57 protein-coding genes (1 of these 57 running past the window's edge) are annotated in these 57,671 nt (G+C 43.1%); all 57 read right to left on the bottom strand.

Annotated features, from left to right (window positions below; all coding sequences use genetic code 11):
- On the bottom strand, positions 1 to 4,103 hold the 5' portion of the coding sequence (locus DYE48_RS08210) for a PolC-type DNA polymerase III (protein WP_115823212.1). 190 nt of this gene lie to the left of the window's left edge; 4,103 of the gene's 4,293 nt are visible here — the first part of the coding sequence; its start codon is at positions 4,101 to 4,103; the stop codon falls past the left edge of the window.
- Between the two features lie 90 nt (positions 4,104 to 4,193).
- Positions 4,194 to 5,897 carry a proline--tRNA ligase gene (locus tag DYE48_RS08205; protein WP_115823211.1) on the bottom strand — a complete coding sequence of 568 codons (1,704 nt, stop codon included), beginning with the start codon at positions 5,895 to 5,897 and terminating at the stop codon, positions 4,194 to 4,196.
- 147 nt (positions 5,898 to 6,044) lie between these two features.
- Positions 6,045 to 7,301, bottom strand: a complete 1,257-nt coding sequence (rseP, locus tag DYE48_RS08200; protein WP_115823210.1) for an RIP metalloprotease RseP — start codon at positions 7,299 to 7,301, stop codon at positions 6,045 to 6,047.
- Between the two features lie 107 nt (positions 7,302 to 7,408).
- Positions 7,409 to 8,554 carry a 1-deoxy-D-xylulose-5-phosphate reductoisomerase gene (dxr, locus tag DYE48_RS08195; RefSeq protein ID WP_115823209.1) on the bottom strand — a complete coding sequence of 382 codons (1,146 nt, stop codon included), beginning with the start codon at positions 8,552 to 8,554 and terminating at the stop codon, positions 7,409 to 7,411.
- Positions 8,555 to 8,574: 20 nt separating this feature from the next.
- Positions 8,575 to 9,372 (bottom strand): phosphatidate cytidylyltransferase, encoded by a 798-nt coding sequence (locus DYE48_RS08190; RefSeq protein WP_089652383.1) that lies wholly within the window; start codon positions 9,370 to 9,372, stop codon positions 8,575 to 8,577.
- Between the two features lie 16 nt (positions 9,373 to 9,388).
- Complete coding sequence (locus DYE48_RS08185; protein ID WP_115823208.1) at positions 9,389 to 10,156, bottom strand: isoprenyl transferase; 768 nt, start codon at positions 10,154 to 10,156, stop codon at positions 9,389 to 9,391.
- A gap of 320 nt (positions 10,157 to 10,476) precedes the next feature.
- Positions 10,477 to 11,034 (bottom strand): ribosome recycling factor, encoded by a 558-nt coding sequence (gene frr / locus DYE48_RS08180; protein WP_089652385.1) that lies wholly within the window; start codon positions 11,032 to 11,034, stop codon positions 10,477 to 10,479.
- A 2-nt stretch (positions 11,035 to 11,036) separates the two neighbouring features.
- The gene (gene pyrH, locus DYE48_RS08175; RefSeq protein WP_089652386.1) at positions 11,037 to 11,759 is read right to left on the bottom strand and encodes a UMP kinase; all 723 of its coding nucleotides are present in this window, start codon (positions 11,757 to 11,759) and stop codon (positions 11,037 to 11,039) included.
- A 116-nt stretch (positions 11,760 to 11,875) separates the two neighbouring features.
- The gene (tsf, locus tag DYE48_RS08170; RefSeq protein ID WP_089652387.1) at positions 11,876 to 12,760 is read right to left on the bottom strand and encodes a translation elongation factor Ts; all 885 of its coding nucleotides are present in this window, start codon (positions 12,758 to 12,760) and stop codon (positions 11,876 to 11,878) included.
- Positions 12,761 to 12,881: 121 nt separating this feature from the next.
- Positions 12,882 to 13,619, bottom strand: a complete 738-nt coding sequence (gene rpsB, locus DYE48_RS08165; protein WP_089652388.1) for a 30S ribosomal protein S2 — start codon at positions 13,617 to 13,619, stop codon at positions 12,882 to 12,884.
- A gap of 146 nt (positions 13,620 to 13,765) precedes the next feature.
- Positions 13,766 to 14,254, bottom strand: coding sequence for a DUF6115 domain-containing protein (locus tag DYE48_RS08160; RefSeq protein ID WP_115823207.1), 489 nt, complete (start codon positions 14,252 to 14,254; stop codon positions 13,766 to 13,768).
- A 437-nt stretch (positions 14,255 to 14,691) separates the two neighbouring features.
- Positions 14,692 to 15,468 (bottom strand): FliA/WhiG family RNA polymerase sigma factor, encoded by a 777-nt coding sequence (locus DYE48_RS08155; protein WP_115823206.1) that lies wholly within the window; start codon positions 15,466 to 15,468, stop codon positions 14,692 to 14,694.
- Between the two features lie 44 nt (positions 15,469 to 15,512).
- On the bottom strand, positions 15,513 to 15,806 hold the full coding sequence (locus tag DYE48_RS08150; protein WP_115823205.1) for a hypothetical protein: 294 nt from the start codon (positions 15,804 to 15,806) through the stop codon (positions 15,513 to 15,515).
- Positions 15,803 to 16,300, bottom strand: coding sequence for a chemotaxis protein CheD (locus tag DYE48_RS08145; protein ID WP_115823204.1), 498 nt, complete (start codon positions 16,298 to 16,300; stop codon positions 15,803 to 15,805). Before DYE48_RS08145 ends, DYE48_RS08150 begins: the two co-directional genes overlap by 4 nt.
- A complete protein-coding gene (locus DYE48_RS08140; protein WP_115823203.1) occupies positions 16,293 to 16,937 on the bottom strand; it encodes a chemotaxis protein CheC in 645 nt (214 codons plus the stop codon). The genes DYE48_RS08145 and DYE48_RS08140 overlap by 8 nt, the downstream gene beginning before the upstream one ends.
- Positions 16,930 to 17,397, bottom strand: a complete 468-nt coding sequence (locus DYE48_RS08135) for a chemotaxis protein CheW (protein ID WP_115823202.1) — start codon at positions 17,395 to 17,397, stop codon at positions 16,930 to 16,932. The genes DYE48_RS08140 and DYE48_RS08135 overlap by 8 nt, the downstream gene beginning before the upstream one ends.
- Positions 17,398 to 17,415: 18 nt before the next feature.
- Positions 17,416 to 19,416: a chemotaxis protein CheA gene (locus tag DYE48_RS08130; protein ID WP_115823201.1), complete on the bottom strand. Its 2,001-nt coding sequence runs from the start codon at positions 19,414 to 19,416 to the stop codon at positions 17,416 to 17,418.
- Between the two features lie 4 nt (positions 19,417 to 19,420).
- Entirely contained in the window at positions 19,421 to 20,470 is a 1,050-nt protein-coding gene (locus DYE48_RS08125; protein ID WP_115823200.1) for a protein-glutamate methylesterase/protein-glutamine glutaminase, read from the bottom strand.
- A gap of 4 nt (positions 20,471 to 20,474) precedes the next feature.
- Entirely contained in the window at positions 20,475 to 21,332 is an 858-nt protein-coding gene (locus DYE48_RS08120) for a MinD/ParA family protein (RefSeq protein WP_115823199.1), read from the bottom strand.
- Positions 21,316 to 22,419: a flagellar biosynthesis GTPase FlhF gene (gene flhF / locus DYE48_RS08115; protein ID WP_115823198.1), complete on the bottom strand. Its 1,104-nt coding sequence runs from the start codon at positions 22,417 to 22,419 to the stop codon at positions 21,316 to 21,318. The genes DYE48_RS08120 and flhF overlap by 17 nt, the downstream gene beginning before the upstream one ends.
- Positions 22,416 to 24,446, bottom strand: a complete 2,031-nt coding sequence (gene flhA / locus DYE48_RS08110) for a flagellar biosynthesis protein FlhA (protein WP_089652400.1) — start codon at positions 24,444 to 24,446, stop codon at positions 22,416 to 22,418. The genes flhF and flhA overlap by 4 nt, the downstream gene beginning before the upstream one ends.
- Before the next feature lie 17 nt (positions 24,447 to 24,463).
- Positions 24,464 to 25,549 (bottom strand): flagellar biosynthesis protein FlhB, encoded by a 1,086-nt coding sequence (gene flhB / locus DYE48_RS08105; protein ID WP_115823197.1) that lies wholly within the window; start codon positions 25,547 to 25,549, stop codon positions 24,464 to 24,466.
- Positions 25,550 to 25,554: 5 nt separating this feature from the next.
- Positions 25,555 to 26,331: a flagellar biosynthetic protein FliR gene (fliR, locus tag DYE48_RS08100; RefSeq protein ID WP_115823196.1), complete on the bottom strand. Its 777-nt coding sequence runs from the start codon at positions 26,329 to 26,331 to the stop codon at positions 25,555 to 25,557.
- Position 26,332: 1 nt separating this feature from the next.
- Positions 26,333 to 26,602: a flagellar biosynthesis protein FliQ gene (fliQ, locus tag DYE48_RS08095; protein ID WP_089652403.1), complete on the bottom strand. Its 270-nt coding sequence runs from the start codon at positions 26,600 to 26,602 to the stop codon at positions 26,333 to 26,335.
- Positions 26,603 to 26,619: 17 nt separating this feature from the next.
- Positions 26,620 to 27,285 (bottom strand): flagellar type III secretion system pore protein FliP, encoded by a 666-nt coding sequence (gene fliP, locus DYE48_RS08090; protein WP_089652404.1) that lies wholly within the window; start codon positions 27,283 to 27,285, stop codon positions 26,620 to 26,622.
- Positions 27,278 to 27,937, bottom strand: coding sequence for a flagellar biosynthetic protein FliO (locus DYE48_RS08085; RefSeq protein WP_167449473.1), 660 nt, complete (start codon positions 27,935 to 27,937; stop codon positions 27,278 to 27,280). The genes fliP and DYE48_RS08085 overlap by 8 nt, the downstream gene beginning before the upstream one ends.
- Before the next feature lie 12 nt (positions 27,938 to 27,949).
- A complete protein-coding gene (locus tag DYE48_RS08080) occupies positions 27,950 to 28,312 on the bottom strand; it encodes a response regulator (protein ID WP_089652406.1) in 363 nt (120 codons plus the stop codon).
- 27 nt (positions 28,313 to 28,339) lie between these two features.
- Positions 28,340 to 29,560, bottom strand: a complete 1,221-nt coding sequence (gene fliY, locus DYE48_RS08075) for a flagellar motor switch phosphatase FliY (RefSeq protein ID WP_115823194.1) — start codon at positions 29,558 to 29,560, stop codon at positions 28,340 to 28,342.
- Entirely contained in the window at positions 29,553 to 30,554 is a 1,002-nt protein-coding gene (fliM, locus tag DYE48_RS08070) for a flagellar motor switch protein FliM (protein ID WP_089652408.1), read from the bottom strand. The genes fliY and fliM overlap by 8 nt, the downstream gene beginning before the upstream one ends.
- Before the next feature lie 27 nt (positions 30,555 to 30,581).
- Positions 30,582 to 30,998 (bottom strand): flagellar basal body-associated protein FliL, encoded by a 417-nt coding sequence (gene fliL, locus DYE48_RS08065; protein ID WP_115823193.1) that lies wholly within the window; start codon positions 30,996 to 30,998, stop codon positions 30,582 to 30,584.
- Complete coding sequence (locus DYE48_RS08060; RefSeq protein ID WP_115823192.1) at positions 30,995 to 31,210, bottom strand: flagellar FlbD family protein; 216 nt, start codon at positions 31,208 to 31,210, stop codon at positions 30,995 to 30,997. The genes fliL and DYE48_RS08060 overlap by 4 nt, the downstream gene beginning before the upstream one ends.
- 44 nt (positions 31,211 to 31,254) lie before the next feature.
- Positions 31,255 to 32,163 (bottom strand): flagellar basal body rod protein FlgG, encoded by a 909-nt coding sequence (flgG, locus tag DYE48_RS08055; RefSeq protein WP_115823357.1) that lies wholly within the window; start codon positions 32,161 to 32,163, stop codon positions 31,255 to 31,257.
- 83 nt (positions 32,164 to 32,246) lie between these two features.
- Entirely contained in the window at positions 32,247 to 32,612 is a 366-nt protein-coding gene (locus DYE48_RS08050; protein ID WP_115823191.1) for a TIGR02530 family flagellar biosynthesis protein, read from the bottom strand.
- A 1-nt stretch (position 32,613) separates the two neighbouring features.
- On the bottom strand, positions 32,614 to 33,081 hold the full coding sequence (gene flgD, locus DYE48_RS08045) for a flagellar hook assembly protein FlgD (protein ID WP_115823190.1): 468 nt from the start codon (positions 33,079 to 33,081) through the stop codon (positions 32,614 to 32,616).
- A gap of 8 nt (positions 33,082 to 33,089) precedes the next feature.
- Positions 33,090 to 34,520, bottom strand: coding sequence for a flagellar hook-length control protein FliK (locus DYE48_RS08040; protein WP_115823189.1), 1,431 nt, complete (start codon positions 34,518 to 34,520; stop codon positions 33,090 to 33,092).
- Positions 34,521 to 34,546: 26 nt separating this feature from the next.
- Entirely contained in the window at positions 34,547 to 35,122 is a 576-nt protein-coding gene (locus tag DYE48_RS08035; protein ID WP_115823188.1) for a MotE family protein, read from the bottom strand.
- Between the two features lie 4 nt (positions 35,123 to 35,126).
- Entirely contained in the window at positions 35,127 to 35,576 is a 450-nt protein-coding gene (fliJ, locus tag DYE48_RS08030) for a flagellar export protein FliJ (protein ID WP_115823187.1), read from the bottom strand.
- Positions 35,577 to 35,588: 12 nt separating this feature from the next.
- The gene (gene fliI / locus DYE48_RS08025; protein ID WP_115823186.1) at positions 35,589 to 36,893 is read right to left on the bottom strand and encodes a flagellar protein export ATPase FliI; all 1,305 of its coding nucleotides are present in this window, start codon (positions 36,891 to 36,893) and stop codon (positions 35,589 to 35,591) included.
- The gene (gene fliH / locus DYE48_RS08020; protein ID WP_115823185.1) at positions 36,886 to 37,647 is read right to left on the bottom strand and encodes a flagellar assembly protein FliH; all 762 of its coding nucleotides are present in this window, start codon (positions 37,645 to 37,647) and stop codon (positions 36,886 to 36,888) included. The genes fliI and fliH overlap by 8 nt, the downstream gene beginning before the upstream one ends.
- Positions 37,631 to 38,644 (bottom strand): flagellar motor switch protein FliG, encoded by a 1,014-nt coding sequence (gene fliG / locus DYE48_RS08015; protein WP_115823184.1) that lies wholly within the window; start codon positions 38,642 to 38,644, stop codon positions 37,631 to 37,633. Before fliG ends, fliH begins: the two co-directional genes overlap by 17 nt.
- A gap of 12 nt (positions 38,645 to 38,656) precedes the next feature.
- Positions 38,657 to 40,264, bottom strand: a complete 1,608-nt coding sequence (gene fliF / locus DYE48_RS08010) for a flagellar basal-body MS-ring/collar protein FliF (protein ID WP_115823183.1) — start codon at positions 40,262 to 40,264, stop codon at positions 38,657 to 38,659.
- Positions 40,265 to 40,326: 62 nt separating this feature from the next.
- A complete protein-coding gene (gene fliE, locus DYE48_RS08005; protein ID WP_115823182.1) occupies positions 40,327 to 40,632 on the bottom strand; it encodes a flagellar hook-basal body complex protein FliE in 306 nt (101 codons plus the stop codon).
- Between the two features lie 17 nt (positions 40,633 to 40,649).
- On the bottom strand, positions 40,650 to 41,102 hold the full coding sequence (flgC, locus tag DYE48_RS08000; protein ID WP_115823181.1) for a flagellar basal body rod protein FlgC: 453 nt from the start codon (positions 41,100 to 41,102) through the stop codon (positions 40,650 to 40,652).
- Positions 41,103 to 41,105: 3 nt separating this feature from the next.
- Complete coding sequence (gene flgB, locus DYE48_RS07995; protein WP_115823180.1) at positions 41,106 to 41,498, bottom strand: flagellar basal body rod protein FlgB; 393 nt, start codon at positions 41,496 to 41,498, stop codon at positions 41,106 to 41,108.
- A gap of 869 nt (positions 41,499 to 42,367) precedes the next feature.
- Entirely contained in the window at positions 42,368 to 43,147 is a 780-nt protein-coding gene (codY, locus tag DYE48_RS07990; RefSeq protein ID WP_089652423.1) for a GTP-sensing pleiotropic transcriptional regulator CodY, read from the bottom strand.
- Positions 43,148 to 43,172: 25 nt separating this feature from the next.
- Positions 43,173 to 44,570: an HslU--HslV peptidase ATPase subunit gene (gene hslU / locus DYE48_RS07985; protein WP_115823179.1), complete on the bottom strand. Its 1,398-nt coding sequence runs from the start codon at positions 44,568 to 44,570 to the stop codon at positions 43,173 to 43,175.
- A gap of 12 nt (positions 44,571 to 44,582) precedes the next feature.
- Positions 44,583 to 45,128, bottom strand: coding sequence for an ATP-dependent protease subunit HslV (gene hslV / locus DYE48_RS07980; protein ID WP_115823356.1), 546 nt, complete (start codon positions 45,126 to 45,128; stop codon positions 44,583 to 44,585).
- Positions 45,129 to 45,133: 5 nt separating this feature from the next.
- The gene (gene xerC / locus DYE48_RS07975) at positions 45,134 to 46,033 is read right to left on the bottom strand and encodes a tyrosine recombinase XerC (protein WP_115823178.1); all 900 of its coding nucleotides are present in this window, start codon (positions 46,031 to 46,033) and stop codon (positions 45,134 to 45,136) included.
- Positions 46,034 to 46,931: 898 nt separating this feature from the next.
- Positions 46,932 to 49,007: a type I DNA topoisomerase gene (gene topA / locus DYE48_RS07965; protein WP_115823176.1), complete on the bottom strand. Its 2,076-nt coding sequence runs from the start codon at positions 49,005 to 49,007 to the stop codon at positions 46,932 to 46,934.
- A 306-nt stretch (positions 49,008 to 49,313) separates the two neighbouring features.
- Entirely contained in the window at positions 49,314 to 49,997 is a 684-nt protein-coding gene (gene dprA, locus DYE48_RS07960) for a DNA-processing protein DprA (RefSeq protein ID WP_244199398.1), read from the bottom strand.
- 265 nt (positions 49,998 to 50,262) lie between these two features.
- Positions 50,263 to 51,165: a succinate--CoA ligase subunit alpha gene (sucD, locus tag DYE48_RS07955; RefSeq protein ID WP_115823174.1), complete on the bottom strand. Its 903-nt coding sequence runs from the start codon at positions 51,163 to 51,165 to the stop codon at positions 50,263 to 50,265.
- Positions 51,166 to 51,182: 17 nt separating this feature from the next.
- Positions 51,183 to 52,343, bottom strand: coding sequence for an ADP-forming succinate--CoA ligase subunit beta (sucC, locus tag DYE48_RS07950; protein ID WP_115823173.1), 1,161 nt, complete (start codon positions 52,341 to 52,343; stop codon positions 51,183 to 51,185).
- Positions 52,344 to 52,798: 455 nt separating this feature from the next.
- The gene (locus DYE48_RS07945) at positions 52,799 to 53,068 is read right to left on the bottom strand and encodes an EscU/YscU/HrcU family type III secretion system export apparatus switch protein (protein ID WP_115823172.1); all 270 of its coding nucleotides are present in this window, start codon (positions 53,066 to 53,068) and stop codon (positions 52,799 to 52,801) included.
- Positions 53,065 to 54,921, bottom strand: a complete 1,857-nt coding sequence (locus tag DYE48_RS07940; protein WP_115823171.1) for a hypothetical protein — start codon at positions 54,919 to 54,921, stop codon at positions 53,065 to 53,067. The genes DYE48_RS07945 and DYE48_RS07940 overlap by 4 nt, the downstream gene beginning before the upstream one ends.
- An 18-nt stretch (positions 54,922 to 54,939) precedes the next feature.
- A complete protein-coding gene (locus DYE48_RS07935) occupies positions 54,940 to 55,704 on the bottom strand; it encodes a ribonuclease HII (protein ID WP_115823170.1) in 765 nt (254 codons plus the stop codon).
- A gap of 246 nt (positions 55,705 to 55,950) precedes the next feature.
- Positions 55,951 to 56,796, bottom strand: coding sequence for a ribosome biogenesis GTPase YlqF (gene ylqF, locus DYE48_RS07930; protein WP_115823169.1), 846 nt, complete (start codon positions 56,794 to 56,796; stop codon positions 55,951 to 55,953).
- Between the two features lie 10 nt (positions 56,797 to 56,806).
- Positions 56,807 to 57,355 carry a signal peptidase I gene (gene lepB, locus DYE48_RS07925; protein WP_115823355.1) on the bottom strand — a complete coding sequence of 183 codons (549 nt, stop codon included), beginning with the start codon at positions 57,353 to 57,355 and terminating at the stop codon, positions 56,807 to 56,809.
- Positions 57,356 to 57,671: the final 316 nt, after the last annotated feature.

Raw genomic sequence — 57,671 nt, 5'->3', positions numbered from 1 at the left:
GGTGGAATTAGTTCATTGCCTTCGACAAGGAAGTCTGTAGCACTGGAACGGTACAGATCCACATTCTTGAAAGCATACCCTCTTTCACACATTTCAAGGGATAGTTCAAGGACAGTCATCAAACTCTTTTCTTTTGGAGTGGCATCGAAGCCTTTTTCCTGAATCTCTTTCATGCGCTTACGAATGGCTTCGGAACCTTTCATCATCGTTTCCAGTTCAAAATCACTCGCTCTGACCGTGAAATAGGCTGCATAGAAATAAATCGGATAGTGGACTTTGAAATACGCAATTCTTACCGCCATCAATACATAGGCGGCGGCGTGTGCTTTCGGGAACATGTATTTGATCTTCTTACAAGAATCAATGTACCAGTCCGGCACGCCGTGTTTTTTCATTTCTTCGATCCACTCATCTTGAAGGCCTCGGCCTTTACGAACGAATTCCATAATCTTAAAGGCAAGGGAAGGATCGAGACCTTTATGCATGAGATACACCATGATATCGTCACGGCAGCCAATGACTTCTGGAAGAGTACAGATACCATCATTGATCAGCTGTTCGGCATTTCCAAGCCATACGTCCGTTCCATGTGATAGGCCGGAAATGATGACGAGTTCTGCAAATGTTTTCGGCTTTGTATCTTCAAGCATCTGCCTTACAAAGCGTGTACCAAACTCAGGTACGCCGAGGGTCCCTGTTTTACACATAATTTGATCCGCCGTCACTCCGAGCGCTTCAGGACCGCTGAAAATCTTCATCACTTCAGGATCATCAACCGGGATTTCCTTCTGATCGATTCCACTGAGGTCCTGCAGCATACGAATGACGGTCGGGTCATCGTGTCCAAGTATATCCAGTTTCAAAAGATTATCGTGAATGGAGTGGAAGTCAAAGTGAGTGGTCTTCCACTCGGATTTCGTATCATCTGCTGGAAATTGGATAGGAGAGAAATCATAAATCTCCATATCATCAGGGACAACGATGATCCCTCCTGGGTGCTGTCCGCTTGTCCTTTTCACACCTGTACAACCATGAACAAGACGATCGATTTCAGCATTTTTATAAAGCAGCTGATGATCTCCGGCGTAACCCTTCACATAGCCATAAGCGGTTTTCTCCGCTATCGTACCGATCGTCCCGGCACGGAACACACTATCTTCACCGAATAACTCTTTCGTATAGTTGTGCGCATGGGGCTGATATTCCCCTGAGAAGTTCAAGTCGATATCCGGGACCTTATCCCCTTTAAAGCCTAGGAACGTTTCAAATGGAATGTCCTGCCCGTCTTTTGTTAAAGAAGTGCCACATTCCGGGCAATCTTTTTCTTCGAGGTCAAATCCGCTTCCGACCGATCCGTCTGTGAAAAATTCATTATATTGACAAGACGGACACACGTAATGCGGCGGAAGAGGATTCACCTCTGTAATATCCGTCATCGTGGCAACAAAGGATGAACCGACAGAACCACGTGATCCAACAAGGTACCCATCTTCTAAAGACTTGGTAACAAGTTTTTGTGAAATGAGATAGATTACTGCAAATCCATTTCCGATGATACTATCTAGCTCTTTTTCCAAACGTTTAACGATCAAATCAGGGATAGGCTCTCCATAAATGCTTCGTGCTTTATTGTAGGACATTTCACGGATTTCCTGGTCTGCCCCTTCAATATTAGGCGTGTACAAGTCATCTTTAACGGGTGAAACTTCACCGACCTGCTCGGCTATTTTATGGGTGTTTGTTACGACTAACTCTGTGGCTTTTTCTTTTCCTAAGAAATCAAGCTCATCGATCATTTCATTCGTTGTTTTAAAGTGAACCTCCGGCAGTGTCTGCCTGTTAAGCGGGTTCCCGTTTTGGGACGAAATGAGAATCTGCCGATACTGCTTTTCATGAGGCTCTACGTAGTGAGTGTTACCAGTAGCAACAATTGTTTTACCCATTCGATCCGCCATAGCGACAAGCCTTTTCAAAATATCGAGGATTTGCGCTTCCGTCTGGACAAGATCTTTTTCCAGCAGGTGATAATAGTTTCCTGGTGGTTGAATTTCGATGTAATCATAAAATTCAGCCACCTTCTCTGCCTCTTCCTCGGATTTCTGCATCATCGTTTCAAAAACTTCCCCTTTGTCACACCCGGAACCTACGAGGATTCCCTCCCGGTTTTTGGCCAAAAGGGAGCGTGGGACGCGTGGAACACGGTAGAAATAATTCACATGCGCTTCTGATACGAGACGGTAAATGTTTTTTAATCCTGTGCTGTTTGTGGCAAGCAGCGTACAATGAGAAGGTCTGGAACGTTGGTACGCTTTTCCCTCACCCATATAATCATTCAAATTTTTATGGTTCGTAATCTCTTTTTCCATGGCTCGCTTCACGAGTTTCCATAATAAATAACCCGTTGCTTCTGCGTCATAAATCGCCCGGTGGTGCTGGGTCAACTCAATATCGAATTTCTTACAAAGCGTATTTAAACGGTGGTTCTTTAATTCAGGCACTAGGAAACGAGCGAGCTCTAACGTATCGATGACTGGATTCGTAGACTTTTCCAGGCCGATGTTTTGATAACCGGCATTTAGAAAGCCCATATCGAAACTGGCGTTGTGAGCAACGAGGATGTCTTCTCCCGTCCATTCGTGGAAGTCCTTGAGGACCTGTTCGATTTCCGGGGCATCCTTTACCATGTCATCCGTGATTCCTGTGAGGTCGATCGTTGTTTGAGACAACGGTTGATGTGGGTTAGCGAAGGATTCAAATCGATCGATGATTTCCCCACCCTGCACTTTGACGGCCGCTAGTTCGATAATTTTATCGTATACTGCAGAAAGACCGGTCGTCTCCACGTCAAAAACCACGTAGACGGCGTCCTCAAGCTCCCTGTCCTGTTCCTCGTAAGCAATGGGGACTCCATCATCCACCAAGTTGGCTTCCACACCATAAATGATTTTCACACCATTTTTCTGGCCTGCGGCATGGGCATCCGGATAGGCTTGAACGACCGCATGGTCTGTGATGGCAATAGCTTCGTGTCCCCAATCTGCTGCTTGTTTGATAAGACGTGACGGGGAAACAGGCGCATCCATCGCACTCATCGTGGTATGGGCATGCAATTCAATCCTCTTCTCCCCTTCAGGCGCTTTATCTTCTCGCAATTTCGGTTTCACTTCATTGATGTCATTGGCCATCATCGTTAATTCGTTCGTGAAATTATCTGTCTGGATGCCACCACGCGCTTTGATCCACATGCCCTCTTTCACGTGCTTGAACAGTTCCGCATGATCGTCTCCGCGTGAGAACATTTTGATCGAAAAGGAATCCGTATAATCCGTCACTTTTAAGAGTAATAAATGACGTCCGGAGCGAAGTTCTTTGATTTCGACATCGAAAATATATCCCTGGACAGCAATCTTCTTCTCTTCTTCCTGGATTTCCTCCATTGGGATGATGTCATCTTGAATTTTGTAACCAATCTCAAGCGGCCCTTTTGGTTTGGAGTCGTCTTTATCTTTGGCTCTCTCTTCTTGTTCTTTCACCGCTTGCTGGACAAGTATTTTATCCTCTTTTTGACGTTCTTCCTGAAAACGTTTGATTTGCTCCGTTTCTTCTTTCACTCGTGTTGAAAGCATGAACGAAGGAAGGCCGCATTTGAGACAAAAACTTTTCAAAGGTTCTTCTAACTTTTTCTGTATGGCATGACTTTCGGCTAAGTTCCTGCAAGTTAACATAACCTTATTCCCGTTCACCTCAGGCTGCTGCTCCATCAATAAATCTTTATAGCTTGGTGTTAGGTTCGTTAATGTTTTGATGAAGCTCTGCCAGTATTCAAGCACATCATTAACTGAAAGTTCTTTTTCAGATGTCTCGATCGTCCAGGTCACATCAGCAATTGAACGGAAAGTCGCTATAAGTTTACTTGTAAATAAATCATAAACAGAAGGAGGCAGCGGTTTTGGCATAAGAAAGTGAAAATGCCACAATTTTTGTTCGCGATAAACCACCAGCTTCTGCATGCTGCTGTCTTTAAAGTGAGGCTCTATTAGATCATGCGGGAACTGAATCTGCTCCAGCAAATAGTGCATTTTTTCTTTATTGCTGACACTCAAACGGAATTCCTCCTCTTTCCTAACCCAACACCTGACATGGAAAAACCCTTGCTCTTTCCTTTAGCAAGGGTATAGTTTTCCAAAAAAGTATTAGGCTTTGTACCAGTTCTTAATATATTCTAAGACTTCACTAGTCTCTAATTCATTTTGATCGCCAGTTGCGCGTTCCTTCACTTCAACAACGCCTTCACCGGCACGCTTTCCTACTGTGATCCTTACAGGTACACCGAAAAGGTCGCTGTCGGCAAATTTCACGCCGGCACGTTCTTTACGATCATCATATAAGACTTCGATCCCTGCATCAAGCAGTGTGTCATATAATTGATCTGCCAATTCTTTCTGTTCTTCTTTTTTAGGATTCAATGAAAGCAAATGGACTTGATATGGGGCGATATTCTTCGGCCACGTGATTCCTCTTTCATCGTGGTATTGTTCTACGATTGCTGCAAGTGTACGGGATACACCAATACCGTACGAGCCCATGATCATCGTCTTCGCTTTTCCTTGATCATTAAGGAAGGTCGCATTCATCCGTTCAGAATAAAATTCACCCAGCTTGAAGACATGTCCCACTTCAATGCCCCTGGCAAACTTAATGATGCCCTCTCCATCCGGTGATGGATCTCCTTCTTCAATAAACCGTAAATCGGCATACGTTTTGACCGCAAAGTCTTTTTCTGGGGTTGCATTCTTAAAATGATGGCCCTCTTCATTCGCTCCACAAGATACGTTCACCATGGCTTGTACAGCATGATCAGCGACAACTTCCACTTCTTCAGGTACTCCAATCGGTCCAAGAGAACCGAATCCTGAACCAAGCAGTCGTTTAGTATCTTCTTCGGAAGCAAGTTCAACTATATCCGCATCATAAAGATTTTTCAATTTAACATCATTTACTTCATGATCTCCTCGGGTAAGCGCAAGAACAAATCTCTCATCGACTTGGAAAAGGATCGACTTGATGCCTTCCTGTAAATCATGACCCAGGAATTCGGCAACATCCTTCATCGTCTTTTGACCTGGTGTTTCTACTTTTTCCATCGTTTGAGGAGTCGCTGTAGACTTTTCATACGCCGCCACGACAGGAGCCATTTCAATATTCGCCGCATAGCGAGAAGTATCTGAATAGGCAATGACATCCTCGCCTACTTCAGATAATACCATGAACTCATGGGTATCTTTCCCGCCCATGGCTCCGGAGTCTGCGATGACAGCACGGAAGTTCAACCCGCAGCGTCTGAATACATTCGAGTAGGCTTCGAACATTTTGTCATAGGTTTCATCAAGGCTTTCGTAGGATTCATTGAAAGAGTAGGCATCCTTCATCAAAAACTCTCTTCCACGTAGAAGACCGAAACGAGGACGGGCTTCATCACGGAATTTATTTTGAATTTGGAAAACCGTCAAAGGAAGTTGCTTATAACTTTTCACTTCATGACGCACGAGGCTTGTGATGACTTCCTCATGGGTGGCACCAAGGGCAAACTCCCGATTGTGTCGGTCGTTCAAGCGCATCAGCTCGGAACCGAACGTGGTCCAACGTCCCGTTTCCTTCCAAAGTTCTGAAGGCTCAAGGGCAGGCATCGCCATTTCATGAGCCCCGATTTTCTCCATCTCTTCCCGAACAATATTCTCAACCTTGCTTAATACGCGGCGGCCGATCGGCAGGAAGCTGTAGATGCCTGATGCAATCTGGCGTATGTAACCAGCACGAACGAGGAGCTGGTGGCTCTTGATTTCAGCATCAGCAGGGTTTTCTTTAAGGGTAGGTATTAACATATGACTTTGTCTCATAACATGCACCTCAGTTCTATTTAATTGAAGTTTATTAAAGGAGGAAATCACTAGTCTCAAAGATTCCACTTCTTTATTTGACGTTAATAAAAAGAAGCCAGAAGCCTAGGAATCACCGATCACCTCAGGACTTCCAGCTATAAAAAATCACAAGAATAAACGTTGGATATCGTTCCATGTGACGACGAGCATCAATAACATAAGTAAAGCGAATCCGATGAAGTGAACGATCCCTTCTTTTTGAGGATCGATCGGTTTCCCTCTGAGCCCTTCAAGCCCTACGAATAAGAGACGTCCTCCATCTAAAGCAGGGAGGGGCAGCAAGTTTACAATTCCAAGGTTGATACTCAAGATGGATGTCCACATGACGAAATTCGTGAATCCTGTGCGGACGACCTGGTCTGTGGCATCATAAATTCCGACAGGCCCTGAAAGCATATCTAATGAAAATTGTCCGGTCACTAATTTACCTAGATTCGTTAATATCAATGCTGACCACTCATAGGTCTGCGTAAACCCGAACGTTAATTTCTTTGCAAAAGACTCTTCAAAAGCACGGGCGACACCCACTTGGCCGATGGTCGTTTCTCTACTTTCAACGGCGGCAGGAGTGATGTTCAACTGCTGAGTGGCACCCTCACGATTGATCGTCAATGTCACTTCTTCGTCAGGATGAGCTCGAATGATGGTGGTGAACTCTTCCCACGTACTGACAGATTCGCCGTCCACAGCAACGACTTCATCACCAGCCTGTAGATCAGCCTGTGAGGCCGGGGAGTTCTCCTGAATCTCTCCGAGTTTTGCTTCGTTCGAAGGGACCCCTTGAATGAAGCCAAGAATCATGAACAAAACAATCGCTAAGACGAAGTTCATCATTGGTCCTGCGAAAAGCTGCATCGCACGCTGCGGAACAGATTTCGATGCAAATTGACGGTTGTAAGGAGCAATTTGTGTTTCTTTTTCATCCATGACGAACATCGCTTTCGGGTCGACTTCAAAGAAGAGCTTTTCATCTTCATCGATTTCGTAACCTTCAATGACAAGGCGATGATCTAAGTCCGCGCGTTCGACTTCAATGACTCGCGCATGTGGATGCTTGTCTTTATTGTTTACGATGATTTTATTTACTTTTCCAGCTTCATTGAATTCAAGACCGATATGGTGGCCTGCTTTCAAATCAACGATTTCTGGATCTTCGCCTGCAACTCGAACATAGCCGCCAATGGGAAGAAGACGAATCGTATAAAGAGTTTCATTTCGAGTGAATGCAAAAATCTTAGGTCCAAATCCTATCGCAAATTCCCTTGCGAGCATTCCCGATCGTTTGGCAAATATGAGATGCCCCCACTCATGTACGAACACCAAAAGTCCGAACATAAGAATAAATGCAACCACTGTAGTCAAATGAAGCACCTTCCTTTTTCAGCTCTAATCGTTCTACAGGATGTGTATAGCGGAAGTGAACCATCATCGTTAGACGGTCGCATGAACTTCTCCAACAACCAGAGCTCTTAATTTATTTGGAAACGAACTCTTTCCCTCGTTTCCTTATCAATAGAAATTATGGTAGACAAGTCAGGGTTATGAATCCTGTCGTGGTTTTCTAATGCTTGTTCGATGTATTTTTCAATATCAAGAAAAGAAATTTTGCCTTCTAGGAACTGCTGGACAGCTTCTTCGTTTGCCGCATTCAAGACCGTCGGCATCGAGCCCCCTGCTCTCCCTGCTTCAAATGCCATCCTTAAACAAGGAAAACGATCCATGTCCATCTTTTGAAAATTCAAAGTAGCGATCTCTTCCAAGTTCAAGTTTTTCGTGATTGGAAGCTCTTTTCGTTCTGGGTAAGTCAATGCGTATTGTATAGGCACTTTCATATCCGGCGTTCCCAGCTGGGCAATGACATTACGGTCCACATATTCAACCATGGAATGGATGACACTTTCTCTATGAAGAATAACATGAATCTGGTCATAAGGTACATCGAAAAGCCAATGCGCCTCAATAACTTCTAATCCTTTGTTCATCATCGAGGCAGAATCAATGGTGATTTTCGCTCCCATCTTCCAATTCGGATGGTTCAATGCATCATCCACCGTGACTCCAACTAGTTCTTCCCTTGTTTGATCACGGAAGCTTCCACCAGATGCAGTAATGATGAGTTTATTGATGTCTCTCCTCTGTTCCCCATTCAAAGCTTGAAAAATAGCCGAATGCTCACTGTCTACAGGGAGGAGGTTAACATCATGTTTTTTAGCTTCTTCCATGACTAGATGACCAGCCGTCACGAGCGTTTCTTTATTCGCAATCGCGATTTGTTTCTTTGATTGAATCGCTTTTAAAGTAGCAGGTAAGCCGATACTCCCCATGACTGCATTAACAACCACATCTACAGGTTCGGCTACACTCGCCTCAATTAAACCCTCCCTACCACAAAGAATCTGTGGATGGGCGATCTCTTTTTCCAGCTTTCTCTTTGTTTCTTCATCTTGAACGACGATCATGGAAGGTTCGAACTCTCGGATCAGAGGAAGAGCTTTTTCGACGTTTCTGCCAAACCCCATGGCATATAAAGAAAATTGATCTGGGTGCAAGCGAAGAACATCAAGGGTTTGAATACCAATCGAACCCGTTGCCCCAAGTAATGATACTTGCTTCATTGTTCCACGGCCCCTCTCTCCTATGAAATAAAGTTAATCAAATGCAGGATGGGTAAAATGAAGATCAAACTGTCGAACCGATCCAACACACCCCCGTGCCCGGGCAGGATTTTTCCGGAATCTTTGACTGCATAGTGACGCTTGAATGCAGATTCCACGAGGTCACCGATCTGACCTGCAATCGATACAAGTACAGTGACGAGTAACACGATAATCAAGGAATGCTCAAGAGGATGAACCAACTGGAAAATCAAAGCGACGACACAGGCAAGGATGATTCCTCCGACTGAACCCTCAATCGTTTTCTTCGGACTGATTTGCGGCCAAAGCTTGTGTTTGCCTAAAGCACGACCGAACAAGTAGGCGCCTGTATCTGTCGCCCACACGACAAATAATGCAAAGAAGATATATTCCAGCCCTTCTTCTCGTGTCTCCATTAGATAATTGAATCCCATTCCAATGTAGATCGCTGATAATAAAAGAAATCCAGCATCATCAAAAGTGAAACGGTTTTTGACGAGCACTGTGTAACTCAAAAGCACAAGTACCGCCAGCAATGTAATCTCGGATTTTGTAATGATGTCCCCAGAGGTAATGGATTCATCGAACACCTCATATGGAAACATCAGGGCCCACATGAGAAGCAAGCCGAGTCCAGAAGCTACCGAATAGCGGGCAATCTTTTTCATACGTACGAGCTCAAGTAGGGCGATGCTTGCAATGATATACACAAAAGCCTTAAAAGGCCAACCTCCCAACATGACGATTGGAAGGAAAATGAGTGCTGCAACGATGGCTGTAATTGTTCTTTGTTTCATAAGTCTTTTTCACACCTTATACTCCGCCGAAACGACGTTTACGATTTTGGAAGTCATAAAGAGCTTTTTCAAAATGACTTTCATCAAAGTCCGGCCAGTAAACTTCTGTAAACCAGAATTCAGCATAGGCCAGCTGCCATAATAAGAAGTTTGACAACCTTTGTTCTCCACTTGTCCGGATAAGCAGATCAGGTTCAATCAACTCTGACGTGTACAATTCCTTAGAGAACATGGATTCATCAATATCGGATATGTCCACTTCTCCGTCTTGTACTTTAGAAGCAATTTGCTTGACTGCATGCACCATCTCATAACGACTTCCATAATTTAGCGCAAAATTGAGGATCAGCCCATCATTGTCCTTCGTTTTTTCCATCGCTTCTTTGACAGCCTTTTGAGTATGTGCAGGCAGGACGTCAAAATCACCGATGGTCCGGACTTGGACATTTCTCTCGATCAGTTCAGGCAAATATGTACTTAGAAAATCGACAGGGAGCTTCATAAGGAAGTCTACCTCATTTTTCGGGCGTTTCCAATTTTCCGTAGAAAAAGCATAAAGGGTAAGAACCTTCACACCGATATCTGAAGCATAGCGAACGATTCTCTTCACAACACCCATGCCCTCTTTATGACCGGCAATCCGAGGCATTCCTCTATTCTTCGCCCATCGTCCATTTCCGTCCATAATGATCGCCACATGTTTTGGAATATGGTTTTCTTCAAGGCCTAATGGCTCGGTACTGGGCTGCTTTTTATCTTTTTTGAATGGAAACTTGATAGGCATGTTCAATCCTCCAGTCCAATTGTTCCATCTATTTATTATATACTAAATCCAATAAAAATGCCGATATCCTATAAAGTGAGTGTTTAAAACAAAGGCTCAAGGTACGCAATAGTCAACACGGAACGAATAATTAAAAGGCCTGTGGGAAGAGCTCTTCTCTTCACCAGACAAATGGATTATGTCGAGGGTGTCTGTGCGCTCTTAGCGGATGCCTCCTTATAGGACAATGAATGTTTAATTCCCTAAACTAAAATAAAAGCCGCGCTGCCAAACATCTACAGCGCGGCTTGATACACCTTAAGGCATATAGAATTGGAGAATCAAACTTCCATGATTTCCTCTTCTTTTGTTTTTGCAAGTTGATCGATTTTCTCAACGTGCTGGTCTGTGACCTTCTGAACGTCATCCTGATAAGAACGAAGATCATCTTCCGTTAGCTCACCATCTTTTTCAAGCTTTTTCAGACGGTCGTTGGAATCACGACGAATGTTACGGATTTGTACCTTCGCTTCTTCTGAATATTTCCCTACAACTTTGGCAAGGTCTTTACGACGTTCTTCTGTCAGCGCAGGAATGTTGATTCGTACTACATTACCATCACTAGAAGGAGACAAGCCAAGATCCGCTTTCTGGATCGCTTTTTCAATTTCTGCAATCGCACTCTTGTCATAAGGTGTAATGACAAGCAAGCGTGGTTCTGGTGCAGAGACTTGTGCTAGTTGATTAAGTGGAGTCGCCGCTCCATAGTAATCCACATACACGTTATCAAGGATTGAAGGATTCGCACGACCTGCGCGGACCGTTGCAAGCTGACGAGAGAAAGCTTGTGTGGCTTGTTCCATTTGTTGCTTCGTTTCGTTAATTACAGCATCAGACATGATTATTTCCCCCTCACAATTGTTCCAATATTTTCGCCCATTACGGCTTTCTTGATGTTTCCGTCTTCTGTTATTGAGAATACCAATAAATCGATATCGTTGTCCATACATAATGATGAAGCTGTAGAATCCATAACCCCAAGACCTTCGTTCAAAACGTCCATGTAAGAGAGCTGATCGTACTTCACAGCATCTTCATTGGTTTTAGGATCATCCGTATACACGCCATCTACATTGTTCTTCGCCATTAAGATCACATCCGCTTCCACTTCTGCGGCTCTTAGAGCAGCTGTCGTGTCTGTAGAGAAGTATGGGTTCCCTGTCCCAGCCGCAAAAATGACGACGCGTTTCTTTTCTAGATGACGAATCGCTTTCCTGCGGATGTAAGGTTCCGCTACTTGTCTCATTTCAATGGAAGTTTGGACACGGGTCGGAATCCCTAAGTTTTCCAGACTATCTTGAAGGGCAAGTGAGTTCATGACCGTTGCCAGCATCCCCATATAATCAGCGTTTGCGCGATCCATTCCCATCTCGGCTCCTACTTTACCGCGCCAGATGTTTCCACCTCCGACGACGACAGCGACTTCCACACCGAGTTCAGCCACTTCTTTGACCTGACGGGAGACTGATTTAATGATGCTGGGTTCTAGTCCAAACCCTGCTTCTCCACTTAAAGCCTCTCCACTTAGTTTTAATACGATACGACGATAGCGAGCAGTAGTCATAGTTACCTCCCGTGTTTTAACTGTATTCCACTACATTTTCTTGCATATGGATCTGCAATTATGTAGCATGTTTGAAAATAGGGAACACCGGCAGTGTCCCCTATTTTTCATGTTCATTATTTTTTAACTTGGTTCATAACTTCATCAGCAAAGTTTTCTTCGCGTTTTTCCATACCTTCACCAACTTCGAAGCGATCGAAACCAGTGATTTGACCACCAGTAGAGGCTACGAATTGTTTTACTTTCTGGTCTGGATCTTTAACGAAGCTTTGGTCAAGCAGGCAGATTTCTTCGAAGAACTTGTTCAAACGGCCTTCGACCATTTTCTCAACGATGTTTTCAGGCTTGCCTTCGTTCATCGCTTGAGTCTTAAGCATTTCACGTTCTTTATCTGCTTCTTCTTGTGGAATTTCGTCACGGGAGACGTAACGAGGGTTTACAGCGGCTACGTGCATCGCAACGTCTTTCGCTGCAGACTCATCTGTAGAGCCTTCAAGGACAGTCAACACACCGATGTTTCCGCCCATGTGAAGGTAAGCACCAAATGCATCGTTATCGGTCTTTTCTTTAATTACGAAACGACGAAGGGAAATCTTTTCACCGATTTTCGCTACGCGTTCAGTAATATAGCTGCTAAGTACTTCTCCATCACCGTGAAGCTTCTGCTCTAGAGCCTCTTCAACTGTTGCAGGCTTCTGAGAAAGCAAGTGCTGACCAAGATCTTTAAGCAAATCTTTGAACTGATCGTTCTTCGTAACGAAGTCTGTTTCACAGTTCACTTCGAAAAGTACAGCCGTGTTACCGGAAATTTCGATTGCAGCAGAACCTTCTGCAGCAATACGGTCAGCTTTCTTAGCTGCCTTGGAAATTCCCTTCTCACGCAACCATTCCATTGCTTTGTCCATGTCACCATCAGTTTCAGTGAGTGCTTTCTTACAGTCCATCATTCCAGCACCCGTTTTTTCACGAAGTTCTTTTACCATTTTAGCATTTACAGCCATTGTAAAGCCTCCTTATTAGTTGCATATAAGTATAGCTCTTGCGTTTCAGGACGCTTGAGCTGTTACGGATTCTTTAAAAAAGGTGATAAAGGTATACCCCCTTATCACCTTTTGACCCTTCTTACTCTTGAGCAGCTTCTACAGCAGCTTCAGTTTCTTCCGTTGTTTCTGTTTCTTCCCCTTGTTTCGCTTCAAGGACAGCGTCTGCCATCTTAGAAGTCAACAATTTAACGGCACGGATTGCATCATCGTTCGCAGGGATGACATAATCGATTTCGTCTGGGTCACAGTTTGTATCAACGATACCTACAACTGGAATATTCAATTTGTGAGCTTCAGCAATCGCGATGCGCTCTTTACGAGGATCGATAACGAACATTGCGTCCGGAATGCTCTTCATTTCTTTAATACCGCCAAGGAATTTAACAAGACGATCTTTTTCTTTAAGCATATCGACCACTTCTTTTTTAGGAAGTACATCGAAAGTACCGTCTTCTTCCATGCGCTCAATGTCTTTAAGACGGTTGATACGCTTACGGATCGTTTCAAAGTTTGTCAGGGTACCACCCAACCAACGTTGGTTGATGTAATACATGCCACAACGAGTCGCCTCGTCACGAACTGTATCCTGAGCTTGTTTTTTAGTACCTACGAAAAGAATGTTACCGCCGTCAGCAGCGACCTCTTTTACATAGTTGAATGCTTCATCAACTTTCTTGACCGTTTTTTGCAGGTCGATGATGTAGATCCCGTTACGCTCCGTGAAGATGTACTTTTTCATCTTTGGATTCCAGCGACGGGTTTGGTGTCCAAAATGAACACCAGCTTCTAGTAGCTGTTTCATAGAAATTACAGACATGATAGTTCCTCCTGTTTTGGTTTTTTTAGTATCCTCCGCCTCTTTCATCTTCTCTAGTGAACTCTAAAAAAGAGCAACCTCACTTGAGAATCCAAAGGCGTGCGTATTGACACCGTCAGTAAATATATCATAACACACGAGGCCATTCAAGTTTTTTTCGTAGGTTTTTGATGAAATTTGAACAGTAATTCGATTTCTGTCTTCCCTTTATCCAATTTTCTCGCAATTTCTTCAATACTATAACCTTTTTCTTTCAATTCAAATACCTGCGAATGAAAAGATGGCTGATAGCTTTCCTTTTCATTCAGCTCAGGCAGGGTGTAGCTGGAGGAAGCTTCTTTGTCTGCGATAACTTTCTTTTCTGAGTGACTGTTAACTCTATCATTTCTGTTTTCCATTTGAGTGTTTTGAGAATCAGAAGGGGCACTTCTTTTCCTGACGAGGCTTTCCATTCGTTTATTTTCTTCCTTGATTTCCATTAAATACGAGGTGAAAAGATCCTCAATTTCTGATGCCACTTGTTTTTGTCTAAGTTCAAGTTCTTCAGTCTTGCGTACCTTTTTCATCATGATAAACAGTGCAAACAGTAGTACACCGTCAATGATAAAGCTGAAAATCAATAAAAACACTGTCATGTCTATCCTCACCATTCATTTCTGATCCTATTTCTTCTCATTTTCCATAACTCTCACTACTGCTGAATATAATTTCACCCTGCTCTAAAACAACATACACATCACGGTAACCTTTACTGGTCCGTAAGTGATACTTGCCGAATCCGATATCTAAAAATAAATGCTGCGTCACTTTTATGTAGGTGTTTCTTTAAGCTACACAATCGCTGTAAAGGATGAATAGATCTTGTCCAGCTTCCATTGAAGCCTGGTTGACAGATCCTTTTCTTACATCCTGGGCTGCTTATATGAGAGCTTTCCCCATCCACAATACCATCAGATATATATGAATCGATCCGCCAGCTTCCATTTTTGCCGCTTCCACCATACCATAAATCGTAATTTTTTTCGTGAAAAACAGATAGTTTCGCTTCCTTCAGCTCCATACCCTGACCTGCCTAAACGGTTACAATTTCTTGCAGCGCACCTTTTAGCTTATAGATCGCTTTCGCATGGATTTGGGAGATCCGGGAGGTGGTCAATTCTAAAACCTGACCGATCTCTGTTAAAGTAAGCTCTTCATGATAGAAAAGACTGATGACGAGTTGCTCCTTCTCGTTTAATCGGTCGATCTCTCTCGCTAATTCTTCATAGTTTTCCTTTTTGATCACTGATTCCGATGGAGTGAATGTTCGATCATCCGGAATCGAATATCCGATCCCTTCTTTTTGATCCTCTCTTCCATCATTCGATTTTTCTTCCATAGAAAGCACATTTGCAAAAAGAGAATCCTTGACGGTCTCCTCCACTTCTTCTGGAGATATGTTCAGAGATTCAGCAATTTCATTGGCTGTTACCGGACGTTGCAATTCCTGCTCCAGCTTTTCTGTCATCTGTTCAATTTTTTTAGATCGGTCTCTTACTGATCTCGGAAGCCAGTCTTCTTTTCGTAAACCATCCATGATCGACCCTCTGATACGGAAGGATGCATACGTATCAAACTTCAGATCTCTTGTTCGATCAAATTTTTTCAGTGCATCATAAAGCCCTAACATTCCTAAACTTCTCACATCATCTTTGCTTACGCTCTTAGGTAAATGAGCGGAGATCCGCTGGACATGGTAGCTCACTAAATAGTCGTACTGCTGTACCAATTGATTTGCGGCCTCTCCATCCTGTTCATGTGTCCATAGATTCCACCACTGTTGTTCTTGAGGAGATAAACAGCTGGCCATTCCAATCCTCCCCGTCCTTTAGTTGGTTATTATTACTAAGCTCTTTACGAGTCTTCATTCAATAATTCACGCACCATTTTCGATGTTTCCTCTGCATCCATTTCCGTGGATGCTGCTGTTTGAGCCGAGTCTTGACTGTTTTCTGTTGTTTCGTTAGGTGCAGTGACGAGACTCCAAAATGACCGAAACACATAAGATAGTACAAAAAAACTAAAAAAACCTATGGTCCCTCTATAGATCGCTGTATCAAAAGTTGTCACTTTAGCGCTGATTGTACATACGAATAGAAAACCAAAAACCGCCGCCCATAAATTCCACAGAAGTGTCCCTTTCATCAAATCACACTTTCCCCTTGATTCACTTTCCTTATATGCAGGGCTGTTGTTTCAGGATTGAATTCAATCGTGCGCCCGCATCCCCCGCCGACGTCTTCAGCCAAAATCGGTATATGAAGGGATTGAAGATTCCCTTTCACCGCTTCCACGTTTCTCGGGCCTATGCGCATCATGTCACTGGAAGAGGTGAATTGGAACATTTGTGCCCCCCCTGCCAGTTTCGCTTTTAAACGGTAGGATGAAGCTCCAGCACATTTGAGGGCTGTCATCAGATCTTCGATGGCTGTATCTGCATATTTCGCCCTTTTCAGCCCATGCTTTTTCGCAAGGGAAGACTCAGGCAGCATAATATGAGCCATCCCCGCCAATTTTTTCACTTCATCGTAAAGGACGATACCGACACAAGACCCAAGCCCTGATGTACGGATCAAATCTGGAGAATGAACAATTCCCATATCTCCGATACCAATTCTTACAATCTGTCCTTCCTTAATCATCTTCACGCACTCCTAAGGAAGAAAAAATCTTCTGATAGGAGGAAGGATCGGGAAAAAGGAAGAAATGACCTTCCAGGAATTCACCTTCCCCTCCTTCTCCATCCGTTAGAGAAGTCTTGATGACAATGGCTGCATCACTCACTTGGGAGAGTTCAATTAACCCCATACTTAAAATAGCCCCCACCATATCTTGAGAAATCGATGGAACCGTTGATTGAATATCCAATTCTGTGAAATCGCAAAGCGCGGTAAGGTATGCACCTGATAGGATATTCCCTAATTCCTGGAGAGCAGACAAAGCCATTTCAGAATCCCCATCAAAACCTTCGGAGGAGTTGGTCATAAGCTCTACAAAGTGATGGGCTTGGAAAGGAGCCATGATAAAGAACATGGTGCCCGGAGCCTCCCCTTCCATCCTTTGGAAAATGCTGACCACTTCTTTATCTGCTCCACCAGCAAGATCCATCACTTGATCAAAGTCCACCACTTCTACCCCTGGGACATGCATCTCTATTTTCTTATGAAGCAGTTTGGACAGAGATGTAGCCGCATGACCTGAGCCTATATTGCCGATTTCTTTCAAGACGTCCAATTGAACCGGACCAAATCGTTCAGTGAAATTCTTTGGATTAGACATAAAGCTCATTCAACTCATGGACGTCATCTTTGGCAAGAACTTTTTCTAAATTCAACAAAATGAACAGCCGCTGATCCATTTTGGATACCCCTTGGATATACGCCACCTCAACCGTGCCTACCACTTCTGGTGGAGGCTCGATGCTTTCTTCATCAAGATCCAGAACATCGTTTGCCGCATCCACGATCAAACCGACATTCATATCATGTATTTTCACTGTGATGATCCTTGTCGCATCAGTATCGTTTACTTCTTCGATCCCGAACCTCTCTCTCAAGTCGATGACTGGTGTTACAACCCCCCTGAGGTTCAGTACCCCTTTTACAAATGATTTTGTGCCTGGGACACGGGTGATTGGCATCATCCGCTCGATGGAACCCACAAGATTAACCGGTACGGTGTATTCCTCATCATTGATTTGAAATACGATCACTTTCAGTTTTTTGTTTTCTTCTGTCACTTTCTGTTCCCTCCTTTGTTACTTGATTAAAGCATTGCTATCCAGGATTAATGCCACTTGTCCGTCTCCTAGAATAGTCGCTCCTGAAATGGCGAAAGCACCAGATAAGTAATCACCGAGAGACTTTAAGACGACTTCTTGCTGCCCAATGAAAGAATTGACGACGAGAGCGGCCATCTTTTCTCCTTTTCTAACGATAACCACGGAGTAGTAATCCTCTTCTTCCAATTCTTCCGGTACATCCAGTACATCTTTTAAAAAGACGAGAGGAACGACTTTTCCTCGGAAGTCGATAACTTTTTTGTTATGGGCGTGCATGATCTCTTCTTTTTTCACAATGGCCGTTTCAATAATCGATGAAAGAGGAACAGCGTATTTTTCCTTTTGCACTTCTACAAGCATGACGGAAATGATTGAAAGGGTGAGGGGCAACTGGATAGAGAATACACTCCCCTCATCCGGCACTGAATCAACAGAAATATTACCGCCAAGAGACTCAATCGTGCTTTTCACAACATCAAGTCCTACCCCTCTACCGGACACATCAGAAATCGTGTCAGCAGTGGAAAAACCGCTTTCCATGATTAAATCGTACACTTGAGAGTCGGTCATTGCCGCTGCCTGTTCTTCTGTGACCACATGATTGCTTACCGCTTTTTGGACGACTTTGTCCCGTGCTATGCCGCCGCCATCATCAGAGATTTCAATGAAAACATGATTTCCACTATGATAAGCTTTCAGTTCTAGCTTTCCTGTGGCAGACTTGCCTTTGGCTTCTCTTTCTCCCGGACCTTCAATACCGTGATCGATCGCGTTCCGAATGAGGTGGACGAGTGGATCACCGATTTCATCGATGACGGTCCGATCCAGTTCTGTTTCTGCCCCGACCACACTCAAATCGATTTTCTTATTCAAATCCTTAGAGAGCTGGCGGACCATTCTCGGAAATCGATTAAACACTTGCTCGACCGGGACCATACGCATGTTCAGGATAATGCTTTGCAAGTCCCCGGAAATCCTTGTCATTCTTTCGACCGTTTCACGCAGTTCAATGTGCTTCAGATCATCAGATATTTGTTCAAGGCGTCCCCGGTCAATGACAAGCTCCTCAAACAAATTCATAAGAGCATCCAGTCGATCAATGTTGATGCGAATCGTTTTGTTCCCTACCTGCTTTCCATCTTTCTCTTCTTTTTGAGCAGTCGGCTTTTCTTGTGCCGCCATTTCTTTTTGTGAGGGCTTCGATTCATCTTTCGTTTCTTCAGAAATTTGGTAGACAGTAACATGAACATTTTCAATTTCGGATACTTTTTTAATTTTACTCTCTATGTCCTCTGCTGCATCTTCTGTCACAAGTAAAACGTGAAAGGTGGTTTCAAATTCTTCGTTTTCCAATGCTTCTACAGAAGGGGAAGACTTGATGACATCTCCTGCTTGCTCCAATATTTCAAAGACCATATAGACACGTGCGGCCTTTAAAAGACAATCCTCTCTTAATGCCACTTCAATCTGGTAATTGTTTTTTCCTAGTTCACTAGATTGTTCCAGGGCTGCTTTTGTATATTCATCAATCGAAAGCGTGGGGACGGTTTCAGCCTGCTGTGGTGCGACTGCCACCAAAGCGACGGCTGAACCTCCGCTCCCGTTTTCAATATTCTTCAAAAGCTCGACGACCCTCTCGACATTTCTTTCTCCGGATCCGCCTTCTGAAATATCGATGACCATCGCTTCCAAATCATCGACAGAATCAAAAACGACATCCAAAATGCCTTCGTCCACCGTCACTTTCTCATTCCGGACCGCATCAAGGACATTTTCCATTTTATGTGTCAAATTAGAAAGGTCTTGGTAACCCATCGTTGCCGACATGCCTTTTAATGTATGAGCAGACCTGAAGATTTCATTGACAATGGAAAGGTCCTGAGGGTTCTTTTCCAAATGTAACAGTTGGTCGTTGATAGATTGCAAGTGCTCTTTACTTTCATCAATAAAAACTTCCAAGTACTGATTGGTTTCCATAGGACTACCTCCTTTTATTTTGAAGAGATTCTACAATACTGCGACTGATTTCATTTAATTTCTGGACATCATCGGCAAGACCTGATTTCACAATCGCTTTTGGCATGCCGTACACGACACAGGTGCTTTCATCTTCTGCGATCGTGCAAACCGCTCTTCCTTGTTCCTTCATGGCGAGGATGCCTTCTAAACCATCAGCCCCCATCCCTGTCATGATGACAGCGGTTGTGGAGATTCCTGGCAGTTTTGCAATGGAAGAGAACATCACATTCACCGAAGGTCTATGTCCATTCAGGGGTCTGGCTTCATTTAAATGAATGACGAGGCTTTGGTTATGCTTTACAACTTCCATGTGGTAGCCACCGGGTGCGATATAGGCAACACCTTTATGTATTTCCTCCATATGTTCGGCTTCCTTCACTGAAATTTCAGACAGTCGATCAAGACGCGAAGCCAACGTTTTCGTAAATCCTCTCGGCATATGTTGAACAACTAAGATCGGTGCAGGAACGCTTCCGGGGAGAGATGTCAAAACTTCCTGCAAAGCTCTAGGTCCCCCTGTGGAGGTGCCGATGGCAATGAGATGCCCTTCCTCTTTCATATCGTCAGGGACACGAACTTTTTCACTAGAGCTTTCGGATGGTGGATTCACCTTGGCCTCTCCTGCAATAAGAACCTTACGGACGACATCTTTGTCTACCTTTTCCATATCAAGGGAAATAGAGCCGGATGGCTTTTGTATGAAGTCCACTGCTCCAAAACTCATGGCTTTCATCGTGCTTTCCGCTCCCTCTTGAGTCAAACTTGACACCATCACTACAGGGAGGGGGGAACTTTCCATGATCTTTTTTAATGCCTCTAATCCGTCCATCACCGGCATTTCAATATCCATCGTTACGACATCAGGACGTAAGACATCCAATTTTTTCAGACAATCTTTACCGTTCCTCGCCGTCCCGACTACATGTATCCGGCGGTCTTTTTTTAAAATGTCCGTCAAAACACGCCTCATGAAGGCGGAATCATCGACGATTAATACCCTAATCTGCTTCATCTCTCTACCTCTCAAAAACAAATCTCTTTAATTTATCTACGAACGAAAGGGGGGACTCCTGAGAGTGGCTTTCGTTCAAATAATCACGCACCATCTCCTCAAGGGATCGGCTTACTTTGCTTTTAGGCCTGTCAATCACAAATGGTCGCTGTTTATTGACCGCTTCAAGTACAGACCTGTCATCAGGTAAAACACCTAACAAAGCCACTTCCGCTTCTAAGAATCTGTTGACTACAAGGGATAGTCGATCGAAAGTAGCCCTGCCATTTTTCTCGTTAAGCGAACGGTTCACAAGGATTTTTATCGGCAGACTTTTGTCATTATGTACAAGATGCTTAATCATCGCGTAACCGTCCGTTAACGAAGTGGGTTCAGGAGTAGTAACAACGATCGCCTCATGGGCCGAGCTGATAAAATGCAGGCTGTCCTGAGTTACTCCAGCGCCCATGTCGAAGAGGATATAATCAAAAGACTTGGTCAGCTCTTCGAATTCGCTTTGAAAATAGGCGAATTTTGCTTGATCAAGTTCAAAAATGTGAGAGAGCCCCGAACCGCCAGCAATATAAGATAAAGATTCTGGTCCTAGTTCGACAATATCACGAATCGACATTTCTTCCCGAAACAAGTCGACAAATGTACGTCTTGGTGATTTTCCCATCAAAATATCGATGTTTCCCATGCCGATATCCAGATCAAAGATCAAAACTTTTTTGTCATTTCTCATGAGCTGCAATGCAAAGTTGATGCAAAAATTCGACTTCCCCACACCGCCTTTTCCACTAGCAATGGCTATGGTTTTGGCTTGTTTTTCCCCTTCCATTCCTTGTATTCGCCTGCGAAGGACTTCAGCTTGATCTTTCATTTGCAAACCCCTCCATAATCTCTCTTGCAAGACCCATGGCCGAGGCTGTCTTAATGTCATCCGGTACATTTTGACCATCTGTCAAATAAGCGACTCCTACATCATGAGTAAGGACCATGTTTACGGCATTGCCCTTCCGTGCGGTTTCATCCGCTTTCGTGAAAATCAACTGATGGATCGGAATATCGTTGAATTGTTCGAGGATCTCGCTCATGTCGGCGAATTTACTCGTCAATCCTAAGACAAGGAAATTATCCGATTCCTCGTCAAAATCGATCATTTTCTGAAGTTCATGGATAAAGGATGGATCTCTGAAGTTCCTTCCTGCCGTATCGACAAGGACGAGGTCAAAGTCTTGAAAACGGTCCTTTGCCTTCTTATAGTCCTCCATGCTATAAGCTACTTCGAGTGGAATATCCAAAATTTTTGCATATGTCTTCAACTGATCGATCGCAGCAATGCGATAAGTATCTGTTGTAATGAAACCTACCTTTAGTTGGTGGTTTAAAGCTGCATCCGCTGCAAGTTTCGCTAAAGTCGTCGTCTTCCCAACTCCCGTCGGTCCAACTAAATGGATGAATTTCTTATCATAAGCAGGCTTTCCAAACTTCTTTTGCTTCATAGATTCATACAGTTCCAGTCTCAGGAGGTTTTCAACCTCGGCTAAATCGTCAAGGCTGCCTCCCTTTTCTAATAGACGTTCAATCGTCTTTCCCGCCACATCTTCAGAGATTTCCTGTCCTAAAAGGAACTGATAGGCCATTTCTAGCTTTTCAGGATAGGCTTCTTTACGATTTTGAATTAAAGACCTTAGATTTTTCAATTCTTCCATGATTTCAAGGTTCGGGTTGAGGGGCGACACCGGTTCTTCATTTCTCTCGACCGGCTTTGTCTCATGCTTCGTTTGGTGCTCATCAGACGGATCAATGGCAGCAATGACTTCTGTGATATCTTTTTTGAACAGGCCTAAAAACCCACCTGACTTCTTCACTTTGGAATTTAAGATCACTGCATCTGTCCCCAATTCGGTTCTCACTTTTTTCATGGCTTCCGGCATTGTCGCAGCTTGAAATTTTTTTACTCTCACGCTACATTCACCACCCCTACACTCTGGACTTCTACCGTTGGTTCTAATTCGTTATAAGATAAAACAACGACTTGTGGTAAGAAACGATCGAGAAGTTGCTTCACATACATCCTTACCGCTGGTGAGCATAGAAGAATGGCTGTTTCTTCCTGTAAGGACATTTGTTCCACCTGTTCTGCAATCGCTGTAATAATGGTTTGCTGACTCTCAGGATCAAGGGCTAGATAACTTCCATGCTCTGTCTGCTGAATATGATCGGCAATGATTTTTTCCACTTTTCCAGAAACGGTAATAACTTTCACTAATTGATCGTCTTTTTTATACTGGTTCGTAATTTGCGCAGATAAAGATTGTCTCGCATATTCAGCTAACAGCTCTGTATCATTGGTCATTTTCGCAAAATCAGCGAGCGTTTCAAAAATGACAGGCAAGTTTTTCACAGAGACATTTTCTCGTAATAATTTCGCCAGGACCTTTTGTACATCTCCGACACGAAGCGGTTCTGGCGTTACTTCTTCAACGAGTATCGGATAGGATTCTTTCAAATGATCGATCAACTGCTGTGTTTCCTGTCTTCCGAGCAGCGCATGAGCCTGCTGTTTAATGACTTCAGTAATATGTGTCGATACGACAGATGGCGGATCCACAACCGTATAACCAGATAATTCCGCTTCATCTTTCTGGTCTTCTGTAATCCATTTTGCCGGAAGACCAAACGCAGGCTCCTGGGTATCAATGCCATCGATGCCATCATCATCTCCTGGACTCATCGCTAAGTAATGGTCCAATAAAAGCTCACCTTGAGCTACTTCGTTCCCTTTCACTTTCAGGCGGTACTCATTCGGATTCAGCTGAATATTATCTCTGATCCTTACTACCGGGATGACTATTCCTAGTTCGATTGCCAACTGTCTTCGTATCATGACGATCCGGTCAAGGAGATCCCCTCCCTGGTTCGTATCCGCAATCGGGATCAAGGCATATCCGAATTCAAACTCAATCGGATCCATGCTGATCAAGTTCACAACGCTTTCTGGTGATTTCATTTGATCGCTCTCCGATTCATCCATCTCTTCTGGCTCTTCGAATTCCGGCTCTTTTTCCTGTCGGGATAACCAATACCCCCCGAAAGCGAGAACAGCAGCAATCAGAGTTGTCAGGAAGATTGGAATCGGTGTCAAACCAAGAAGGAAGATGGTTACCGCAGCAATGTAAAGCAACTTCGGATACCGAAGCAGCTGACTCGTGACATCTGTACTCAAATTACCTTCAGAGGCCACCCTCGTTACAACGATACCCGTCGCTGTCGATATGAGAAGGGCAGGAATTTGACTGACGAGACCGTCCCCTACCGTGAGACGCATGTATGTATCAATCGCTTCACTGAAAGACATCCCCATCTGCACCATACCGATAATCAGCCCGAAGATGATGTTGATTAAAACGATGATGATTCCAGCGATGGCATCCCCTTTAACGAATTTACTCGCCCCGTCCATCGCTCCATAGAAGTCGGCTTCATTTTCAATTTTCTCTCTACGTTCTTTTGCCTGGTGTTCGTTGATCATTCCTGCATTAAGGTCTGCATCTATACTCATCTGTTTTCCCGGCATCGCGTCCAATGTGAAACGAGCCGCAACCTCAGATACCCTTTCGGCACCTTTCGTGATGACGAGAAATTGGATGATGACCAAAATGACAAACACTACAAACCCGACAAGTGGGTTGCCGCCAATGACGAACGTTCCAAATGTCGCAATGACTCCCCCCGCTTCTGCTTCTGAGAGAATGGAACGAGTGGTTGAAACATTCAATCCCAGTCGGAATAAAGTTAGTAATAATAACAAAGTCGGGAAGACGGCAAACTGCAGAGCTTCATCCATGTTCATAGACACAAGGATGACAATCAGGGCTAGGGTAATATTGATTAGGATAAAAAAGCTAAGGAGCCAACCCGGCAATGGTATGACAAGCATGACGATAATTAAGATCACGCCGATAAGTACAGATAAATCTCTTGCTGACATAAGGGTTTACTCCTTTCTTACATTTTTCTTTCTAATTGATAGACGTAAGCCAGCACTTCAGCAACAGCTTTATAAAACTGTTCATCAATCGGCTGGTCAATTTCTGAATGCTGGTACAAAGCTCTCGCCAACGGTCTATTTTCCACGGTGACCACGTCATTCGATTTCGCCACTTCTTTGATTTTTAGAGCGATAAAATCTACGCCCATCGCGACAACATATGGAGCATCTGACTTCGCTTCATCATACTTGATGGCGATCGCATAGTGAGTGGGATTGGTAATGACAACATCGGCATCCGGCACCTCACTCATCATCCTCGCAGCAGACATCTGCCGCTGTTTTTCCTTGATTTTAGCTTTGATTTGAGGATCACCTTCGATGTTCTTATGCTCATCCTTGATGTCTTTTTTGGACATGCGGATATTTTTTTCATGGTCGTATTTCTGATAGGTATAATCAAGGACGGATAAGATCAACAAGGCTAAGGCAGATGCCAGTCCCATGATAGTCGTAATCGTTCCGAAAAATGCCAGTGCGTCTTCCACCGATTTTTGTGACATCATCATCATTTGATCTTTGTTAACCCAAATGATGGCAAAGGTGATGACGCCGACCATACTGATTTTCAAGAGCGATTTCAGGAGCTCGACCAATGCCCTTGCTGAAAAAATCCTTTTCGCACCTTTGATAGGGTCCAATTTTTTTAGATCCATTTTCAAGGGTTCTCCTGTAAACATGATCCCCACCTGAAGGAGATTCGAAGCAATCCCAGCAACGAGCGCTACACCCATAATCGGCGCGATGATTTTTGATATTTCCACGGTCATTTCTACAAACATGGCATGGGTCTGTTCTTGAGAAAGATCTTTATGTATGTACTCATTAAAGGCCACTTTGTACATGCCTTTCAGTGTTCCTTCCATATAACCACCGAGAAGGAAAAGTGTTCCGAATATAAGGAGCAGCAAGAACCCCGTATTCACATCCTGACTCTTCGGGACCTGTCCTTTTTTTCTTGTATCTTCCCGTTTCTTTGGTGTCGCTTTCTCTGTTTTCTCATCCGCAGCAAAATACTGGAGATCAAGCTTTAACCAAACCATTATTCTCAACCTCCCAATACTTGCATAAGGTCACGCATTGTCGTCAGCATCGTTTCAAATAATTTCCTAATAAGCATCACGTAAAATGTCATCGCTATGACAAGAACAGAGAGCGCAACAAAAATTTTCAAAGGTAATCCAACGACAAAAACATTCAGCTGAGGGACGGTTCTCGCAATAATTCCGAGAGCAATATCCACTAAAAACAGACACCCTACGATCGGTATGGCCATGAGAAAGGCAATGACGAACATTTGATTGAAGGATTGAATGACGAAAAGGATCCAACCTTCTTCCCTTAATGGCAAAAATTGATCAATGGCAATCACTTCATAGCTGTAGAACACACCATCAATCATCAAATGATGACCATCAACTGCTAATATAAATAAAAGGGTAACGATATATAAATACTGCCCAATCAATGGACTTTGAGCCCCGGTTTGCGGGTCAATCACGTTAGCAATGGCAAAGCCCATCTGAAAATCGATGAAACCTCCAGCGATTTGTATCGCGGAAAGAATGATGTAGGCTAAGAGGCCGACACCGATCCCTACAGCCATCTCTTTGAACAATAAGAGAAAATACTCCCCGTCAATGATCAGTTCAGGTGCAGGAACCGTGAAGTACATGATCGCAGCCAAGAAAAAGCTGAACGCGACTTTATGTCTTGTCGGAACTGTCCGATATGAAAAAAGAGGAAGCGTGACGAAAAAAGACGTCACCCTGACTAATATAAGCAAAAACGCTGGCACATTGGCCAAATCTATCGTATCCAGCATGTTATCCCACCAGGATATTCAAGTTGTTAAAAATATTGGCGGTGAATTCAACCATATTGGTCAGCATCCACGGCCCAAAGACAATGAGACCGATCATAACCGCTACGATTTTTGGTATAAACGCAAGCGTCTGTTCCTGAATTTGAGTGGTTGCCTGAAAAATACTCACAAGCAATCCGATGGCAAGTGCCAAAATCAATAAGGGGCCAGATATGAGGAGGACGGTATAAATGCCTTCTTTCGCAAACGATATCACCATATTACTGTTCATTCTCTAAACCTCCGATCTTAAAAGCCTTCCAATAATGATTTTGATATTAAATACCAACCATCCACTAAAACAAAGAGTAGAATTTTAAATGGTAAAGAGATCATGACTGGTGGAAGCATCATCATTCCCATGGACATAAGGACACTAGCGACCGCCATATCAATGACGAGAAATGGAACAAAGATCATGAATCCCATTTGAAATGCCGTTTTCAATTCACTGATGGCAAATGCGGGAACAAGAGTCGTCAACGGGACGTCCTGTATGCTTTCAGGTGCTTCCAAGCCTGAATAATTCATAAACAAAGCCAGATCCTTTTGTCTCGTATGTTTTCCCATGAATTCTTTCATAGGTTCACTCGCTTCCTCATAGGCTTCATCCAATGTAATCTCTTCATTAAAGAGCGGCGTCAATGCTTGTTCATTCACTTCCTGAAACGTAGGAGCCATAATGAAGAATGTGAGAAATAATGCGATACCGATGAGGACTTGATTGGGGGGCATGGATTGAGTAGCCAATGAAGTCCTGACAAAAGACAAGACGATCAAAATCCTTGTAAAGCTTGTCATTAATATTAAAATTCCCGGCGCCAAGGATAGGACCGTCAGCAATAGAAGCAATTTGACAGAAGTTGCCACGCTCTCCGGGTCGGAGCTTGAGAAGATATCAATGAATTCATTCATAATCAGAATCCCTCCTCTTCTCATCCATGACTTTTTTCCTTTTATCTTTCATATCGTTCAATTGATTTTCAAACAGCTGCTGAAATTGTATAGAAGAATGGCTTTCTGATTCTTTCCTGTCTTTCCATTTGTCTGTCCATTTTTTTATGTTCAATTGAGGGGAGGGACCACCATTCAGATCTTGATTTATCAACGTCTGTTTCGTCTCTTCTTCAGTAATTTCTGTAATGATCTGTACCGTTTCCCCTACTCCTAGAATAAAGACCTGCCCTCCAATGCGGACAGCCTGGATGGAGCGGTTCGGACCCAGGTTCATCCCACCGAGATTTTCCATCGTGCGGTTTTGATTGAACATTTTATTTTTTTGATTAAAGAACTTAAGCAATCCATATAGGAGAGCCACCACAAAAATCAATGCAAAGATGAGCTTAACCACATTCCACACAAGACTGCCCCCGGCATCCATTTCAACAGGGGAATCTGATGTTTGCTGATCTTCCTCCTGTCCACCTTCAGATGAAGGACAACCCTCGAGTTGAGGGTTCTCCATACATTCAAAGGCCGTGGGCTGTGCAAGTCCTTGTCCAGGAAACACACCCATCATCAGGATGAACAGAATAGCTGCAACTGTCACTCTTGATGTATAAACCATGCGCATTCCTTCTTAACTCAACGCTTTTTGGATAGCCTCGATCACTCGATCAGCCTGGAATGGTTTTACGATAAAATCTTTCGCTCCAGCTTGAATGGCATCCACTACCATGGCTTGTTGTCCCATAGCCGAACACATAATTACTTTGGCATCCGGGTATTGGCCTTTGATTTCTTTCAATGCCGTGATTCCATCCATCTCCGGCATGGTAATATCCATCGTGACCAAATCCGGTTGCTCCTCTTTATAAAGCTCTACTGCTTTCTTACCGTCTTCCGCTTCTCCAGCAATTTCATAGCCATTTTTCGTTAAAATATCTTTCACCATCATTCTCATAAATGCCGCATCGTCTACGATTAATATTCTTTCTGCCATGTTAAATCCTCCCTAGTAATCCATTGTTTATCGTAATTTTGTCAAACGTTCTTTCGGACTCAAAATATCCGTCACCCGTACGCCGAAGTTCTCATCAATGACGACAACTTCTCCTTTGGCCATCAGTTTCTCATTGACATGGATGTCCACGGGCTCTCCAGCTAATTTATCAAGTTCGAGCACGGAACCTGATGATAATTCCAATATTTCTCTTACGGAACGCTTTGTACGTCCAAGCTCTACCGTTACCTTCAATGGAATGTCCATCAACATATCCAAGTTCTTTTGCTCGGACCCATTCAATTGAACAGGACTGAAACTTTGAAATTCTGCCGTTTGGACATTTGCATCTTCTGCTGTTTGGCCGGCTGGTCCTCCTACATATTGCGGGGAATGAGGGGCCTCTTTTGTAGTAGAAGATTCATAGAATGTGTTCTCAGGCATGCTTTGCCTCTGTTCTTCTTGCTTCTGTGAAGAAGGCTGTTCTTGCACCTGTTCAGGTTCACTCTTTGAAGATGGTTCTTCTGAAGCCTTGAAGCTCTCTCCAACAGTGGGTTCTTCCTGCTGTGGATTCATTAATTCTTCTACAAGCTCTTTCGCAAAGCTCACAGGGATGAGCTGCATGATATTTGAATCAATTAAATTTCCTACTCTGAGCTGGAAGGACACTTTTACAAGCACTTCCTCATCAGGAATCTTATGCGTTCCTTCATCCTCTTCCAAATCCAACACATCAATGGCCGGCGGAGATATGTCTACTTTTTTGTTAAAAATCGTGGACATACTTGTAGCCGCAGATCCCATCATCTGATTCATCGCTTCCTGTACGGCGCTCAATGCAATTTCATTCAAATGTTCATCTGGATCTGTACCGTCACCGCCCAGCATCAAATCGGCAATGATTGCGGCATCCTTCGTTCGAATGACGAGTACATTTTCCCCTGAAAAACCATGGGTATAGGTAACGCCGATCGCTACGTGCGGCTTCGGAAATTCATCAGGTAGATCTTTCCTTTCCAACACCGTAATCTGCGGCGTCGTAATATCCACCTTTTGGTTCAATAGCGAAGAGAGTGCAGTCGCTGAACTTCCGAATGAAATGTTGCCGATCTCACCTAAAGCGTCTTCCTCCAGCGGCGAAATCGTTTCTTCCTCTGCTAAACTCGAGGGTCCCTCTTCGTTGTCCGTGTCACCCCCGCCGTTCAATAGCGCATCAATTTCATCTTGGGATAACATATCATCACTCATTTTCTCCGGCACCCCCTTGATATTCCTCTAACACTTGCACAGCCAGCTTATTTTTGGATTTCCCTGGCTGTATGTAAAATTTCACTTCATCATCAACTTTCATTTTCAGCGGTTGGTCGATCGGCTGGTCGAGTCGAATGACATCTTCTTTACCTAAGCCCAAAAATTGCTCTATGCTCATGTCGGCCTCTCCCAATACCGCCCGAACATCCAATTCCGCTTCCTTAATCGTATGGCTGATCGCTTGCACTTCCTCTGGATCGCGATTTTTCGGCTTTTCTTTTTGCATCCAGTAGTGAACGGATAACCTTGGGATAATCGGTTCTAATACGACATGCGGTATACATATATTGATCATTCCGCTAGTCTCGCCTATGGTCGTGTTTAATGACACGACGACTACGGTTTCATTTGGTGAAACCATCTGCAAAAATTGCGGATTCACTTCAAATTCTTCCAGTAAAGGATCGATATCGACAATCGATCCCCATGCTTCTTGATAATTTTCCAAGGACCTTTCAAAAAGATGGGACATGATCGTTGTTTCAATTTCGGTCAGATTCTCCACTTTGTTGACGCTGCTTCCTTTACCTCCAAGCACACGATCCATCATGGCATAAGAAACGTTTGGGTTTGCTTCTAATAAAATCCGTCCTTCAAGGGGAGGCACGCTGAAAATATTCAGGATCGTCATCGTAGGAATCGATCGGATAAATTCTTCATAAGGCAACTGATCCACCGATGCCACTTCAATGTTCACATAAGTTCTCAGCTGCGCTGAAAAATAGGTCGTCAACAACCTGGAAAAATTTTCATGTATTCGTGTTAAGCTTCTGATCTGATCTTTAGAAAAGCGGAGCGCTCTCTTAAAATCATAAACCCTTACCTTCTTTTCCTTTTTTTCTTTCTTTAGCTCTTCTGCATCCATCTCCCCAGTAGACAGGGCCGAAAGCAATGAATCGATTTCATTCTGCGAGAGAACCTCTTCTGCCAAAACCTCACCCCCCTTTCTTTTTCTCTATTATTGAAGGACTTTGTTTACCGTGTAGACGTCTGTGACTTCTCCTTCAGACATGAATTCATTCAGTTTCAATTTCACCTTTGCTTCAAGGTCTGATAATCCGGACTGAAACGTCTCTGAATCCATGGTCGATAATTCTTTCAGCAAAACATTCTGCATTTGAAAATCTCTCTTTTTTAATTCTTCCATAGACTCTTTGCTGTCCGTCACGACACGGAAGCTGATGCGGACATAATCTCCGTTTTGCAAGTCTGTGGTAATCTCTTCTGTTAAAAAAGAGGCTTCACGAATATCATCGATCGATCGATCTCTACTCGCTTCGCTTTCTCCATTAAAATTGAGCACAAGCACAAGCGCTACGACACCGATGACAGTCAAAGTACTTAGCGTAATCACCATCACTTTAAATCCATTCATTTGTCTTCACCTGCCTTGTCTGACGCCCTGACCAGACCGATTTCTTTGTAAAACCTAGTGACCTGCTCAACCACCTGTCCTTCACTCTCTTTCACAAGGAACGTCCGGCCGGTGGTTGTTATCACTGTCGTATCAGGGTTCGATTGGATCTGCTCTATGTAGATTGCGTTGAAAGTAAAAGGCTGACCGTTTAATTTAGTTAAAGTAATCATCGTTATATAGAGAGGGGCGTTTATTTAGGCCCCTCTATCCCCTTTTATCGTTTCAAGTTGACGAGCTCTTGTAAGATTTCATCAGATGTCGTGATGATTCTTGTGTTGGCCTGGAACCCACGTTGAGCGGTGATCATTTCAGTGAAAGATTCAGCAAGATCGACGTTGGACATCTCCAGGGCTCCTGATACTGTCTGCCCTGTCCCGTTTTGTCCAGGGGCAATTAAATCATCTACGCCGGCTAAACCTTCGCCGTCAAGGGAGTAAACTCCAGCGTTATTGGTATTTTGAAACGCATTTCCTCCTATTTTTTGAAGCCCACTAGGGTTAGAGAATTGTGCCAATCGAATCTGACCGGCAACGGCCGTATTGCCTGTACTATCGATGTAATTGACTGTGCCATCGGTCTGGATGCTGAAACTTTGAGCATCTGTAGGAATAGTGATTGCGCCTGCTCCTCCATCTTCTCCATTTTGACCAATCAGGTATTTACCTTCCCCATTTACAATGGCACCATCACTATCCAGATAAAAGTTCCCTGCGCGTGTAAAAGATAAATTTACTGCTTGGAGGTCAAGAGCATCGTCCTCAGTTGAAATGGGAAGGTCTTCTGTTCCTTCACCCAAAACGAACATTCCATCTCCCTCTAAAGCTAAATCCAAGGGACGGTTTGTCGTTTGTCTGTTCCCTTGTGTATGGATCGTATCAATAGAACCTACTTGAGAACCAAGCCCCACTTGAGAAGGATTCAAACCTCCTCTGATATTTTCGCCCTCAGCCAATGCAGTCGGCCCTTGAGCTGCAGACATCGTCTGACTCATCATATCCTGAAAAGTGACCCTTCCTTTTTTGAAACCATATGTGTTGACGTTTGCGATGTTATTCCCAATCGTATCGAGCTTTGTCTGAAAACCTTTCATACCAGAAATCCCTGAATACATTGAACGTAGCATTTTGACGACATTCCTTTCCTTCGGTAGATTCATCTGCATCGATCGGTCAGCAGATGGTCAAGGCCTCCCGTTCAGGGTCCAGCCTATTCGTTTACAAAAATCGTTCCATTAATGTTCGTGAAAATTTGAGATTGCGTTTCACTGCGGTCCATAGCTGTCACGACCGTTCGATTCTTAGAGCTCACCACAAGTGTCGCTTCGTTGAGCACAACTAATGATTGGTCCACACCTTTTTTATTAGCTTCAGTCATTTTCTCTCCGATTTTTGACCAGGTTTGTTCACTGATCTCAATCTTACGGTCTCTTATCCGCTCCATCGCATGTTTACTCACTTTGATCTCTTTCGCTTCCTGAAGAAACTGTTGAAAGGGAACGTTAGGTTTCTGATTCAGCGGTCCCTTTTTCGGTATGGGTAACGGTCGATGTAGTGATTGAATGCGCGGGTCCATGTTATTCCTCTTCGACCGGGGTCTCAGAATTACCGTCCACTTCACCGACTTTAGTAATGTATTCTACTGAGATTTTCTCCCCTGATTTAAGTTCTAAGTACGTTTCTGCCCCATTCTGATTGACTGCTTGAACAACATCTGTTTCTGTGCGATCCAATAATCCTGTTTCCTGATCATAAACAGGATAAGAGACTTCTTTTCCAATCAATCCACTATATTGAATAAGCGGAGGGAGATTCTGATTGTCCATGAATCTTTGAAAAGACTGCGACATATTGGTCATCTGTTCCAAGCTTGAGAACTCTGTCATTTGAGAAATGAACTCTTTGTCTTTCATAGGGTCCAACGGATTTTGGTTTTTAATTTGGGCCATGAGGATTTTCAAGAAGTCATCCTTACCGAGCGTACTGCTTCCAGAACTACGAACCTGCTGACTTTTCAAATATAGAGAAGGATCAATACTTGTCATACCATCACCTATACTTTCTCATTCATTAATATTTCGTGGAAAGAGAGTTCTTCTTCATTTGAATCTTCCACGTGGTCCTGTTCAAAATCATGCGTTTGTTCCCGCTGCTGATCCTGGTCTTTTTTGCCGCTATCCAACTGCTCATGCATCTGTTGGTGTAAAGCGGAGGCTTCCACTTTCTCTATCACCACTTGCTGCGGGGAAAACATATGTCTCAACTGCGATTTGTTTCCTTCCAACATCTCTTTGGCTGCTTGACTCGTTACTAGTATTTTCACAGCCATTTCTCCATTGATTTGAGCAAATCTCACAGTAAGATCCCCGAGGTTTCCTGGTTTCAACTTAATTAGCATTTCCATGTTGCCTTTGGGATTTGTAAACATGCGACTGGATTGAATAATTTTCTCCATCTCGCTGATCAACTGTTTTTGAGAAGATGAGCCGTCTTGATTCTGATTCATATGGATGACATGCTGTTCCACTTTTGTTATGGGTATTGTTGAAACATTGGATAACGGCTGATGCTTGGATGCTTGAAGGTTAGAATCTTGCTGAACTTCCTCTCCCAAAGCTTGCTTCACCCATTTGACGATGTCCTTACCTGTCACCGGTGTTTGTTGATGATAGGATTTAGGGACATCCATTCGATTTTGATACATATGGACCAGCTTATAAAACACCTGTCGTTCTTGAATAGGAGCTTCTTTGGAAACCCGTTCCAGTACACCCTGTCCTAGTCCTTTTTCGTTGCTCGGTAAAGACTCGACGAGTTGCATGAATTTCTGGATCAACTCTTTCATTTCTTTACCTGCTTTATGAGGAACCTGAGACGAATGATCTTCAGTAAAGGTCTGAATGATTTTTCTCATCTCCTGCCATGTTTTATGTATGTCTTTTTCTGTGTTGACAGGATTTGAAGTGGATGGGATTTCTTTTCCAGTGAATGATGATGAAACAAGGTTGAACATTGAGCTTTCACTGTTCTCATTGACTGCCTTCATCAGTGATGTCAGTTCCTTGAATGTCAGGGCCAGTTCTTGGTTCTCAACGGATAAGTCGGAAAAAGTTCCTTCAGGTATGAACTGTTGTTCCAACTCTTTCATGGATGAAACCACCTTCGAGAATAGTCCTCCGGAAGCCTCTTCTTTAGCTCTTCGGATGGTTTCTTTCCAATCCACCCCTTCGCCATCAGGCCGTTCCCCTTGTTTAACCAAGATTGAAATCATCGCCTCGATTTTTCCGATCAGCTTTAGAAATTTCTCTTCCATTTCTTCTGCATGGATTTCTTTCTCATCCGTCATTGCGGACATCCCTTGGAGTTCGATGAGAAGAGATCCAAAAAGTGCTTTTTCCGGCTTTCCCTCGACATTTTGTTTCGCATTAGGGTTCATTACCATTTTTTGAGAATTCCCTATCATCGCCATCATAGCTGTATTCATTTTTTACACCCCCTTTCAAGGAAGCTTTATTCTTCGATAAGCATACTCGCGATGTTTGCTGCAGCTTCAGGATCCATCTGACCTAGGATTTCTCCTCTTTCTTCACTAGCTACATCATTCAAGACTTGCACCGCTAAATTTTGATTCATATTTTCAAGAATAGGAGCCGCTTCTTCTGGATCCATTTCCTGAAAAGATTGAGCCATTTCTGCCGCTTTTGAATTTTCGTTGTTCTCATCTTCTGTTTTTGCCTCTTCCAAATCGGCTCTCAACTGCACTACCTGTTGTTCCAACTCATTGATTTGATTTTGCTTACTGTCAGCTTCTGATTGCAGTTCTTCCATCTCAGCTTCTTTGTTGGCAATGACGGCCTGCAATCGGTCCATTTCGCTGGCCTCTGAATTTTGACCTTCGGATGAAGCTGGAGTGGATAGACCTGGAATACGACTGGCGTACTTCTCAGCTTCTTCAAAAACATTCACACCACTTAACGTGAGAACAATCAATGACAGCGTAATTAAGAAAATCAAGGGAAAGAAAATGGCAGCGATGATTTTAGAAAAAGATTTCTTGTTTTTTTGAGTATAGGCACTCTTTGCCATTCCATCACCTATTCTGAAAATTTAAGTATTGTTGCATAGATAATTCATCCATCTGTTTATTTTCTTCGCTTTTCATAAGATGCCATTGCTCGTCCCGCTTATGCTCTACAATTTTTTCAAACTTTTTCACCTCTATATGAGCAGCCGAAAGTTTGACTTGTTTTTGTTGCATATTCACTCTGGCTTTCTGGACAGCGGGCTGAAGGTGATCAATCGTCTCTTGTAAACCTTGTATGTATCGTTGATGTCGGACGATGGCCTCCGCTCTCACGGTATGGTTTTTCATCTCTTCCTCAAAGCTTTTTTCCGCTACTTCTTTCTTCTTCAGACATTCATAAAGTTTTTCTGCCTGTTTTTCGAAATTGTTGACAGCATCCTGATATATCTTCTGAGTCTTCTGCTTCTCTCTATCTCTCAGATCTCTGATTCTTTGGAATGTTTGAATATCAGCCATGTTTGCAGCCTCCTATACGAACAGATTTCTCAAATCTTCCACTGACTTCTCAAAACTTGCCGGTTCGTGAATCCCTTGTCTTAAAAATTCAATGATCGCAGAGTGATAGGATATCGCTTGATCGATTTCCATACTCGACCCTTTTTTATAAGCTCCAATTTGGATCAATTCACTATTCTCTTCGTAGGTAGCTAAAAGGGCCCGAAGCTTCTCAGCAGATTCTTTATGTTCAGGAGAAGCAATTTGCTTCATCACGCGGCTGATGGATCTTAAAATATTGATAGCTGGAAAATGTCCTTGTTCTGCAAGTTTACGATCGAGAACAAAGTGACCATCGAGAATTCCCCTTACAGTATCGGAAATCGGCTCATTCAAGTCATCTCCGTCAACTAAAACCGTATAAAAAGCAGTAATCGTTCCGTTCGTACTTGACCCTGTTCGTTCTAATAATTTCGGTAAGAGGGCAAAAACGGAAGGGGTATAACCTTTTGTCGTAGGTGGCTCGCCGGTAGCGAGACCAATTTCACGCTGCGCCATAGCGAAACGCGTAACAGAGTCCATCATTAAATTGACGTTATACCCTTGGTCGCGAAAGTATTCACTAATGGCTGTCGCGGTATAAGCTCCTTTCACCCTCATCAAGGCAGGCTGATCGGAGGTGGCCACGACGAGGATCGAATTTTTCAATCCTTCCTCTCCCAGGTCATTCTCAATGAACTCTCTCACTTCTCGCCCTCTTTCACCGATCAGAGCGATCACATTCAAATCGGCTGAGCTGTTTCTAGCGACCATTCCCATCAAGGTACTCTTACCAACCCCACTTCCTGCGAAGATGCCGACTCTCTGTCCTTTACCGACAGTCAACATGGTATCAACAGCTCTTACGCCGACTTGAATCGGTTCATGAATCGGTGGGCGCATGAGAGGGTTGGGAGGATTTTGATCTGTCGGATACCCCTTTAAACCGAGTGGCATTGCCGCTCCATCTAACGGGTATCCCGTAGCATCCAGGATCTTACCGACAAGTCCCATTCCTACTTTGACTCGCATGGGTTCACCGGTTGCTTCGACAATGCTGCCAGGTCGTACTTCTTTCACTTCCCGAAAAGGCATTAAGAGGATGTTTTCATTGTTGAAACCGACAACCTCGGCCGCGATCTTTTCTTTTTGCTCAGACGTATGGATATAACACAAATCACCGACAGAGGCTTCCGGTCCTTTTGATTCAATCATGAGTCCGACAACTCTATGAATTTTCCCATACCTTTTCATAGATTCTGCACTTGCGATCGCATCAAAATAACGCTCACTATTCATTTCCCATCTCCTCATTCGCAACCGAGAGCAGTTGCTGTCTGAGTTCTGATAACTGTGTATCAATACTTCCATCAAGCCTTCCAAACTGTGACTCCACGATACAGGCGTCAGGGTCTAACTCTTCTTCTGCGTAAATGCTCAAATGCGAAGATGGAGTGATCAACCGTTCAAGTTCGTCAGACTGTTTATGGACAAAATCGTATTTTTCTGGATGGACATACAAAGCGACTTCGGGTTGCCCTTTGACCTCTTCAATCACTTTTTTAACCACAGGCAAAAACAATGTCGGGTCTTCTTCAAGTTTCACGTTGAGAATTTTCTCGGCTGTTTTCATAGCCACTTCTACGATCGACCTTTCACTATTTGTAACCATACGGTCATGCGAAGCTTTCGCTTGCTGGATGATTTCATTAGCCTGGGATAGTTTGTTTTGTAAGGCGTCGTATCCTTCCTTATGACCTTGCCTGAAACCCTGGTCCATCCCTTTTTGATAGGCTTCATTTTCTATCACTTTTTTCTCTTCTTGCCAAGTGGCTTTTAGAGACTCTATTTCTTCTTCCGTTGATCGAATCAACAATTCTCTTTGATTCCTTGCTTCTGCTAAATCTTTTTGCGCCTGTTCTAACTCTTGACTGATTTGCAGACTTTTTTGCTCCTGTTCATTTTCCTTAACGTGCGGTTCTTGAATATGAACGGGTCTTAAGCCAATGACTCGGCCATTTGGTGAAGGTCCATCCTTAGACAATGATGTCATCTCCTCCACCTCTTGCTATCACGATTTCACCAACATCTTCTAAACGGCGAATCGTAGAAACCACTCTCGTTTGGGCCTCTTCCACATCCCGAAGCCTGACGGGTCCCATGAACTCCATCTCTTCTTTGAAAGTAGTCGCCATCCGTTCAGACATGTTACTGAATACGATGTCTTTGACTTCTTCACTTGACACTTTAAGCGACAGACGCAGATCATCATTTTCAACATCACGGATGACCCTCTGAATTGCCCGGTTATCAAGAGCAACGATATCTTCAAAGACGAACATCCGTTTCTTAATTTCTTCCGCCAATTCCGGATCCTGTATTTCAAGAGAGTCAAGAATCGTTCTTTCTGTACTACGATCAACACCATTCAAAACTTCCACGACGGCTTGTATCCCACCTGTTTCTGTATAATCCTGGGTCACTGTTGTCGATAACTTTTTCTCGAGGATTTGTTCAACCTGACTAATCACTTCAGGAGAGGTGGAATCCATTGTCGCAATCCTGCGGGCCACGTCTGCCTGAAGTTCTTGTGGAAGTTCTGATAAGATCTGTCCAGACTGTTCAGGATCAAGATAGGACAATACGAGCGCAATCGTTTGTGGATGCTCGTTTTGGATGAAATTAAGAATCTGATGAGCATCTGCCTTTCTTGCAAAATCAAACGGTTTCACTTGCAAAGAAGAAGTGAGGCGTCCGATGATATTAGAGGCCTCATCTGAACCTAGCGCTTTCTCAAGAATTGTTTTTGCATAGCCGATTCCACCCTGTGAAATATAATCCTGTGCCAAAGCAATTTGATGGAACTGGTCTAGGATTTCTTCCTTTTCTTTACTATCTACTTTTTGAACAGAAGAGATTTCCAAAGTCAATTGTTCTATCTCTTCTTCATCTAAGTGTTTGTACACCTGGGCAGCAACATCAGGCCCAAGGGAAATCAACAAGACAGCCGCTTTCTGCTTGCCTGTCAACTCCGACTTTCTCAAGGCCATACAAAGACCTCCTTAATCTTCCGCAATCCATGATCGCAATAATTTCGCAAAATCTTCCGGTTTTTCTTTGGCCATTTTTTCTAATTGTTTACGTTTACGGGTCCCATCATCTTCTCGTTCTTCTATGGAAGGGACTTCCCGAGGCTTAGTTTCTGGAACCTCTTCTTCAAACATCATGTACGCTTCTTCATCCTCTTCCTTCGTTTTCTTCCTGCGAGCAAGAACGATGAGAAGGACGATAATCGTAAATAGGAGCAGACCGCCTATAATGTAAGCCCAAAGAGGAATACCTTCACCTGAATCAGGGAATTCTGGTTCTCCGTTGAACTCCTGGAATACGATCGATACTTTTTCTTGTGTATTCACTTCTCCGTATTCGCCATTAATCGATGTTGTAATCATTGAATCCACAATGGACTGGACGCTCTCTTGTACGGTTTGTTGTTCTGCGGCAGTCAGGTATTCGATTTCACCCTCCGGTCCGACGCCTTTGGTATTATCGATTGCTACTTGAATGCCTAAGTCCCTTACCTTATACGGGCTTTCTTCAATATTCTTCTTAATTCTGTTGAACTCGTTATTAATGGTTTCCCGGTTCATCTCGTAATCGCCACCAGCGCCTTCTGCGCCAGCAGGATATTCCGGAATGTCCCCTTCTTCCGTACCTACAGGCCCACCTTCAGGCACACCGCCTTCATAGGTCTCTTCGATTCTTTCTACACTAACAGGCAGCCCTTCCATCGTTTCAGGATCTACCGGCTCTACAAGTTCCTCTACGCGATTTTCTTTTGTGAAATCGATGTCTGCGGTTACGGTAGCAATCACTTTCTGCTGACCGATCATCATTCCGAGCATGCGTTGCAAACGTTGCTTTATGTCTCTTTCAATGTCTTTTTTTACATTTTGTTGATATGTATAAGCATTTTCAGAGCCACCCATCGGCGCATCATTTATGTCAAAATAGTTAAAATTTTGATCCATAATGACGATATTATCTTTAGGCAGGTTCGGTACAGACTTTGAAGCTAAATTATAAAGAGCTTCGATTTGTCCATTTTCTATTTGATACCCAGGCTGGACATTGAGCACAATCGAGGCGGAGGCCGGTTGCCCAGATTCAGAAACAAAAATCTGCTCTTCCGGCATGTTGATCATGACTTGAGCATCCTGAATGCCTGTGATGCCCTTCATTAAATTTGCAAGTTCGGTCTGCATCGCATCCAGTTTGATGACATCAAACTCATTATCCGTCATCCCCCAGGAAGTATTTCCACTGAAGAAACCATAATCGATTGTTCCACTATTAGGCAGTCCAGCGGCTGCGAGGTCCACGAGCAAGCCTTCTGCCTGTGTGTCTGGAACAAGGATGGTAGCCCCTCCTTGATCAAGCTCATATGTAACCCCTCTTGTTTCAAGTTCCGTCTTAATTTGACCAATTTCCTGTAAAGTCAAATCTCTGTATAAGGGAACCATTTTCGTACTTGAGGCGAAAACACTTGTCAGGACAAGGAGAATAATGATGGCAGCCATTCCGCCGATCATCCACCCCTTTTGTGATTTTTTTCGCTCTTTCCAAAAGGTTGTCAGTCTTTCTTGATATTTTTTTATTTTTTCTTTCATAGTTGCCCCCAAAAAAAGCACGACCTAAGCGAATGGTTTAGTGCGAATTAAATATAGTAGTGTCACACCTGCATACGCATGACTTCTTTATATGCTTCTACGACTTTACTTTGCATTTCTACAGCAGTTTTCATAGTAATGCTAGCCTTTTGTGAAGTGATCATTACATCATGCAAATCATTGATTTCTCCTTGAGCAAGAGCCTTTGTCTTATCATCAGACAAAATTTGAGCTTCATTGACCCCTGCAATTGCACTTTTTAACTGATTGGCAAATGTAGCATGAGCTTCGCCAGGAGAAACATTTTTCTTCCATTGTATTTGAGAAGGTTGGCTTAAGGGGATAGTGTTCACTAGATGGTTTGACATTTTGGATTCTCCTTACCTTATCTTCCGATTTCCAAAGCTTTCATTAGCATACTTTTTGATGCATTGACGGCCGTCACATTCGCCTCATAAGAACGCGTGGCGCTCATCATATCGACCATTTCCTTTAAAGGATCGACATTAGGCAGTTCTACATAACCATCCTCGTTGGCATCCGGATGATTTGGGTTAAAAACGAGTTTAAATGGCTCATTATCTTCCATGATTTCTGTTGCTTTCACACCACTTCCTTGCGAGGAATCCGCGGCTGCTTTATGTAAAAAACTTTTGAAATTGTTTTCAGTCGGCTCAAAAACGGCCATCTTGCGCCTATATGGCTGCCAATCCCCATTCTCATTTATTGTGGCTCTTGTTGTGTTTGCATTCGCCATATTCGATGAAGCCACATCCATTCGTAAGCGCTGAGCAGTAAGTGCGCTTGCGCTATTATTCATAGCATGAAAGATACTCATCCGTTAATTCCCTCCCCTGATTACGGATTCCAGGCTTCGGAACTTCCCACTCATTCGGTCAACCAGGGCCTGATATTGAATTTGATTTTGTGCCAGTTCATTCATTTCCTTATCAATGTCCACATTATTTCCATTATGATTGTATACCGTATTGGTTTTTGTAAAAGTACGATACGGTTCACCACCATCGTTCGTAAATGGTAAATGCCGCTCATTTGTTTTTTTAGCTTGAAGAAATGAATGTTCTTGATCCAAAACATCCTTAAAAGCGACACCTTTAGCTTTGTATCCCGGTGTATCCACATTGGCAATATTATTAGAGATCGCTCTGTTTTTAGCTGAAGAGTAGTCCAAAGCATTCTCTAAACTTGTAAAAGTGCTACTGAAAAGAGTCATAACTCCACCTCTATTCGACATTTTTCCATACTCACAGACACAATTGTAAAAAAATTCACGTACTTGTGTCTATACAAAAAGCTACTTTTTTACGAGAGTATTACAAACACCCCAAAAGAATCAGGGATATTTTACTACCAGTTGGTTTTTGTTTCCATGTGTCGAAATCTTTCCCATAATGAACATTATTACATAACTTTTTGTCGAATAGTGAATATATTATGGATATTTTTAAAACACGACAGAAGATAGTGAAAATAGGTTAAATCTGTTAAAAAAATCACTTTGTTACATTAAGGTGCTGCTTATTAGTTAATAAAGTAAATGGCTGGATTATGGAAGACTCAATTTCAAGAATTATTGTGAGTTTAGGGGCTGCGTGAAAAGTTTCGCTTTCCATGGGGCAGTCGCTGAGTCTCCTCCCTTTTGCCATATAATGTTCTCGAAATCCCCTTCAAAGGAAACTGCCGAGATTGACTGGCAATCATATAACGACCATGTCCTTTGTAGGTCTTTTCATAAGATCTCTTCTTATTAGGAGAACTTTTCGAGAATCTTTTTATAACAAGGGGCGTTGGGGAGACTCCTATAAGTGTGAAGGTCCACGAACCGGATAAATAGTAGGAATAGAGTGCTTGGTGAGACCCCTGCAGTACCAATCCGAGGACGATCAATGCGCTCCCGCGGAAAGAGAGTCACCTCCCGACGGCCCACCTCACTTACATCTCGAAACTGAGTCCTCCACAATCGGGAGCAATAATTTATATAACAATTAACCTGGAACTACGAAAAGCACAAACATCCCTAATGAAATTAAATTTACGAATAAAAAAACCGCCACTTTGTACAAAGTGGCGGTTTGATTTTTATTAATTGGTACGGAGTTTTTGAAGCTCCAGTAAGAAATTATTATTCAATACTTTGATATACGTTCCCTTCATTCCTAATGAACGGGATTCGATCACACCTGCACTTTCCAGCTTTCTCAGTGCATTAACAATGACTGATCTCGTGATGCCTACACGATCGGCGATTTTACTTGCTACAAGCAATCCTTCATTACCTTCCAGTTCTTCGAAAATGTGCTCGATAGCTTCGAGTTCACTGTAGGATAAGGAACTGATCGCCATTTGAACTACAGCTTTACTACGAGCTTCCTGTTCGATTTCTTCAGTCTTCTCGTGAAGGATTTCCATACCTACAACGGTAGCACCGTATTCAGCAAGTAGTAGATCATCTTCATTAAAGTTGCTGTTCAGACGGCTCAAAATAAGCGTACCTAGACGCTGGCCACCACCGATGATCGGAACAATTGTAGTCAGACCATTTTCAAACAGTTCACGGTTTTCAACAGGGAATGCTGTGTATTCACTATTGATATCAATATCTGGTGTTGTTTCTTCAATGTTGAAAAGGTTTTGTGTGTACTCTTCTGGGAATTGACGCTCAGAAAGCATCGCCTTCATTCGCTCATTCTCAATCTCTTGATTGATAGCAAAGCCCAAAAGCTTGCCTCGACGGCTTAAGACGAATGTATTCGCCTCAATCACATCTCGCATCGTTGCGGACATATCGTTGAAGTCCACGGATTTGCCCGTTGTCTTTTGCAGCATTGCATTGATTTTACGTGCACGGTCTAGTAGTTTCATGTTCATTTCCTCCTTGTTGTTCACCCTATAGAATAAATCGACTCAAATCTTTGTTTTTTACGATCGATGATAGTTTGCTGTCTACATACTGTGGTGTGATCTCAATGGTTTCCATCGTTACGTCAGGAGCTTCAAAGGATAAATCCTCAAGCAGTTTCTCTAAAATCGTATGCAACCTCCGAGCCCCGATGTTATCTGTTTCCTGATTTACTTCATGAGCGATTTCTGCGAGTCTAGTAATAGCATCGTCAGAAAATTCAACCTTTATACCTTCAATTTGAAGTAATGCCTTATATTGTTTCAAAAGAGCATTTGAAGGCTCTGTTAAAATGTTCTTGAAGTCTGAAACACTGAGTTTATTCAACTCTACGCGGATTGGAAACCTTCCTTGCAGTTCTGGAATCAAATCGGAAGGCTTCGCCATATGAAAAGCTCCGGCAGCAACGAATAGAATATGATCAGTCGCTACAGGTCCGTATTTTGTGACGACCGTCGAGCCTTCGACGATCGGAAGGATGTCTCTTTGGACACCTTCACGGGATACATTCGCCTGGTTGTCACCCTTCGCCGCCACTTTATCAATTTCATCAATAAAGATCATACCGGCCTGTTCCACTTTAGCTACGGCATCCTGGCCCACTTCGTCCATATCCACTAATTTACCTGCTTCTTCCTGTGTTAGTACTTTTCGCGCTTCTGAAACAGGAAGTTTTCGTTTCTTTTTCTTCTTCGGCATGAATTGACTGAATGCATCCTGCATGTTCATGCCCATTTGTTCCATACCGGATCCTTGCATCATATCAAACATGGAAGATTGAGATTCTTCCACTTCTATGGTTACCATCCGGTCTTCCAACTCACCAAGATCCAATTGATGACGAATACGGCTTCTTTTTGTCTCTATTTCCGCTTCTTCACTCTTTTCATCAGTATCCACTTCCTGCTGAGTGCCCTGATTAAAGATCATCTCAAATGGGTTTTTGAAGTTATTGGACTGTTTTTTCTTAGAAGGAACAAGCAGTTTTACGAGTCGTTTGTTTGCTTGCTCTTCTGCCCTGTCTTTCACAGCCTCCATTTTCTCTTCCTTCACCATACGCACGGCCATTTCCACTAAGTCGCGAACCATGGATTCAACATCACGACCAACGTAACCGACTTCAGTGAATTTCGTGGCTTCCACTTTAACAAAAGGAGCCCCGACTAATTTTGCTAAACGACGGGCAATTTCTGTTTTCCCTACCCCTGTAGGTCCCATCATCAAAATGTTTTTCGGTACGATTTCATCTTTCAGATCATCCGTCAGCTGCATGCGACGATATCTGTTACGAAGAGCAATGGCTACAGATCGCTTAGCGCTTTCCTGGCCAATGATATATTGATCGAGCTTTTCAACAATTTGTCTAGGAGTCAAGTTTAATGACATTCATGGTCCCCCTTATTCGAGAACTTCCAGGATTATTTGATCATTTGTAAACACGCAGATCTCCCCTGCAACCTCAAGCGCTGCTCTAGCAATTTGAGAAGCAGATTGTTCCGGTGAATAACGTTTCAAAGCTCGCCCTGCACTTAAAGCGAAGTTTCCACCTGAACCGATGGCAAGAATACCATCGTCCGGTTCTATTACTTCCCCAGTACCCGATACAAGAAACATATTTTCTTTATCCATGACAATCAACATTGCTTCTAATTTCCTTAGAACACGATCACTGCGCCACTCTTTGGCAAGTTCTACGGAAGCTCTTGCCAAGTTGCCGTCATAGCTTTCCAATTTTCCTTCAAACTTCTCAAAAAGAGTAAAAGCATCGGCAACAGAACCAGCGAAACCTGCTAATACTTGATCATTGAATAGTCGACGAACTTTCTTTGCCTTATGTTTCATAACCACTTGATTGCCTAAAGTTACCTGCCCATCTCCGCTCATCGCACACTCTCCATTGTGCTGGACAGCAAAGATCGTTGTTGCATGAAATTGCTGTTCCATCATTTTCACCTCTTATTCGCTCGGGGATGACTGTTCATATATACATTTTTCAACCGATCCTTTGATACGTGCGTATAAATCTGAGTTGATGACAATCGTTCATGCCCTAATAATTCTTGTACTGAGCGCAAATCTGCTCCTTCGTTCAGCAGGTGGGTAGCAAACGAATGTCTCAATTTATGGGGATGAATATCCACCGTCATCGCTGCTTTTTCCACCATTTTTTTCAAAATAAGCCTGATTCCATCAGCTGTCAGCGGCCCACCTTTAGCATTTAAGAACAATCGTTTACTCGAATCATTCTTCTTAGAAGCCAATTGCTTTCTGCCATCATTTATATATGTCTGAAGTGCTTTTGCAGCAAACTGCCCGTAAGGAACATAGCGGTCTTTACTCCCTTTTCCATGAACAAGAGCTGTGTTCAATGAAAAATCCAGATCTGGGAGTTCCATTTTCACACATTCACTGACACGTACACCCGTTCCATAGAGAAGTTCGATAAGAGCCTGGTTTCTCTGTCCTAAGGGCGTATGCAAATCACTTACTGTGAAAAGTTTCTCTAACTCTTCTTCATAAAAGAAGTTGGGAATGGGGCTTTCCTTCTTTGGCAATACCACATTCAAAAATGGATTCTGAACGACAATTTCCTCTCGTTCTAAAAAACGGAAATAGCTTCTCAAACTTGATATTTTCCTGGAAACTGTCCTTCTTGAGTACTGTGCTTCATATTGCCTTGATAAAAAGATGCGGATCACAGGGTATTCACATTCATGAATCGTCAATCCCTCTGATGTGAGAAAGGACTCAAACTCATCTAAATCCCTTCCGTAATGCTTTAATGTAAGAGGTGAAGCGTTTTTTTCAATTTGAAGGTATTCCATAAAAAGCTCTTTGTAAGACTGCATAATTCCATCCACCTCTCAAAGGCGTCTAAATTTTATCACAACACTTATTGACATAACAATGCATTTAATAAAAATGTAACAAAATTCTGAATTGTTTCCAACTCTAATGTATCAAGTATTTAAAGAAATCGTACTTTAGGATGAATATGTGTCAAGTATGTATACTTACCAAAGCGTAATTATAGCGCCCCACAATATAGCTGTCAATCAAAAAATAACACACCCGTAAAACTCATCGTTCATTTTCACAAACGCTCCCTATTCTGCAAGACTCAGTTTCGAGATGTTTTGTTGAAGTATAGGGGCTCCGGGAAACAGTTCGCTTTCCATGGGGCGGGCGGTGAGCCTCCTCGAGCTTCGCTCTGCGGGGTCTCACCTGTCCCACACGTCCCATAGGAGTCTCACCGTTTCCCTCCGCCCCTTTACCATATAAGTGTCTCGAAACTACTCCCCAAATAAGCAGCTTTCAAGCGTAATAGAAGTTGGTGGATTCACTCATAAACCATTAGCATTTGTATTCTTAAGCTTGCTATAGAGCCCTTTTCAACTAGAAAGCTGTTGTTTTGGAAGATGCTCCTATTGTGTGGGGTTCGTTTCTCACCTACATCGAATGGGGTGGTTGGAAAGCTACGAGACTCCCGTGGGAGAAGGAGATAGGCGAGATCCCGCAGGACGCAGTCCGAGGAAGCTCGGCGCTCCCCCACAGGAAAGCGAGTAGCTTCCCAGCCACCCCTGACTGTTATTACAGCAACGAACCCTGGTTATCACGAAATCAAACTTTCAACAATCCTGCCGTATACTTTAATAACTAATGATCATTCCAATATTGAATAAAGCCAATAAGAAAAAGAGTCTACAACTAAAAGGATAGTCATAGACTCTTGGTTTTATAACTAGATCATGATTGAGGTTCTTCTTTATAGTCACATTCGGTACACTGAATCTGTGTCCCCTTCTTCGACTTCTTCTCAACAAGCAGAGATTCACATTTCGGACAAGGTCTGTTGATCGGCTTATCCCAGGATATGAAGTCACACTCTGGGTAGTTTTCACACCCAAAGAACTTGCGGTTTTTCTTACTTTTGCGTTCGACCACTTCTCCATCTTTACATTTTGGACAAGTGACGCCGACTTTCTTAAGAATTGGTTTTGTATTACGACAGTCAGGGAAATTTGAGCAGGCAAGAAACTTTCCGTATCTACCCATCTTATAAACCATTTCATGCCCACACTTCTCGCAATCAATCCCCGCAGGTTCATCTTTAATTTCAATTTCTTCCATTTCTTTTTCTGCTTTCTCTAAGCGAGGCTGAAAACCCTCATAGAAATGGCTGATGATGTTCACCCAGTCCTCTTTTCCATCCTCAATGGCATCAAGGTCATCTTCCATGCCCTTCGTAAAGTCGACATCGATGATTTCCGGGAAGTATTCTCTCAGTTGTTCAAGGACGATTTCTCCAAGCTCCGTTGGAATAAAACGCTTATTATCCAGGGAGACATAACCACGGCGCTGAATGGTATCCAGGGTTGGTGCGTAAGTGGAAGGACGTCCGATTCCGAGCTCCTCAAGTGTCTTAACAAGACGGGCTTCCGTGTAGCGTGGAGGAGGCTGTGTAAAGTGCTGATTCGGTTTGATTTCTTCCGCTTTTACGGTCATGCCTTCTTCAAGGTGGGGCAGAAGTTTGTCTTTCTCTTTTTTGTTATCATCCCGACCTTCTATATATACTTTCATAAACCCTTTGAATTTCACTTCAGAACCTGTAGCTCTGAATTCTACTCCTTCATTGTAAAGGTGGACGGTCATCGTATCCAAAACTGCTGGAGCCATTTGGCTGGCAATGAACCTGTCCCAAATCAACTTATAGAGACGATACTGATCACGGGATAAAATGCTCTTCATTGCTTTTGGATCACGGTCTGCCCCTGTAGGCCTGATCGCCTCGTGGGCGTCTTGTGCCCCTTCTTGCTTTTTGGATCCTTTACTTTGTCCAAGAAACTCTTTACCGAAATTACCTTCGATGTATTGCTTGGCATCCTCTTTTGCCGAATTCGACAGCCTTGTGGAATCCGTACGCATGTACGTAATTAAACCAGTGGTACCTTGCTTTCCGCCAAGGTCAATCCCTTCGTAAAGCTGTTGAGCAATCATCATCGTTTTTTTCGCACGGAAGTTCAATTTACGTGCTGCTTCCTGTTGAAGTGAGGAAGTGGTGAAAGGAAGAGAAGGATTCCTTTTTCTTTCTCTTTTGTTAACTTTATCTACAGAGAAATCTTTCCCTTTCATCCGCTTTTGGATTTGATCGACATCATCCTGGTTTTTCAAATCCTTCTTCTTGCCATCAACACCATAAAAGGAACCTTCAAATGCCTCTTTATCTTTTAAGAAATCTGCTTCAATCGTCCAATATTCTTCGGGTTGGAATTTTTTGATCTCATTTTCACGATCGATGATGATTTTGACGGCAACCGATTGAACACGGCCTGCACTCAATCCTTTTTTGACTTTCTTCCAAAGGATCGGGCTGATGTTATATCCGACAAGTCGGTCAAGAATACGGCGAGCCTGTTGAGCATCCACCAGGTCTGAATCAATCGATCTCGGTTGTTTAAATGAATCCTTAATTGCTTCTTTGGTAATTTCATTGAAAACAACTCTACAATCTGAAGTATCATCAATTTCCAAACTGTGCGCCAAATGCCAGGCAATTGCTTCCCCTTCGCGGTCGGGGTCGGCTGCGAGATAAACTTTCTTGGCCTTTTTGGCGGCTGTTTTTAGTTCTTTCAAGACAGGGCCTTTTCCCCGGATGGTTATATATTTGGGGTTGAATTCATTTTCAACATCCACGCCCATTTGACTCTTAGGCAAGTCGCGCACATGTCCAAGGGATGCTTTCACTTTGTATTTTTTTCCAAGGTATCGTTCAATTGTTTTTGCTTTTGCAGGTGATTCTACTATTACCAGATAATCTGCCATATATGTTCCTCCCATAGAGGTGTTTTCTCTTTTGTGTTTCATACACTCTTTTTATATTCTCGTTTTTTTGATTTACCTTTTGCTGTAAAACTAAATCTAATGGAAAAGGAGGTTTAACCGTCCTGTCCAAAGATAAAAAGTCGTACTAACGTTGTTATATTTCCATGTTTTTGGTTGAATCAGCTTTTTATAAAATAAATCTTCCCTATTATTAAATACAATGAAACCGTTTGTCAAACATATATTTTTCAAAAAAGTCTCAAATTGGTCCAATCTCACCCTTGAATGTAACACCTTTGTAACGGATTATTCAAATTTTTCTAACCAATCTTCCAAAATGTCATGATACGTATGAACTAATTTTGCGCCTTCATTGATCATTTTATGACATCCTTCACTCGTTACCCTCCCCGCAGGTCCCGGGAGTGCATAAACATCTTTGCCTTGCTCTAAGGCCTGGTCTACTGTGATCAATGTTCCGCTTTTCAGTCGAGCTTCGATGACAAAAGTACTTGGAGTTAATCCTGCAATCAGTCGATTACGCTCAGGGAAGTGATATTTTTTCGGGGGACAGTCCGGAGGATACTCACTTACCACCAAATGGTTTTCGGTTAATGAGCGGTATAGTAAAGGGTTGTTCTTAGGATAAATATGCTGAAATCCCGAACCGAGAACAGCAATCGTTTTTCCATTATATTCAGCTGCCAATGTGTGAGCAAGCTGATCAATACCCTGAGCCATACCACTGACAATAGTAAACCCTGACTGGATAAGTGGGATAAGAACAGATTTCATAGCAGGAAATGCATAAGAGGATGGTCTGCGAGTGCCGATCACACTGATGGAAAGCGGTGAATGGAACAAAGATACATCCCCTTCCGTGTAAAGGACATAAGGAGGGTCTGGAATCGTTTTTAAATTCTCGGGGTATGTGTAATCAAACAGGGTGATGATTGTATATTTCTGATCATATTTGTCGAGTTTCTTCATTATATTAGGGTCTGTTATATGTCGGAGGATGGATTGAGCTTTTGAAAGTGGGATGGAAACATTTTTAGAAAGCTGTGCAGGTGTACATGAAAAGGGGTGCAATAAAGAAGGGTCGATCTGAAGTAATTTTCTAAGTAGAGGCCTCGTCATATGAGAGGAATCGTGAAGGAGGAGTAAACGTGTTCTCCGGTCTTTCATTAGGCACCTCGTTTCCATAGTTTAGAGGCCGTACCTGTGCATCGATACGGCCTCTTTCTTCATTTAATTAGTGTGTTTTACACTTTTCAAAAAGATCCTGGTCTTTCAAAACCTGAATCAATGTTTCACCCATAACTGATGGTGTTTCAGCGACTTGGATTCCACATTCGTTCATGACACGGATTTTTTCGTCAGCAGTACCTTTACCACCGGAAATGATCGCACCAGCATGGCCCATGCGTTTCCCTGGAGGGGCTGTACGGCCGCCAATAAAGCCTACAACTGGTTTGCTCATATTCGCTTTCACCCATTCAGCTGCTTCCTCCTCGGCTGTTCCGCCGATTTCACCAATCATGATGACAGCTTCTGTATCAGGGTCTTCATTGAATGCTTTCAATACATCGATGAAATCGGTCCCATTTACAGGATCTCCACCAATTCCGACCGCTGTGGATTGACCAATTCCGGCTTCAGAAAGCTGGTGAACAGCTTCATATGTCAGCGTACCAGAACGGGAAACGACGCCTACATGACCTTTTTTATGGATGTAGCCAGGCATGATTCCGATTTTACACTCATCAGGTGTGATGACGCCAGGACAGTTTGGTCCGACGAGGCGTGTTTTCTTTCCTTCCATATAACGTTTTACTTTAATCATATCCAATACAGGGATATGTTCGGTAATGCAAATGGCAAGATCCATTTCTGCATCTGTTGCTTCCATGATGGCATCCGCTGCAAACGGTGCAGGGACGTAAATGACGGAAGCATTCGCTCCTGTTTTCTCTACAGCTTCTGCAACTGTATTAAATACAGGAATTCCTTCAACTTCGGTGCCGCCTTTACCCGGCGTAACACCGCCCACGATTTGTGTTCCATACTCAACCATCTGTTTTGTATGGAAAAGTGCTGTCGATCCTGTAATACCTTGAACAATGACTTTTGTGTTCTTATCAATATATACACTCATCTGATTCCCCGCCTTTCTTACTTGACTAGTTCAACGATTTTTTGTGCGCCTTCTGCCATAGAATCTGCAGAAGTGATGTTCAAGCCTGATTCATCAAGAATTTTCTTCCCAGCATCTACGTTCGTACCTTCTAGACGAACAACGAGCGGCAATGTAAGTCCGATTTGTTTTGTCGCTTCGACCACACCTTCAGCGATGACATCACACTTCATAATGCCTCCGAAAATGTTAACAAAGATACCTTTTACATTTTCATCAGAAAGGATGATTTTGAAAGCTTCGGTTACTTTTTCCGTTGTAGCTCCGCCCCCGACATCCAGGAAGTTGGCAGGATCTCCATTATAGTGTTTGATTGTATCCATTGTAGCCATCGCAAGACCTGCACCATTGACCATACAGCCGATGTTTCCATCAAGTGCGATGTAACTAAGATCATATTTGGATGCTTCTACTTCTTTTGGATCTTCTTCTTCAAGATCACGAAGTTCAGCAATGTCTTTTTGACGGAAAAGGGCATTATCGTCAAAGTTCAACTTGGAGTCAAGCGCTAGTACTTCCCCGTCACCTGTTGTAACGAGTGGATTGATTTCTGCAACAGAGCAATCCTTTTGTACAAAAACGTCATAAAGACCAAGCATAAACTTAACCGCTTTTCCTAAAGATTCTTTCGGAATATTAATATTAAATGCAAGTCGACGCGCCTGGAATGGTGTGAGGCCTGTTACAGGATCGATGACTTCTTTGAAGATTTTCTCAGGAGTCTTTTCAGCGACTTCCTCAATCTCCGTACCACCTTCTTCAGATGCCATCATCGTCACACGGCTTGTCGCGCGATCGAGAACAAGACCGACATAGTATTCGCTCTTAATATCGCAACCTTCTTCGATAAGTAAGCGCTTTACTTCTTTGCCTTCTGGTCCAGTCTGATGGGTTACAAGTGTTTTTCCTAGTATTTCGTCAGCGTATGTACGCACCTCGTCAAGATTTTTAGCAATTTTGACTCCGCCTGCTTTCCCGCGGCCACCTGCGTGGATCTGCGCCTTGACAACTGTGACATCGCTACCTAATTTCTTCGCTGCTTCGACAGCTTCATCTACGGTATATGCGACGTGTCCATTTGGCACCGATACGCCAAAATCACGCATGATTTCTTTTCCTTGATACTCGTGAATGTTCATGTTTCATCCTCCCATCAAATTTCACTGCATGTTCATTGTATAAAAAAACGCTATCAATTGTCCATACTAAGCTAGATATCTGTCGAAAAATTCACTAGATTACCAGGTATATTATTATGTAAACTAGATTTGAAATGTCGAATTTCCTCTATTCCATTCCCTCCACAAACGTTCCCTATTGTGGAAGACGTAGATTCGAGATAACCGGGGTTCGTTTTCCATATTATGCGTCAGGAGCGGAGGGGAATGGCGAGACTCCTGCGGGAAAAGAGTGCTTGGTGAGACCCCCGCAAGGCGTCAGCCTGAAGAGGCTCACCGTGCTTCCGCGGAAAGCGAGTCATTCCCCGCAGCCCCGTCCACTCAACAAAAGTCTCGAAATCGAGTCTTCAAAAATCCTGCCATATACTTGGATAATTAGATAAGCAGGATTACTTGGGGGGTTCCTGTTCGACACACTATTTCTTTTGTTGCTGGTCAACGTTGTAAATGAAGGCGAAAACTTCAGCGACGACGTGGTAAAGATCTTCCGGGATTTGTTCGTTGATGTTCAGCTCTGAGAGCAGTTCGACGAGGGTGGCGTCTTCTTGTACGGGTATTTGGTGCTCCTCTGCGGCTTTTAGAATATTTTCAGCTATGACCCCCTGCCCTTTCGCCACTACCTCTGGAGCAGCTGCTTTTTCGGATTGATAGGTCAAAGCAATGGCTTCTTTTCTTTTTTCATTCATATCCTGATATCCACCCCTTCTTCCGCCTCCTCTTGTTTGTTAGAGTCAGAGCTTTTTGAAACTTCACTCGTGACGCGTGCCCTAAGAGAGTTCAATTCATATCCAGCAATTTCTAAACCCTCTTCTAATTTCTTTTGATACGGTTTGAAAAGCTTTTCAAGCTCTGGGTTTTCATTATATACGACTACCGATACACGTCGCTCAACGATATGGAGGTCTATAATGGTTTCCTCAAGCTGAGAAAGGTGTAAGTAGAACATTACATGACAGTAGTCAGAGTCAATTTGGCCATCGTCATTTTTTCGCCCTTCCATGTTCATATGTACATCCTTCAAAGCTCCAATGAAATCACCAGGAAATTGAAGTGTTATTTGCAGGGTTTGGGGGTTATCCGAGTACGAAGCGAGTTGTGTCCCGTTAATCAGGTTTATCAGCCGATTTGCCGTTTCTGCTTTTACTTCTGAACCTTCACTTAACCCTTTTAATAGCAACGTTTTTAATGAACTTTCTGTCTGTACAGGTGCCTCTGTCTGTTGAAAGGCTTTGGCAAGAACATGTTCATCATTGAATCCTATTCGACTCATCATCGCTTTCATTTGGAGCCACATCCTATCTTTGTCAGAGAGCGTGATGTTTTGACTCAATGACTGCAGCGAATGAACGAGGAGCTTGTGTTGTTCTATAGAAACCTGCTTACCTATCAAATTTTGCATATCAGACAGAAAAGACCTGAATTCAGTTCTTGAAAAAGAATTTCTTTCACCCCTGTCATGGCCTAAAAGAGTGACGGCTTTATCAATAAATAACTTTGTAGATTCCTGTAAGTGTGGCGTTAAACGTCTCATTACATTTTGGGCCACTACTTTTCTAAAAGTCTCAGTCCATTGTCTGCGTGTTTGTTGAGACAACATGTGGAAATCAGTAATCGAAGGTTGTTGAGCCCAGACAGAAAGGAGTTTTTCCGATGTATGTACCCACTGTTTGATCGTTTGATTTTCTGATGGGGATAACGGAAGTTGATTTTGTAACAGTTGTTGTAAAGAACTAGCTACTCGTTCTTTAGTGAAAGGTAAACGATCCATGGTGGGATTCTGATAAGACCAATTTTGCTGGAACGATGATAAGGTATGCTTAGCATCTATAATTACCGCTTTCTTCAATAGCTCAAAAGTAGAGCTAGATCCATTCATTAACTCGTATTTTAATTTGTTAAGAGTCACACTTTCAGATTTTGGAATTTGTTCTGCTCGCAATGTTTGGACCATAGATTTAATTTTCTCATCAGAAGCAGAAAGTGATTTCTTTCCCAATTGTTGCTCAACCTCTGACAAAACTTGAGAATATTCTTCCGTATATTTCGCTGATAGTGCCGAATACACGGAAGATTGAATGGGCATTTTCCTGCTTATCATATGTATCAATATTTCGCGTGCGAGTGGTTGATTAGCAGAGGACTGAATCAATTTGAACGCTTGTGCTAAATCTTTCTTATGTAATGGCACCTTCAAATCAACGATCGCCTTCATCAATGAGAGGTTGTCTTTGTTTTCCTTTACTCCTATCTGCTTTAAAAGCGACGCGAGATCCAATTGGCCTGGACGCGCTTCAGAAAGCGATACAGTCCGTAATACGAGAGCAGGTTCAACTTGTTCTACTTGGAATAAGTAAGATGAACCTTTGATCAACGGTTGATTTATTATGGCTTCCACACTTTTCTTACCCATATTCACCACAACTTTGTTATCTTGTAGAGATTGAATAACTTTCCCTTTTATCAGTTGGCCTGATTTGGGTTCAACAGGCAGGGCTGCATGTGTAGATAGACGTGTAAGACTGTTGATCAAATGGTTCATTTTTATTCCATCCCTTTCTTATAACAAATCTTTCACAGGGGCAAATGTTTTTCTATGAACCGGGGAAGGCCCGTGAGTTTTTAATGCTTCTACATGTGGCTTTGTTCCATATCCCTGATTGCTGCGGAATTCATACATCGGATACTGTTCATCTAGTTCAGCCATCATTTGGTCCCTTGTCACTTTGGCGATGACACTGGCAGCAGCGATCGAAACACTTCTCTCATCCCCTTTAATAAGTTTTGTTTGGGAAGTTGGAATCGCGTCCAATTCCATCGCATCGATCAGTAAATGTTCTGGTTGGCCGGAAAGACCTTCGACGGCTCTCTTCATGGCAAGTTTTGTTGCTTGATAGATGTTGATTTGATCGATCTCTTCATTTGTGACAATTCCTACACCCCAATCAGCATCTGCCTTGATCCGATCAAAGTAGGCCTCACGACTTTTTAAAGAAAGTTTCTTCGAGTCATTCAGGCCTTCTAAGTAATAATCACGAGGTAAAACGACAGCACCGGCAACGACTGGGCCGGCAATCGGCCCTCGCCCTGCTTCGTCGATTCCTGCTACTTGGGTAAAACCACGGCGGAAGAGATTTTCTTCAAACGTCATCATCATCTCATACTGCTTTTTCAGCTCTTGCTTTTGCTGGATCTCCTTATCATAGCGCTTCATGAGTTGTTGCACACCTTTCCTCGAATCTTCTTTAAACACAGCTAACTCATGAGCGGTCAATTTCTCGTCATTCAGTCTTTCTTTAACCTGTGATACAGTCAATTGGGTCATAAAAGTTAAACCCTCCATTTCTTATCATATCGGACGTTTTTCATCATTATAAAATCAAATGTTTATTGGTTTTATCTATCTTTAACTTTTTTTATCTGAAAGGTGTTTCCATTGTATAGATGAGGGGCTGAGAACAGTCTGTTGTTTCTGACACATACATTCCCCCGTTATGATGATCTGCAGTTACATTTCAGAAATAACCTCATAAAGAAAGCGCAAGGGGCTAGGGCCTCTTTGCGCTTTGGTTTATGAATCAGGACGTTCAAGGGTAATCATTCCGAGCTTTCCTGTCCGTAAGTCCTGCAAGATAATGTCAGAGACTTTTTCGAAATTAATGCGCCCTCCACTTTCAAGACAACCACGCTTTTTCCCGATGGACTCAAAAGCCTCCATCATGTCATCCACATTTTCAAGACCAAATCTCTCTTCAAGACGATTCTGATAGGATTGATGAAGGAAGTGAAGGACATAAGCAGCTACATCTTCTTTCGGAAGGATTTGATCTTTAATCGTGCCGATCGCAGCTAGGCGATAGCCAACTTCCTCTTCTTCGAATTTAGGCCATAGAATTCCAGGAGTATCAAGCAATTCGAATTCTTTCTTCACTTTGATCCATTGTTGCTTCGTTGTGACGCCAGGTTTATCTCCTGTTTTAGCCATTTTCTTGTTGGCCAGTCTATTTATTAACGTAGATTTACCTACATTAGGGATGCCTATGATCATGGCCCGTGAAGCTCTGGGACGGATGCCTTTCGCTTTGAGCTTGTCCATTTTTTCTTTCCCTAACTCTTTCGCCTGCTGGACAACTTTTAGCACATCCTGTTTTTGATTAGCTTCAATTGCAACGGCTGGGATTCCTTTTTCTTTAAAGTGTTCAATCCACTCACTGGTAATTTTTGTATCAGCGAGATCTTTTTTCATCAGCACCATCATTTTGGGCTTTTCTTGTAATGTGTTATGCAGCATAGGGTTTTGAGAAGAAAGTGGTGCACGTGCATCCACAAGTTCGATGACGAAATCCACGAGTTTAAGCTTCTCTGCAACTTCCCTTTTTGCTTTGGCCATGTGGCCTGGAAACCATTGAATGGTCATGTAGATCCTCCTAATTGACAAGCTGGATGCGATTTAATGGCCAGTAGGAAACAACCGCTTCTCCTACCATCTGGTCTTGATCAATCACACCAAGCATCCGGCTGTCTGTCGAGTTGTTACGGTTATCACCAAGTACGAACAAATGGCCTTCAGGCACCTCTTCATATTCGCCTGGTAAATTCTCCATCGTGAAGTCATTAGTCAGGGGCCGACTGCCGCTTAATTGCTGTTTCCGTTCATTAAGAAATGGCTCGTCCACGGGTTCTCCATTCACATAGAGTTGATCATCTTCATAGGCAATGTGATCACCAGGGAGGCCAATCACCCGTTTGATATAGTCTTTACGTTCTGTTGCATGAAATACAACAACATCAAAACGATCCGGCGATCCAATTTTATAATTGAGCTTACTTACAATCAAATGATCCCCGCTATGTAAGGTGGTCAACATGGAAGGGCCTTCGACTACGACGGGCGCAAACAAAAACACTCTTACGATCACAGCCAATACGCCGGCGATAAGAAAAGCTTTCAACCAGTCCAACCATTGTTGTTTCATCATTATCCCCTCTTCCTTGTATGAAGGAGTCTGGAGCGGCAAAACCATACTATAACCGGCTGTAGATACAACCATTCCATCACATATGGTGTAATTGCTGCTGAACGGCTCACTTGTTTTACATTTTACCTGTGTCTTACAAATCATATCATGAAACTCTTAACCCCAGCCTCTATTCCAGTAAAGCTTCCTTTTCTTGAAGACTCAGTTTCGAGACTATTGTTGAGTGGATATGGGGCTGCGGGGAATGACTCGCTTTCCGTGGGAGCGCGGTGAGCCTCCTCGAGCTTCGCTCTGCGGGGTCTCACCATGCACT

Origin of the sequence: Halobacillus trueperi, from assembly GCF_003386945.1 — a bacterium.
GTDB classification, from domain to species: domain Bacteria; phylum Bacillota; class Bacilli; order Bacillales; family Halobacillaceae; genus Halobacillus; species Halobacillus aidingensis.
This window is presented reverse-complemented; position numbering and strand designations above follow the sequence as displayed.

Bases quoted from the DNA above. Each gene is read 5' to 3' on its own strand.
- sucD (WP_115823174.1), bottom strand. From the start codon at position 51,165: ATGAGTGTATATATTGATAAGAACACAAAAGTCATTGTTCAAGGTATT.
- fliH (WP_115823185.1), bottom strand. From the start codon at position 37,647: ATGACATCATTGTCTAAGGATGGACCTTCACCAAATGGCCGAGTCATT.
- flgB (WP_115823180.1), bottom strand. From the start codon at position 41,498: ATGACTCTTTTCAGTAGCACTTTTACAAGTTTAGAGAATGCTTTGGAC.
- fliE (WP_115823182.1), bottom strand. From the start codon at position 40,632: ATGTCAAACCATCTAGTGAACACTATCCCCTTAAGCCAACCTTCTCAA.
- sucC (WP_115823173.1), bottom strand. From the start codon at position 52,343: ATGAACATTCACGAGTATCAAGGAAAAGAAATCATGCGTGATTTTGGC.
- fliP (WP_089652404.1), bottom strand. From the start codon at position 27,285: ATGAATGAATTCATTGATATCTTCTCAAGCTCCGACCCGGAGAGCGTG.
- rpsB (WP_089652388.1), bottom strand. From the start codon at position 13,619: ATGTCTGTAATTTCTATGAAACAGCTACTAGAAGCTGGTGTTCATTTT.
- flgG (WP_115823357.1), bottom strand. From the start codon at position 32,163: ATGCTACGTTCAATGTATTCAGGGATTTCTGGTATGAAAGGTTTTCAG.
- DYE48_RS08085 (WP_167449473.1), bottom strand. From the start codon at position 27,937: ATGGTTTATACATCAAGAGTGACAGTTGCAGCTATTCTGTTCATCCTG.
- codY (WP_089652423.1), bottom strand. From the start codon at position 43,147: ATGAAACTACTAGACCGTGCACGTAAAATCAATGCAATGCTGCAAAAG.
- hslV (WP_115823356.1), bottom strand. From the start codon at position 45,128: ATGGAACAGCAATTTCATGCAACAACGATCTTTGCTGTCCAGCACAAT.
- DYE48_RS08145 (WP_115823204.1), bottom strand. From the start codon at position 16,300: ATGATTAAGGAAGGACAGATTGTAAGAATTGGTATCGGAGATATGGGA.
- DYE48_RS08080 (WP_089652406.1), bottom strand. From the start codon at position 28,312: ATGGCAGAAAGAATATTAATCGTAGACGATGCGGCATTTATGAGAATG.
- dprA (WP_244199398.1), bottom strand. From the start codon at position 49,997: ATGAAGAAACTCGACAAATATGATCAGAAATATACAATCATCACCCTG.
- fliY (WP_115823194.1), bottom strand. From the start codon at position 29,560: ATGAGTGATGATATGTTATCCCAAGATGAAATTGATGCGCTATTGAAC.
- DYE48_RS08125 (WP_115823200.1), bottom strand. From the start codon at position 20,470: ATGAAGCAGATTAGGGTATTAATCGTCGATGATTCCGCCTTCATGAGG.
- DYE48_RS08190 (WP_089652383.1), bottom strand. From the start codon at position 9,372: ATGAAACAAAGAACAATTACAGCCATCGTTGCAGCACTCATTTTCCTT.
- xerC (WP_115823178.1), bottom strand. From the start codon at position 46,033: ATGCAGTCTTACAAAGAGCTTTTTATGGAATACCTTCAAATTGAAAAA.
- lepB (WP_115823355.1), bottom strand. From the start codon at position 57,355: ATGAAACAACAATGGTTGGACTGGTTGAAAGCTTTTCTTATCGCCGGC.
- DYE48_RS08185 (WP_115823208.1), bottom strand. From the start codon at position 10,156: ATGCCTATCAAGTTTCCATTCAAAAAAGATAAAAAGCAGCCCAGTACC.
- fliL (WP_115823193.1), bottom strand. From the start codon at position 30,998: ATGAATGGATTTAAAGTGATGGTGATTACGCTAAGTACTTTGACTGTC.
- DYE48_RS08040 (WP_115823189.1), bottom strand. From the start codon at position 34,520: ATGAATACAGCTATGATGGCGATGATAGGGAATTCTCAAAAAATGGTA.
- fliQ (WP_089652403.1), bottom strand. From the start codon at position 26,602: ATGAACAGTAATATGGTGATATCGTTTGCGAAAGAAGGCATTTATACC.
- fliG (WP_115823184.1), bottom strand. From the start codon at position 38,644: ATGGCCTTGAGAAAGTCGGAGTTGACAGGCAAGCAGAAAGCGGCTGTC.
- flhB (WP_115823197.1), bottom strand. From the start codon at position 25,549: ATGGTTTGGTTAAAGCTTGATCTCCAGTATTTTGCTGCGGATGAGAAA.
- DYE48_RS08160 (WP_115823207.1), bottom strand. From the start codon at position 14,254: ATGACAGTGTTTTTATTGATTTTCAGCTTTATCATTGACGGTGTACTA.
- ylqF (WP_115823169.1), bottom strand. From the start codon at position 56,796: ATGACCATTCAATGGTTTCCAGGCCACATGGCCAAAGCAAAAAGGGAA.
- tsf (WP_089652387.1), bottom strand. From the start codon at position 12,760: ATGGCTGTAAATGCTAAAATGGTAAAAGAACTTCGTGAAAAAACGGGT.
- DYE48_RS07940 (WP_115823171.1), bottom strand. From the start codon at position 54,921: ATGAACCATTTGATCAACAGTCTTACACGTCTATCTACACATGCAGCC.
- DYE48_RS08155 (WP_115823206.1), bottom strand. From the start codon at position 15,468: ATGGCCAGCTGTTTATCTCCTCAAGAACAACAGTGGTGGAATCTATGG.
- pyrH (WP_089652386.1), bottom strand. From the start codon at position 11,759: ATGACTACTGCTCGCTATCGTCGTATCGTATTAAAACTAAGTGGAGAG.
- DYE48_RS08050 (WP_115823191.1), bottom strand. From the start codon at position 32,612: ATGGACCCGCGCATTCAATCACTACATCGACCGTTACCCATACCGAAA.
- DYE48_RS07945 (WP_115823172.1), bottom strand. From the start codon at position 53,068: ATGAATGAAAAAAGAAAAGAAGCCATTGCTTTGACCTATCAATCCGAA.
- flgC (WP_115823181.1), bottom strand. From the start codon at position 41,102: ATGAGTATCTTTCATGCTATGAATAATAGCGCAAGCGCACTTACTGCT.
- fliF (WP_115823183.1), bottom strand. From the start codon at position 40,264: ATGAAAGAAAAAATAAAAAAATATCAAGAAAGACTGACAACCTTTTGG.
- frr (WP_089652385.1), bottom strand. From the start codon at position 11,034: ATGTCTGATGCTGTAATTAACGAAACGAAGCAACAAATGGAACAAGCC.
- fliJ (WP_115823187.1), bottom strand. From the start codon at position 35,576: ATGGCTGATATTCAAACATTCCAAAGAATCAGAGATCTGAGAGATAGA.
- DYE48_RS08130 (WP_115823201.1), bottom strand. From the start codon at position 19,416: ATGGAAACCAATCAGTACTTGGAAGTTTTTATTGATGAAAGTAAAGAG.
- DYE48_RS08120 (WP_115823199.1), bottom strand. From the start codon at position 21,332: ATGAAAGATCAAGCTGAAGTCCTTCGCAGGCGAATACAAGGAATGGAA.
- DYE48_RS08035 (WP_115823188.1), bottom strand. From the start codon at position 35,122: ATGGCAAAGAGTGCCTATACTCAAAAAAACAAGAAATCTTTTTCTAAA.
- flhA (WP_089652400.1), bottom strand. From the start codon at position 24,446: ATGTCAGCAAGAGATTTATCTGTACTTATCGGCGTGATCTTAATTATC.
- fliR (WP_115823196.1), bottom strand. From the start codon at position 26,331: ATGCTGGATACGATAGATTTGGCCAATGTGCCAGCGTTTTTGCTTATA.
- flgD (WP_115823190.1), bottom strand. From the start codon at position 33,081: ATGACAAGTATTGATCCTTCTCTATATTTGAAAAGTCAGCAGGTTCGT.
- DYE48_RS07935 (WP_115823170.1), bottom strand. From the start codon at position 55,704: ATGACCCAATTGACTGTATCACAGGTTAAAGAAAGACTGAATGACGAG.
- topA (WP_115823176.1), bottom strand. From the start codon at position 49,007: ATGGCAGATTATCTGGTAATAGTAGAATCACCTGCAAAAGCAAAAACA.
- dxr (WP_115823209.1), bottom strand. From the start codon at position 8,554: ATGAAGCAAGTATCATTACTTGGGGCAACGGGTTCGATTGGTATTCAA.
- hslU (WP_115823179.1), bottom strand. From the start codon at position 44,570: ATGTCATTAAACTTGACTCCTAGACAAATTGTTGAAAAGCTCGATCAA.
- DYE48_RS08060 (WP_115823192.1), bottom strand. From the start codon at position 31,210: ATGATTACTTTAACTAAATTAAACGGTCAGCCTTTTACTTTCAACGCA.
- DYE48_RS08140 (WP_115823203.1), bottom strand. From the start codon at position 16,937: ATGTCTAATCCAAAGAATTTCACTGAACGATTTGGTCCGGTTCAATTG.
- fliI (WP_115823186.1), bottom strand. From the start codon at position 36,893: ATGAATAGTGAGCGTTATTTTGATGCGATCGCAAGTGCAGAATCTATG.
- DYE48_RS08205 (WP_115823211.1), bottom strand. From the start codon at position 5,897: ATGAGACAAAGTCATATGTTAATACCTACCCTTAAAGAAAACCCTGCT.